General features: G+C 61.1%; 53 protein-coding genes and 1 pseudogene. 22 read left to right on the forward strand and 32 right to left on the reverse strand.

Annotated elements, in window-relative coordinates; all coding sequences use genetic code 11:
• Window positions 1-336 precede the first annotated feature (336 nt).
• The 8 genes from C934_RS0125820 to C934_RS0125855 all read right to left on the reverse strand — a co-directional run bounded on the left by C934_RS0125820 (window position 337) and on the right by C934_RS0125855 (window position 7111).
• Window positions 337-768 carry a MucR family transcriptional regulator gene (locus C934_RS0125820; RefSeq protein ID WP_018859452.1) on the reverse strand — a complete coding sequence of 144 codons (432 nt, stop codon included), beginning with the start codon at window positions 766-768 and terminating at the stop codon, window positions 337-339.
• 441 nt (window positions 769-1209) lie between these two features.
• Window positions 1210-1542, reverse strand: a complete 333-nt coding sequence (gene mnhG / locus C934_RS0125825; RefSeq protein WP_018859453.1) for a monovalent cation/H(+) antiporter subunit G — start codon at window positions 1540-1542, stop codon at window positions 1210-1212.
• On the reverse strand, window positions 1539-1916 hold the full coding sequence (locus tag C934_RS0125830) for a cation:proton antiporter (RefSeq protein ID WP_018859454.1): 378 nt from the start codon (window positions 1914-1916) through the stop codon (window positions 1539-1541). Before C934_RS0125830 ends, mnhG begins: the two co-directional genes overlap by 4 nt.
• Window positions 1913-2386 (reverse strand): Na+/H+ antiporter subunit E, encoded by a 474-nt coding sequence (locus tag C934_RS0125835; RefSeq protein WP_018859455.1) that lies wholly within the window; start codon window positions 2384-2386, stop codon window positions 1913-1915. The genes C934_RS0125830 and C934_RS0125835 overlap by 4 nt, the downstream gene beginning before the upstream one ends.
• On the reverse strand, window positions 2383-3939 hold the full coding sequence (locus C934_RS0125840; RefSeq protein ID WP_018859456.1) for a Na+/H+ antiporter subunit D: 1557 nt from the start codon (window positions 3937-3939) through the stop codon (window positions 2383-2385). Before C934_RS0125840 ends, C934_RS0125835 begins: the two co-directional genes overlap by 4 nt.
• Entirely contained in the window at window positions 3940-4317 is a 378-nt protein-coding gene (locus tag C934_RS0125845; protein WP_018859457.1) for a Na+/H+ antiporter subunit C, read from the reverse strand.
• Window positions 4317-4736, reverse strand: coding sequence for a Na(+)/H(+) antiporter subunit B (locus C934_RS0125850; RefSeq protein ID WP_018859458.1), 420 nt, complete (start codon window positions 4734-4736; stop codon window positions 4317-4319). Before C934_RS0125850 ends, C934_RS0125845 begins: the two co-directional genes overlap by 1 nt.
• Window positions 4733-7111, reverse strand: coding sequence for a putative monovalent cation/H+ antiporter subunit A (locus C934_RS0125855; protein WP_018859459.1), 2379 nt, complete (start codon window positions 7109-7111; stop codon window positions 4733-4735). The genes C934_RS0125850 and C934_RS0125855 overlap by 4 nt, the downstream gene beginning before the upstream one ends.
• Window positions 7112-7497: 386 nt before the next feature.
• On the opposite strand from C934_RS0125855, the gene msrB reads away from it, so the two are divergent.
• On the forward strand, window positions 7498-7908 hold the full coding sequence (msrB, locus tag C934_RS0125860; protein ID WP_018116550.1) for a peptide-methionine (R)-S-oxide reductase MsrB: 411 nt from the start codon (window positions 7498-7500) through the stop codon (window positions 7906-7908).
• Between the two features lie 19 nt (window positions 7909-7927).
• On the opposite strand, the gene C934_RS0125865 is transcribed toward msrB, so the two are convergent.
• The 5 genes from C934_RS0125865 to C934_RS0125885 form a co-directional block, all read right to left on the reverse strand.
• Window positions 7928-8428: an AAA family ATPase gene (locus tag C934_RS0125865; RefSeq protein WP_018859460.1), complete on the reverse strand. Its 501-nt coding sequence runs from the start codon at window positions 8426-8428 to the stop codon at window positions 7928-7930.
• Window positions 8425-8931: a GNAT family N-acetyltransferase gene (locus C934_RS0125870; protein ID WP_018116552.1), complete on the reverse strand. Its 507-nt coding sequence runs from the start codon at window positions 8929-8931 to the stop codon at window positions 8425-8427. The genes C934_RS0125865 and C934_RS0125870 overlap by 4 nt, the downstream gene beginning before the upstream one ends.
• Before the next feature lie 138 nt (window positions 8932-9069).
• Window positions 9070-9738, reverse strand: a complete 669-nt coding sequence (gene trhA, locus C934_RS0125875; RefSeq protein WP_018859461.1) for a PAQR family membrane homeostasis protein TrhA — start codon at window positions 9736-9738, stop codon at window positions 9070-9072.
• A 200-nt stretch (window positions 9739-9938) separates the two neighbouring features.
• Window positions 9939-10256, reverse strand: a complete 318-nt coding sequence (locus tag C934_RS0125880; RefSeq protein WP_018116554.1) for a TraR/DksA family transcriptional regulator — start codon at window positions 10254-10256, stop codon at window positions 9939-9941.
• Between the two features lie 38 nt (window positions 10257-10294).
• On the reverse strand, window positions 10295-10711 hold the full coding sequence (locus C934_RS0125885; protein WP_018116555.1) for a universal stress protein: 417 nt from the start codon (window positions 10709-10711) through the stop codon (window positions 10295-10297).
• Between the two features lie 292 nt (window positions 10712-11003).
• Here C934_RS0125885 and C934_RS0125890 point away from each other — a divergent pair, with 292 nt between their 5' ends.
• The 3 genes from C934_RS0125890 (at window position 11004) to C934_RS0125900 (ending at window position 14413) form a co-directional block, all read left to right on the forward strand.
• The gene (locus C934_RS0125890) at window positions 11004-11864 is read left to right on the forward strand and encodes a VOC family protein (RefSeq protein ID WP_018859462.1); all 861 of its coding nucleotides are present in this window, start codon (window positions 11004-11006) and stop codon (window positions 11862-11864) included.
• A gap of 70 nt (window positions 11865-11934) precedes the next feature.
• On the forward strand, window positions 11935-13101 hold the full coding sequence (locus tag C934_RS0125895) for an AI-2E family transporter (protein ID WP_018859463.1): 1167 nt from the start codon (window positions 11935-11937) through the stop codon (window positions 13099-13101).
• Between the two features lie 19 nt (window positions 13102-13120).
• Window positions 13121-14413 carry an NAD(P)/FAD-dependent oxidoreductase gene (locus C934_RS0125900; RefSeq protein WP_018859464.1) on the forward strand — a complete coding sequence of 431 codons (1293 nt, stop codon included), beginning with the start codon at window positions 13121-13123 and terminating at the stop codon, window positions 14411-14413.
• A 1-nt stretch (window position 14414) separates the two neighbouring features.
• Here C934_RS0125900 and C934_RS0125905 read toward each other — a convergent pair whose 3' ends face one another.
• Complete coding sequence (locus tag C934_RS0125905; protein WP_026372088.1) at window positions 14415-15227, reverse strand: polysaccharide deacetylase family protein; 813 nt, start codon at window positions 15225-15227, stop codon at window positions 14415-14417.
• Window positions 15228-15399: 172 nt separating this feature from the next.
• The gene (locus C934_RS0125910; RefSeq protein ID WP_018116560.1) at window positions 15400-15789 is read right to left on the reverse strand and encodes a DUF930 domain-containing protein; all 390 of its coding nucleotides are present in this window, start codon (window positions 15787-15789) and stop codon (window positions 15400-15402) included.
• Window positions 15790-16024: 235 nt separating this feature from the next.
• Between C934_RS0125910 and C934_RS0125915 the strand changes: the two genes are divergently transcribed.
• Both C934_RS0125915 and C934_RS0125920 read left to right on the forward strand, forming a co-directional pair.
• Complete coding sequence (locus tag C934_RS0125915) at window positions 16025-18133, forward strand: S9 family peptidase (RefSeq protein WP_018859466.1); 2109 nt, start codon at window positions 16025-16027, stop codon at window positions 18131-18133.
• 16 nt (window positions 18134-18149) lie between these two features.
• Entirely contained in the window at window positions 18150-18674 is a 525-nt protein-coding gene (locus tag C934_RS0125920; protein ID WP_018859467.1) for a DUF1697 domain-containing protein, read from the forward strand.
• A gap of 6 nt (window positions 18675-18680) precedes the next feature.
• Here the strand turns inward: C934_RS0125920 and C934_RS0125925 are convergent, their stop codons facing one another.
• Window positions 18681-19304, reverse strand: coding sequence for a TetR/AcrR family transcriptional regulator (locus C934_RS0125925; RefSeq protein WP_026372089.1), 624 nt, complete (start codon window positions 19302-19304; stop codon window positions 18681-18683).
• 200 nt (window positions 19305-19504) lie between these two features.
• Here C934_RS0125925 and C934_RS0125930 point away from each other — a divergent pair, with 200 nt between their 5' ends.
• Window positions 19505-20461 (forward strand): homocysteine S-methyltransferase family protein, encoded by a 957-nt coding sequence (locus C934_RS0125930; RefSeq protein WP_018859469.1) that lies wholly within the window; start codon window positions 19505-19507, stop codon window positions 20459-20461.
• A 25-nt stretch (window positions 20462-20486) separates the two neighbouring features.
• Here the strand turns inward: C934_RS0125930 and C934_RS0125935 are convergent, their stop codons facing one another.
• Entirely contained in the window at window positions 20487-21938 is a 1452-nt protein-coding gene (locus tag C934_RS0125935; protein ID WP_018859470.1) for a DHA2 family efflux MFS transporter permease subunit, read from the reverse strand.
• Window positions 21939-22185: 247 nt separating this feature from the next.
• Here C934_RS0125935 and C934_RS0125940 point away from each other — a divergent pair, with 247 nt between their 5' ends.
• From C934_RS0125940 to C934_RS35865, 3 genes are all read left to right on the forward strand, one after another.
• Window positions 22186-23688, forward strand: a complete 1503-nt coding sequence (locus C934_RS0125940; RefSeq protein WP_018859471.1) for a protein adenylyltransferase SelO — start codon at window positions 22186-22188, stop codon at window positions 23686-23688.
• Between the two features lie 128 nt (window positions 23689-23816).
• Complete coding sequence (locus C934_RS0125945) at window positions 23817-26156, forward strand: glucose/quinate/shikimate family membrane-bound PQQ-dependent dehydrogenase (RefSeq protein ID WP_018859472.1); 2340 nt, start codon at window positions 23817-23819, stop codon at window positions 26154-26156.
• A 29-nt stretch (window positions 26157-26185) separates the two neighbouring features.
• Window positions 26186-26509, forward strand: coding sequence for a hypothetical protein (locus C934_RS35865; protein WP_245268011.1), 324 nt, complete (start codon window positions 26186-26188; stop codon window positions 26507-26509).
• A gap of 198 nt (window positions 26510-26707) precedes the next feature.
• Here the strand turns inward: C934_RS35865 and bla are convergent, their stop codons facing one another.
• The 3 genes from bla to dmeR form a co-directional block, all read right to left on the reverse strand.
• Window positions 26708-27598 carry a class A beta-lactamase gene (bla, locus tag C934_RS0125955; RefSeq protein ID WP_018859474.1) on the reverse strand — a complete coding sequence of 297 codons (891 nt, stop codon included), beginning with the start codon at window positions 27596-27598 and terminating at the stop codon, window positions 26708-26710.
• Window positions 27599-27665: 67 nt separating this feature from the next.
• A complete protein-coding gene (dmeF, locus tag C934_RS0125960; RefSeq protein WP_018859475.1) occupies window positions 27666-28643 on the reverse strand; it encodes a CDF family Co(II)/Ni(II) efflux transporter DmeF in 978 nt (325 codons plus the stop codon).
• A gap of 24 nt (window positions 28644-28667) precedes the next feature.
• Window positions 28668-28940, reverse strand: a complete 273-nt coding sequence (dmeR, locus tag C934_RS0125965; RefSeq protein WP_018116571.1) for a Ni(II)/Co(II)-sensing transcriptional repressor DmeR — start codon at window positions 28938-28940, stop codon at window positions 28668-28670.
• Window positions 28941-29349: 409 nt separating this feature from the next.
• Here dmeR and C934_RS0125975 point away from each other — a divergent pair, with 409 nt between their 5' ends.
• On the forward strand, window positions 29350-29844 hold the full coding sequence (locus C934_RS0125975; RefSeq protein WP_018116573.1) for a GNAT family N-acetyltransferase: 495 nt from the start codon (window positions 29350-29352) through the stop codon (window positions 29842-29844).
• A gap of 40 nt (window positions 29845-29884) precedes the next feature.
• A complete protein-coding gene (locus C934_RS0125980; protein ID WP_018859477.1) occupies window positions 29885-30463 on the forward strand; it encodes a type 1 glutamine amidotransferase family protein in 579 nt (192 codons plus the stop codon).
• Between the two features lie 18 nt (window positions 30464-30481).
• Here C934_RS0125980 and C934_RS0125985 read toward each other — a convergent pair whose 3' ends face one another.
• From C934_RS0125985 to C934_RS0126000, 4 genes are all read right to left on the reverse strand, one after another.
• On the reverse strand, window positions 30482-31447 hold the full coding sequence (locus tag C934_RS0125985; protein ID WP_018859478.1) for a hypothetical protein: 966 nt from the start codon (window positions 31445-31447) through the stop codon (window positions 30482-30484).
• A gap of 128 nt (window positions 31448-31575) precedes the next feature.
• Window positions 31576-32493, reverse strand: a complete 918-nt coding sequence (locus tag C934_RS0125990; RefSeq protein ID WP_018859479.1) for a c-type cytochrome — start codon at window positions 32491-32493, stop codon at window positions 31576-31578.
• Between the two features lie 97 nt (window positions 32494-32590).
• The gene (locus C934_RS0125995; protein WP_018116350.1) at window positions 32591-33040 is read right to left on the reverse strand and encodes a c-type cytochrome; all 450 of its coding nucleotides are present in this window, start codon (window positions 33038-33040) and stop codon (window positions 32591-32593) included.
• Window positions 33041-33184: 144 nt separating this feature from the next.
• Complete coding sequence (locus tag C934_RS0126000) at window positions 33185-33823, reverse strand: LysE family translocator (protein WP_018859480.1); 639 nt, start codon at window positions 33821-33823, stop codon at window positions 33185-33187.
• Window positions 33824-33952: 129 nt separating this feature from the next.
• Between C934_RS0126000 and C934_RS0126005 the strand changes: the two genes are divergently transcribed.
• Entirely contained in the window at window positions 33953-34654 is a 702-nt protein-coding gene (locus C934_RS0126005; RefSeq protein WP_018859481.1) for a helix-turn-helix transcriptional regulator, read from the forward strand.
• 70 nt (window positions 34655-34724) lie between these two features.
• Here C934_RS0126005 and C934_RS0126010 read toward each other — a convergent pair whose 3' ends face one another.
• Together C934_RS0126010 and xth are read right to left on the reverse strand one after the other, a co-directional pair.
• Window positions 34725-34994, reverse strand: a complete 270-nt coding sequence (locus C934_RS0126010) for a hypothetical protein (protein WP_018859482.1) — start codon at window positions 34992-34994, stop codon at window positions 34725-34727.
• Between the two features lie 31 nt (window positions 34995-35025).
• Window positions 35026-35820: an exodeoxyribonuclease III gene (gene xth, locus C934_RS0126015; protein ID WP_018859483.1), complete on the reverse strand. Its 795-nt coding sequence runs from the start codon at window positions 35818-35820 to the stop codon at window positions 35026-35028.
• Window positions 35821-36013: 193 nt separating this feature from the next.
• On the opposite strand from xth, the gene C934_RS0126020 reads away from it, so the two are divergent.
• Window positions 36014-36568 (forward strand): hypothetical protein, encoded by a 555-nt coding sequence (locus C934_RS0126020; RefSeq protein WP_018859484.1) that lies wholly within the window; start codon window positions 36014-36016, stop codon window positions 36566-36568.
• 145 nt (window positions 36569-36713) lie between these two features.
• Window positions 36714-36950: a hypothetical protein gene (locus tag C934_RS0126025; RefSeq protein ID WP_018859485.1), complete on the forward strand. Its 237-nt coding sequence runs from the start codon at window positions 36714-36716 to the stop codon at window positions 36948-36950.
• A 47-nt stretch (window positions 36951-36997) separates the two neighbouring features.
• Here C934_RS0126025 and C934_RS0126030 read toward each other — a convergent pair whose 3' ends face one another.
• Complete coding sequence (locus tag C934_RS0126030) at window positions 36998-37849, reverse strand: metallophosphoesterase (protein ID WP_018859486.1); 852 nt, start codon at window positions 37847-37849, stop codon at window positions 36998-37000.
• 108 nt (window positions 37850-37957) lie between these two features.
• Window positions 37958-38560, reverse strand: coding sequence for a superoxide dismutase (locus C934_RS0126035; RefSeq protein ID WP_018116360.1), 603 nt, complete (start codon window positions 38558-38560; stop codon window positions 37958-37960).
• Window positions 38561-38760: 200 nt separating this feature from the next.
• On the opposite strand from C934_RS0126035, the gene C934_RS0126040 reads away from it, so the two are divergent.
• From C934_RS0126040 to C934_RS32560, 4 genes are all read left to right on the forward strand, one after another.
• Window positions 38761-39090: a hypothetical protein gene (locus C934_RS0126040; RefSeq protein ID WP_025661062.1), complete on the forward strand. Its 330-nt coding sequence runs from the start codon at window positions 38761-38763 to the stop codon at window positions 39088-39090.
• Between the two features lie 211 nt (window positions 39091-39301).
• Window positions 39302-40792 (forward strand): hypothetical protein, encoded by a 1491-nt coding sequence (locus tag C934_RS0126045; RefSeq protein WP_018859487.1) that lies wholly within the window; start codon window positions 39302-39304, stop codon window positions 40790-40792.
• A 193-nt stretch (window positions 40793-40985) separates the two neighbouring features.
• A complete protein-coding gene (locus C934_RS0126050) occupies window positions 40986-42287 on the forward strand; it encodes a hypothetical protein (protein WP_018116222.1) in 1302 nt (433 codons plus the stop codon).
• Window positions 42284-43087, forward strand: a complete 804-nt coding sequence (locus C934_RS32560; RefSeq protein WP_018859488.1) for a hypothetical protein — start codon at window positions 42284-42286, stop codon at window positions 43085-43087. Before C934_RS0126050 ends, C934_RS32560 begins: the two co-directional genes overlap by 4 nt.
• Before the next feature lie 183 nt (window positions 43088-43270).
• Here C934_RS32560 and C934_RS0126060 read toward each other — a convergent pair whose 3' ends face one another.
• Window positions 43271-44098 (reverse strand): oxidoreductase, encoded by an 828-nt coding sequence (locus C934_RS0126060; RefSeq protein WP_018859489.1) that lies wholly within the window; start codon window positions 44096-44098, stop codon window positions 43271-43273.
• A 78-nt stretch (window positions 44099-44176) separates the two neighbouring features.
• Between C934_RS0126060 and C934_RS0126065 the strand changes: the two genes are divergently transcribed.
• Complete coding sequence (locus C934_RS0126065) at window positions 44177-45121, forward strand: AraC family transcriptional regulator (RefSeq protein ID WP_018859490.1); 945 nt, start codon at window positions 44177-44179, stop codon at window positions 45119-45121.
• Window positions 45122-45477: 356 nt separating this feature from the next.
• On the opposite strand, the gene C934_RS0126070 is transcribed toward C934_RS0126065, so the two are convergent.
• Entirely contained in the window at window positions 45478-46158 is a 681-nt protein-coding gene (locus tag C934_RS0126070) for a peroxiredoxin-like family protein (RefSeq protein WP_018859491.1), read from the reverse strand.
• A 273-nt stretch (window positions 46159-46431) separates the two neighbouring features.
• Here C934_RS0126070 and C934_RS0126075 point away from each other — a divergent pair, with 273 nt between their 5' ends.
• Window positions 46432-46869: a hypothetical protein gene (locus C934_RS0126075; RefSeq protein ID WP_156828798.1), complete on the forward strand. Its 438-nt coding sequence runs from the start codon at window positions 46432-46434 to the stop codon at window positions 46867-46869.
• 120 nt (window positions 46870-46989) lie between these two features.
• Here the strand turns inward: C934_RS0126075 and C934_RS32565 are convergent.
• Window positions 46990-48426: pseudogene (locus C934_RS32565) on the reverse strand (amidohydrolase family protein).
• 168 nt (window positions 48427-48594) lie between these two features.
• Here C934_RS32565 and eco point away from each other — a divergent pair.
• Window positions 48595-49098, forward strand: coding sequence for a serine protease inhibitor ecotin (gene eco / locus C934_RS0126085; RefSeq protein WP_018859493.1), 504 nt, complete (start codon window positions 48595-48597; stop codon window positions 49096-49098).
• Between the two features lie 130 nt (window positions 49099-49228).
• On the opposite strand, the gene C934_RS35290 is transcribed toward eco, so the two are convergent.
• Window positions 49229-49603 (reverse strand): hypothetical protein (locus C934_RS35290; RefSeq protein WP_018859494.1); only part of this gene is annotated, 375 nt, incomplete at its 5' end.

The following is a 49603-nucleotide window of genomic DNA, read 5'->3' on the forward strand; positions in this document are numbered from 1 at the left end:
CAGGCGCAAGACGAGATCTCCCCAGGTAAGAACGCACTCCTTCACTGCACGACCGCCGGATTTACGCCACCGCCCCTTGGTCACAAGAGCTTCGCGGTCGTTTGCCCGCTCGCCCTGGTTGGCACCGCCTCATATCCGGTTCTTGTTCATCGGCCCGCAGTTTCGATCCACGCTTCCTCCCCACGGTCGGTCGCCCTTCCGCAGTTGCGCTTCTCTTCGTTCGCCGTGACCAGCTCACGGTGGGGTTTCCACCCACAAGAATGCGCCCATGCTGGGCGCACAAACACAAAAGCCGGGCTTCCGCCCGGCTCTACAGGATCAAATCCTTGGCAACGATCAGCCGCGTCCGCGCTTGCGACGCTGGCCGAGCCCCATTTCCTTTGCGAGGCGCGAGCGCGCTTCGGCATAGGCCGGCGCTACCATCGGGTAGTCGACGGGGAGCTCCCATTTCTCGCGGTATTCTTCCGGCGAGAGATTGTGGTGGGTCATCAGGTGACGCTTGAGCGACTTGAAGTTGCCGCCGCACTCCAGGCATGTGATCTGTTCATCCTGAACGGATTTACGCACCGATACAGCCGGCTTCTGCTTCTCGACAACCGCCGTTGCAGCTTGCGGCGTCGACGTATTGCTAAGTGCCGAATGCACGTCAGAAATCAGGTTAGCGAGATCGCCAACCGGGACCACGTGGTTGCTGACATAGGCGGCAACAATATCTGCGGTGAGCTCGACCAGCAACTCCGGCCCGCTACCGGCTGCAGTATCCGTCATAATACGTTTCTCCTGTTTCAATGCTCCAAAGGTCTAAGCCTCGTCAGCCAAGACCGTCATCGTAGAGCCAACAGCAAAAAACCCAGGCTACGGCAACCTGTTTCGAAAAACTGAAATCCACCCCTAGATTCCTGAGGCCGAAACCCGTTCTTATACTGCCCGATTTCGAATTAGTACGCTACCACGCAGCTTACTTCCTCAATTAAACACTGAAATCCAAAGCCAACGAGGAAATAAGCAACGTGATTCTAATTCAATATCAGAACTCTACTTGATCACCAATTATCACCGTTTTACGAAAACGCCAATTATTATTTCATATATATCTACCGAAAAATGTCTATTTCGCAAGAATTGCCTGCCATAAACCCAAACATTAACCATTAAGAAATCTGCAAAAGGGTGCAAAAATCAACTTAAAATACTGAATCGGAAGCGCTCTCATCTTTTGGCGAGGTCATCGCGCACCGATTGGGGGCCGAGGCGATATCCAGACTGGTGCGCGGCCTTGGCAAGGAGGTGCGCCGCGACCGGCGCCGTCAGCAGGAAGAAGACGAAACCGGCGAGCGCCCGCGCAAAGACCGAAACCTCGCCCGCGGCGACACCGGCGGCAAAAAGCAGCATGCCGGAACCGACCGTTCCAGCCTTGGAAGCGGCGTGCATGCGCGTGTAGAGATCCGGCAACCGCACGACGCCGAGTGCGGCAACGAGCGCAAACAACGAACCGGCCAGCAAAAGGAAAGCGACGACGAGCGCTATCACATAGTCTATCATTTCTTGCCCTTCCTGCCATTCTTGTCGCTGCGTTTGGCCGCGACTTTGGGCTTTTTCGGGGCACGCGCCTTTTTTTCGCTGTGCCGTTCCGCGACAGGAGCGCGCGACATCACGAAACGCGCGAAGGCGACCGTTGCCAGAAAGGCGACGAGTCCCAGCGAAATGGCGATGTCGATATAGAGGCTGAAGCCCGTCTTGACCGCCAATACGGCGATGAAGCCGATTGCCGTGCCTGACAGTATATCGAGCGCCAGGATCCTGTCGGGCAGCGTCGGCCCGACGAGGACCCGCCATCCCGCCAGGAGAAAGGCAATCCCAAGGATGACCAGGGCAACCGCGGCGGCCGTGGACATGATGGCAAGCGGGGAGATCATCGAAATGCCTCCATGATCCGGCGCTCGAAACCGTTGGCGATATCGCGCTTGGTCGCCTCGGGATCGGCGCAATCCAGCGCATGCACGTAAAGCGTCTTGCGATCGTCGGAGACATCGACCGACAGTGTGCCCGGCGTCAGGGTGATCATGTTGGCTAGAAGCGTGATCTCGAAATCGCGGTCGACGGTCAGCGGAAAGGCGAAGATGCCGGGTTGCAGCCGCATGTTGGGCGTCAGCACCGTGACGGCGACCTTCCAGGCCGAGATCGCCAACTCCTTGAGAAACAGAAGGGCAAGCCGCACGATCGCGAAGGACCGGCGAAGATATCCCCGGCTGCCATAGGGTTCGCGGATGATGGAAAAGCACAGGGCGCCGATCGCAAAGCCGAAGAGGAGGTTGTGCGGCGACGCGCTGCCGGTAACGGTCGCCCAGGCAATGGCGAGCAGCACGTTCAGCAGCAGGGCGATCATGGCATCCCTCCATCCGGGAAGACCGACTGCAGATAAGCTGTCGGATCGATGAGGCCGGTCGCCGCAGCCTGCGCCATGTCCAGCAGCTGTTCGGGCAGGATGCCGAAAGCAACGACAAGAGCTGTCAGGATGAAAAGCGGCAGCCCCGCCTGCCAGCTGATTGACACTGCCGCCTGCGGTGACGTTGCCGGTCGCCAGTAGGCGAGCAGGAAGACGCGTCCGAATACGACGGTCAGCAGGAAGCCGCCGATCAGGATCGCGGCGGCCAGCCACCAGGCGCCGACGTCGATCGATGCTCTGACCAAAATCACCTTCGGCCAGAAGCCGGAAAAGGGCGGCAACCCACACGCGGCGACGAAGAGGATGAAAGAGAACGCGGCAAAACCGCCGCTCTTGCGATAGAGGCCGCCGAGCGCGGTCAGCGAGAAACCGCCGGCAAGGGCGGCAGCCTGCCCGGCGAGAAGATAGAGCGCCGTCATCAGCACCATCGAATGCAGCGCGTAGAAGATCGCGCCGGACAGGCCGCCGGGCGTGCCTAGCGCTATGCCGACCAGCATGTTGCCGATGCCCGAGATCACGACATAGCCGAGGAGCTTGCGGATATCGTCCTGCGCCAGCGCCCCAAGCGCGCCGACGACGATGGTCGCTGCCCCCACCGCCGCAATCAGAAGGCTCAATTGTTCGCGCTCGATCGGCAGCAGCATGACCATGACGCGAATGAGGGCGTAGACGCCGACCTTGGTCAGCAGACCGGCAAACAGTGCCGACACGACGATGCGCGGCGTATGATAGGAGGCCGGCAGCCAGAAATTGACAGGAAAGGCAGCGGCCTTCATGGCAAAGGCCAGCAGCAAGAGGGCGGAAAGGGTCATCAGCGGCGCGGTGTCGCGCACACTCTCCACCTTGCCAGCGATATCGGCCATGTTGAGCGTGCCGAAGACAGCGTAGACGATGCCGACCGAGATCAGGAACAGCGTCGTGCCGATCAGGTTCAGCACCGCATATTTCATGGCCCCGTCGATCTGCCCGCGCTCGGAGCCGAGGATCAACATCCCGAAGGACGAAATGAGAAGCACCTCGAACCAGACATAGAGGTTGAAGACGTCGCCTGTCAGGAACGCGCCGGAAACGCCTGCCATCAGAAGCAAAAGGAAGGGAAAGAAACCGTATCGGCGGCCGCTTTCGGTGACGTCCTTCAACGCATAAAGGCCGCCGGCGAGCGCTGCGATGGCAGCGGTCAGGGCCATCAGCGCGCCGAAGAGATCGACGGTGAAGGCGATGCCGAACGGCGGAAGCCAGCGCCCCATGACCATGGTCAGCGGGCCATGCGCCACCACCTTCGCCAACAGCGCGGCATCCAGCAGGACCAGACCGGCAAGGCCCGGAATGGCGACCTGCGCCTGCAGTCGCAGCGAGCCGCGCATCATCAAGAGCACGGCGCCGAGCGTGATGCAGAGCGCCACGGGTGCGATGACGAGCCAGTTGGCGAGCGGCACAGGCGCCGTGACCATCGCAGCCGAGAGATCGGTGATCGTGCTTACCGGAGCCGCCATCTAGTACCCCATCGGCGGCAGCGGTGGATCGACGGGCTCGGCGACACGCATTTCGTCGGTGTTGTCGGTGCCGATGTCCTGATAGGCGCGATAGGTCAGCACCAGCAGGAAGGCGAGGAAGGAAAAGGAGATGACGATCGCCGTCAGGATCAGCGCCTGCGGCAGCGGATTGGCGGCGCCGTTAGGGAGCGTATCGAGGTTTGCCGCGATGATCGGCGGCACCTCGCGCGTCAAACGTCCTGCGGTAAACAGCAACAGGTTCACCGCGTTGCCGAGGACGGCGATCCCGAGCATGATCCGGATCGAGAATTTCGACAGCATCAGATAGATCGCGGCGGCGAAGAACAGGCCGACGAGGATCGCAAACAGCGGCTCCATCACTCGATCTCCCTTTCCTCAAGCGCCAGCGCGATCGAGGTGATGGCACCGACGACCACCAGGTAGACCCCGATATCGAAGAGCATGACGGTCGAGAGCGGCACCTCGACACTGGCTATCTCAGGATAGATCCACAGCCCGGTCATGAACGGCACGGCAAAGACGACCGACAGCAGACCGGCGGAGCAGGACATCAACAGTCCGGCCCCTGATATCGCCAGGGGATGGAAGACGATGGCGCGGCGCACGGCGCCGACGCCGCGGGCAATGCCGAAGATCGCCAGCGCCGAGGCGGCAATCAACCCGCCGATGAAGCCGCCGCCCGGCTCGTTGTGGCCGCGCAGGAGCACAAAGACGGAAAAGAGCAGCATCAGAGCCGTCAACACCGGCGTGATCGTGCGGAAGATCAGTGTGTTCATGGGCGCTCGATCCCCAGATCCTCAGGCGCGTCAGGATCGTTTTCGGCAAGCTTGCGCTCGGTCTGCGCGCGGATTCGAATGAGGGCGAGGATCGCAAGGCCGGTGATGGCGACGACCGCGATCTCACCCAGCGTGTCGGTGCCGCGGAAATCGACGATGATGACGTTCACGACGTTGGCGCCGTGCGCGATGGTCTTTGAGTAAGTGTTGAAGAACTCCGTCAGCGCATTGTTGAACGGCCCCTGCGTGGCCTTCATCAGAAGCAGCGCGAAGCCAGAGCCGCAGGCGATCGCGATGCAGCCGTCGAATATCTTCTGGCTGAGCGGCCGCCGATCGGTCGGCGACAATTGAAGGCGGGTCATGACAAGCGCCAGGATGACGACCGACAGGGTCTCCACCATGAACTGCGTGAAGGACAGGTCGGGCGCGCCGAACAGCAGGAATATGATGGCGACGGAGAAGCCCTGGATGCCGAGCGTGACGATCGCCGTCAGCCGGTCGCGCGCGATGACAACGCTCAACAGACCAAGAACGGCGAGCAGGAAGATCGCCCATTCGTGGACCTGGACCTGCCGTGGCCAGACAGGCAGCATCGGCATTTCGCCATAGAGCCAGAGGGGGACGAGCAGGATTGCGGCAAGGCAGAGGAAGGTGCAGGTGATGTAGAGTTCAAGTCGCCCCGGCTGGACGAACCGCGTTACGCGCATCGATAATCTAATCAGACCTACGATGAAGTAATCGAAGCCACGATCCGGTCCGGGTCCTAGCTTGCACAGTACCGTCGCCATGGCCAGACGCGCCTGGTCTATCCGCCAATAAACGAGCGTGCCGAGCGCGATCGTAAGACCAGACAGAAGCAGCGGCACGCCGACATGCGGGATAAGGGAAATCTCGATCACGCTCGCCGATCCACGGATGGCGGATGCCGTTGGAGACGAGATGTAATGGTGCGCCGTTGCGGAGAAAACCGCAGTCATCAGGCCCAATAGCGCCAGCAAGACAGGACCGACCCAAAGCAATGGCGGTGCCTCGTGTGGGTGCTTGGGCGTTGCACGGACCGGCCCGAGAAACGGCTTCAGCGCCACGGCGAAGCCAATCGCGAACATCAACGCGTTGCCCGCGACCGCAACCATTGTGAAGACGATCGATCGTGGGTCCGCATGTGCCAGCGCGGCGTAAATCTCTTCCTTTGCGAGGAATCCGAAGAACGGCGGCAGACCGCCCATGGAAATAGCCGCGGCGAGTGCTGCCGCAAAGGTCAGCGGCATCGCCGCTTTCAAGCCGCGCAGACTGGTGATGTCGCGCGTGCCGGTCTCATGGTCGATGATGCCCGCAACCATGAACAGCGCACCCTTGAAGAGCGAATGCGCCATGAGGTAGAGCGCCGCGGCCTCGGTGGCATAGGGCGCGCCGAAGCCGGTCAACAGCACGAGAAGGCCAAGCGAGGAAACGGTCGTATAGGCGAGTTGCAGCTTGAGATCGGTCTGGCGGATCGCAAGCAGCGTGCCGACGATCAGCGTCACGCCACCGAAGAGCGGCAGCAAGGTCTCCCAGGCCGGTGTCCCGCCCATGACGGGATTGAGGCGCATCAGGAGATAGACGCCCGCCTTCACCATCGTTGCCGAATGCAGGTAGGCCGAGACCGGCGTCGGCGCCTCCATCGCGTTCGGCAGCCAGAAGTGAAACGGAAACTGCGCCGATTTGGTAAAGGCGCCACAGAGGATGAGGATCAGGATCGCCAGATAATATGGATTGCCACGCAGCAGATCGCCGGATTGCAGCAGCGTCGACAAATCAGTCGCGTTTGTCGTGCTCCAGATCAGGAGCAGGCCCGCCAGCAGCAGCAGGCCGCCACCGCCGGTAACGACGAGCGCCTGCAGGGCGGCGCGACGCGCTGCCTCGCGCTCGTGGTCGAACCCGATCAAGAGGAAGGAGGTAATCGACGTCAGTTCCCAGAAGATGAAGAGCATCAGCAGGCTGTCCGAGACGACGAGGCCGAGCATGGCGCCCATGAACAGGAAAATAAAGGAGAAGAAGCGCCCCTGATCCAGATGCCCCTTCAGGTATCCGCCCGAATAGAGGACGATCAGCGTGCCGATCCCGGTAATCAGCAGCGCGAAGGTCAGCGAAAGACCGTCGAGCAGCCAGGAAAAGCGGAGGTCGAAGCTCGGCACCCAGGCATAGCCGCCTGTTATCACCTCGCCGCCCGCTATGACCGGCAGCAGGCTGGCGAAGTGCGCAAAGGCCAAAAGCGGCGCAAGCGCCAAGAGCCAAGCGGCGTTCGCCCCAAGGACGCGAACGAGAAAGGGAGCGAGAACTGCGCCGAGAAGTGGCAGACACAAGGCCGCAAATGTCAAAGCCGTGACACCGGCCATGTGCCCTCCTCTGCTGGCAGTGCTTCGTGGAGCCGGCGAAAGCCGGAAGTCCGTCAGGTTTACGAGAACAGGAGCGCGGTCACAAGTCTTGTTCGACCGGGAGCAACCGGCAGCGGCAGGATACTCACAGGGAACGGATCATCTCGGGTCGGTCAGCCCCTTGCAGTATCTTCGAAGCGTCTATTGAAGCGATAGTTACAGACTCTGTCCAGGGCGCCTCAAACCTCCGGGGCGATCGGTTTATCGACGAAATATCAACGGCATCGCCGTTTTCGCCGGAACGGGATGACGCTTTGACGAGCTCGGCATCCCTTGATCCATGCGACCTTTCGCACCACATTGCTGTCGAAAATCAAAGCCGCCCCCCGGCGCGAAAGGAACAAGCCATGGCCGATACGACAATCGCCAAAGTTCACAAGACCGACGCGGAGTGGAAGGAACAGCTGACTCCCGAGCAATACCGGATCACCCGCCAGCATGGCACCGAGCGTGCCTTTACCGGCCCCTATTGGGATTCGTTCGAAACCGGGCTCTATCGTTGCGTCGGCTGCAATGCACCGCTGTTCCGCTCAGACACGAAGTTTGATGCCGGTTGCGGATGGCCGAGCTATTTCGAAGCTGTCTCACCCGACGCGGTGACCGAACTCCGCGATACGACGTACGGCATGGTCCGCACGGAGATCCGCTGCGGCACTTGCGATGCCCATCTGGGGCATGTCTTCCCCGATGGTCCGCCGCCGACCGGCCTGCGCTACTGCATCAACGGCCACGCGATGGTGTTCGAGCCGGAGAAATAAAAGCTCGCGTCCGAGCTGCTTAGAAGCGTTCGACGACCGCCTGGACGCTTTCATCCAGCGACAAGCGGGACGTATCCAATATCGCGCATTTCTTTGCCACGGCCTCGCGGCGGAGGAAGGATGCCCAGATCATCATTTCGGTGTTGGCAAGCTCTGGCTGCCGGCGTTCGACCGCCAGGCGATGCGTTCGTGTTTCGTCATCGCAGTCGGCCAGCAGCGGCAAATAGGCAATGCCTGTTGCTGTTGCCGCTTCTTCTAGAAATGCAAGGCGCATCTGGCCTTCGAGCAACTGATTTCGGCCGGAGTGCTGTGCCTCCGCGAGGCTCTCAAACCACTTGAAGGTCATGGCCCGCTGCCATCCGGCTGGCGAGCCGTAGTCCGCCGCCATCCGCGAGAGCGGGGGAACGCCGATGTCATCGAAATGGTGGACGTCGATTTCACCAGCGAACCGAGCGGCGATCGCCTTGGAAATCGCCGTCTTGCCCGATCCGGAAGCGCCAGTGAGAACGATGAGGCTCACTTCGTGACCCTAAGCTCCATGCAAGTCAGATCGAGCCAGCGGCCGAACTTCGTGCCGACCTCCGAGAAGGTGCCGGCAACGCGGAAACCAAGCTTTTCGTGCAGTTTGATGGACGCAGCGTTTGCCGCCTCGATGCCGGCGATCATCACGTGGATGTTGGCCTCGGCCGCACGCTCGATCAGCGCCCGCATCAGCAATTCGCCGATCCCCGCGCCGCGGCAATCCTTGTCGACATAGACTGAGTGTTCGACCGTGTGGCGGTAGCCGTCGAAGGCTCGCCAGTCACCATAGGAGGCATAGCCTGTGACCTTGCCATCCTTCTCCGCAACGATGACCGGGAAGCCCTTTGCCTTGCGGGCCTTGAACCACTCGATGCGGTTGTCGAGATCAACCAGCGTTTCGTTCCAGATGGCGGTCGTATGCTCGACAGCGTGATTATAAATATCGCGGATTGCCGGGAGGTCGGCTTCGGTGGCATCGCGCACGAGAACGGCGTGGTTCATATCAAGTCCAATTTCAGTTCGGTTCCGGCAAGCGGCATACGCCCGGCATTCAGCGTTGTAAACCAACGAAATGACGGGACGAAAGCGATCATTCGCGATAGCAGAGAATTGATCGAAATGGACACGCAGGCCGGCTGATCAGACCCCGGAGCCTGCCATGCTGAAGCAGGTGAGCACCGCCGAGTAGTGCACGGCCGCCGCGGCGACCACGAAGCCGTGCCAGATGGCGTTCTGGAAGCGCAGCTTCTCCCAGACGTGGAAGATGACACCGAGGGAATAGATGATCCCGCCGATTAGGATCAGGAGCATCGATACAAAGGGGATGCGCTCCGCCACCGGCCCGGCCACGAAGATGCCGCTCCACCCCATGCCGAGGTAGAGAAGGATGGCAACCTTGTCGAAGCGGCCTGGAAGGGCGCACTTCAGGAAGATGCCGAGCCCCGCGATCGCCCAGATGCCGATGAGCATCCCGAACAGCAGCGGACTGTCGGCGCCACGCTCCAGGAAGGGTGTGTAGGTGGCGGCGATCAGGATGAAAATCGAGGAATGATCGAGCCGGCGAAGGAACCACTTCGTCCGCGAAACCGGCCAGGCGTTATAGGAGAAGGAGATGCCGATCGTCAGCACGAGGCCTACGCTGTAGATCCATGCCGCCGCGAGTTCGCCATTGGAACTCCAGAGAGTGGCGTAAAAGATCAGAACGGTCGCGCCGATGAGCGCGAAAGCAAGCCCAATGCCATGGACGACCCCATCGGCGATCAGCTCATATTTGTCGTAAGCCCAGCGGATGCCGTTGAACTCTGTCATGCCGGGAAACCCCTCACCTTTCCAACCGATCGTCGCACCGAAACGGTGTGCAGGCAACACAACAGCGATGGCACGCCGTTAAATCTTCGTGAGCCTTGGACGCTCTGGCTTCGGCGTGGAGATACACAGGTGGAAGGCAGAAGGGTAGCCTGAAAATGGGCCACCCTTGATGACATGCCACCTTAATGACTTAGAGCCTTTCAGCTCATGCAGTCTTCGCAGAGCGGGGCATAGGGTACGGCGCCGAGACGCTTCTTCGAAATCGGCTCGCCGCAGCGGACGCAGGTGCCATACGTGCCTTTCGTGATCCGATCGAGGGCTGCGTCGATGGCGCGCAGCTCTTCCTGGCCGGCCTGGCCAAGCCCCTCCAGCACTTCGTCGTTCTCGCTCTCGATCGCGCGGTCGTCGCTGTCCTGCTCCTTGGTGCGCCCGAGATCAACGTCGATGCGACTCAGCCGCGATAGAAGCTCGCGCTGGCGGTTGCGTAGGATCTGCTCGTAGGTCTGCGTGTCGGTCATGGATATTCCTCCATCGGTCTTTTGCCGTTGTTTTCTTCTCAGCGCTGCCTATCGACCAGCACCGAGCATTTGGCATGCCTGACGACGCGGTCGGCGGTGGCACCGATGAAGTAGTTGCTGAAGTCGGGAATGTGCGAGGCGACGATGATCAGATCCGCATCATGCGCTTCGGCGGCAGCGAGGATACTGTGGGCGGGGCGGCCGTGACCGATCTCGATCATTGCCGGTATGCCGCTCGTGCGGATCAGCATGCCGAGTTTCTGTTCGGCATCGTCGATCGCGTTTTGCCGCAGCTCGGGCGGCAGATCGATCGCGACATAGGTGGGAACGTCCTCGACAACGTTGAGCAAAATGATCTCGCCACCTTTTTCAAGGAGCGTGGATGCCTTGCGGAGTGCCTTTTCGCCCCTGTCCAACCCGCCTATTTCTATCGGAACGATGATTCTCTTGTACATTCAGGCCCTCCAGCGCTGCCGTTTCTTACGGCCACATCCTCTCAAGAGATAAATAAGGCGCTTTGATCAAGATCAAGATCAGGATGGATTCTTGTCAACAAGCATCGAACGCTGAATCGTCAAAATCGGATCTTCTGTGAACAATCAGAATGCGCCATATAGTGATCAAGTACAGCGACCAAGGGAACCTCTGAGGCACATGAACCGGCGCAAATTCCTTGGTATTGCTACGGGCGGCGCTTTCGCCGCTACCGCCGGTATGCCTCCCCCATCCAAGGCAGGAGATACACCCATGACCACTGAAACGTCCTACGCCCTGACGCGTCCTGCCTATGTCGATCAGTCGCATCTCGTCGTCACCGACCTGCCGCTGGTTTCCAATTTCTATCAATCGATGCTTGGCCTTAATGTCATCGAGAAAAGCGCGAGCGGCGAAATCCTCGGTGTCGACGGCACGCCACTTCTGACGCTGACGACAGGCAAGGATGTGCGTGTCGCACCGCGCAACGCAGCCGGCCTTTTCCATACGGCCTTCCTGATGCCCAGCCGCACCGAGCTCGCCCGCTGGCTGCGCCACGCGGCGCACAACAATGTCGTCCTGGACGGCGCATCCGATCACCTCGTCAGCGAGGCCATCTATCTCTCCGATCCGGAAGGCAACGGCATCGAGATCTATGCCGACCGTTCCCACGACCAATGGAAATTCCAGCCGGACGGTCAGGTGGAAATGGCGACGCTTCGCCTCGATCTGCAACCACTCTACAACAGCGCACCCAACGATGCCTGGAACGGAATGGCCGACGGAACGGCAATCGGCCACATCCACCTGCAGGTCGGCAACATTCCGGAAGCAGACACCTTCTACCGCGATATTCTTGGCCTGAAGCTGATGGCGCGCTATCCCGGCGCCAGCTTCTTTGCGACCGGCGACTACCATCACCATGTCGCCGCCAACATCTGGAACAGCCGCGGCGCCGGCACCCGCGCCGAGGGCATGACGGGCCTTTCCGACTACACGCTACGCTTCAACGACAAGGAAGCGCTCAAAAAAGCTGTCACCAAGCTCGACGAACTGGAGATCAAGAGTGAAACGCGCAATGGCGGTGTCTTCCTGCATGATCCCTGGGGCATCGGCCTGACCCTGTCTGCCTGACCTTAGGAACCTGAAGGGGTTCCGCGCGTTTCCGTCGCGAAGCAACTGGGCTTCCGGGGATCGTCTATCGATGGGAATTGCCAACGGCATCCGCAAACAGGCCAGCAAAATGACAGTGGGCACGACTCCCGTCAGCGCCTGGGCAGAAAAACTGACCCAGGACACGGAGGAGATGCCACAAGCGCCGATGCGTCGCCTGGAGAAGGACGGGCTTGATGTCAGCATGGCCTGGGCCATCATCGGTATCTTTGGAGTGCTTGCACTATCGGCCATCTACATGATGTCGTTGATCCTCATTCCGGTGACGCTCGCCGTCGTCGTCGGCATGATCCTTGGGCTGCTGGCGGAAAAGCTCAGCAAGCTCGGCGTGCCGCGCATCACCAATGCGGTCATCCTGTCTACTGCGGTTGCGCTTGTGATCGCGCTTCTCGCCAATTCGCTTGCCGGACCGGTGACAAGGCTCGTCAACGAGGGCCCGGCCTTCGTCGAGAAGACCTTCAACCGCCTCATGCCCTATCTCGAGCGCATCAAGTGGCTGCACATTACGCCGGAGACTTTCCAGACCGGGCCAATGTCGAGTGAGAAGCTTCTGGAGAACACTGGCAACGTCGTGCATCTCGTCAGCACCAACCTCACCCCTGCCCTCGTGCAGGCGTTGATCTTCTTCGCCGCGTTGCTGCTTTTCCTTGCCGGACGGGTGACGTTGCGCAAATCCATCATTATGGTGTTCCGGTCGCGCTCGCAGCGGCTTGCCGCCATCCGCGTGATCAACGGCGTGGAACAGGTTCTCGGATTTTATTTTGCGACGGCGTCGCTGATCTACGTCTGCCTTGGCCTCGTGATGATGGTGATCGCCTATGTAGGGGGCCTGTCGGCGCCGGTGCTCTGGGGCTTCTTCGCGTTCCTGTCGAGCTTCATCCCATATCTCGGCATTACGATGATGACGCTGGCGGTCGCCATCGCGGGGATCATCACGCATGACGGCATCGTGGTGGGCCTTATGCCAGCGGCGGCATTCTTCATCGTCCACCTCGTCATGGAAAACCTGATCTTCCCGGCGGTCATGGGAAAGCGCCTGGAAATCAATCCCTTCGTGGTGTTTCTGGCGATCTTGTTCTGGACTTGGATGTGGGGCGCAGTTGGTGCTATGCTGGCACTACCACTATCGCTGATTGTCATGACCATCGTCGATGAACTTTTCATCGAAGAGAGACTGCAACCGCAATTGCCGAAATAATTGAGGTAAGAAGCGTCAGATGGCAGAAATCGATCTTGCAGATTCCAGCCAGAACCGGCTGAAGAGCGGCACCTCCCCTTGGAGCCACGCAGGAACAAAGCCCAATTACCAGCCACTTCAGGACAATCTCAAAGTCGACGCCATGGTGATCGGCGGCGGGATTACCGGCGCGCTGATGGGCCAGCACCTCGCGGAACGAGGTCTTTCCGTGGTCATCGTCGACCGCGAGACGCCGGGTCTCGGCAGCACGGCAGTGAGCACCGCCATGCTGCAGTGGGAGATAGACCGAACGCTGAGCGAACTCGAGCGTTTCCATGGCTTCGAACGCGCCGCCGGCATCTACAGGCGGAGCGCGGCCTCGGTCGCCGGTCTCTCCAAGCTGATCGTCGCCCACCGGATCGCCTGCAACCTGCTTCCCCGGCAATCGCTGTTCCTCGCCAATAACCAGGAGGGCGCGGGCGATCTTCGCAGGGAGGTCGAGCTGCGTCGTCGTGCCGGACTGCCAAGCCGGTATCTGGAACATTGCGATCTCTTTACCGAGTTCGAAATCGACCGCGATGGGGGCATCCTGTCGCGCGGCTCGGCGGAGGCCGATCCGCTGCTCCTGACCAGGGGCCTGCTGGACATTGCCGTGAAGCAAGGCGCGCGCCTGATCAGCGCCTCGGTCACCAAGCTACATAGCGAAGGCGGGCGGGTCAGCGCCGAAACAGACGGTGCGTTCGTCATCGAGGCGAAAACGGCGGTGCTCGCCACCGGCTACGCCATGCCGGGCATCGATATGCCGAAACAGCACCGGATGACATCGAGCTGGGCGCTGGCGACGATACCGCAGGATCCGGCAGCGCTCTGGCGCGATCAGGTGCTGATCTGGGAAGACAGCCACCCCTATCTCTACATGCGCACGACGCCTGATGGGCGGATCATCGCTGGCGGCGAGGATGACGACACCGTCGATCCCGCGGCCCGCGACGCCAAGCTGGCCGAAAAGATCATGACGATCCGGGAGAAGATGAAGCGGCTCTGGTCCAGCGCCGACACCCGCGTCGCGACGGCATGGTGCGGCACGTTCGGGGCGACGTCGGACGGGCTACCGCTGATCGGTCCGGTTCCCTCGATGCCACAAGTCTATGCCGCCTATGGCTATGGCGGCAACGGCATCACCTTCTCCTATCTTGCGACACAGGTTATCGGCGCACTGATCGGCGGAGGGTACCGCGACTGGTTTGATGATTTCGCGCTGGATCGCGACGCGCCCGACGTGCCCCGACCCTCGAACGTGAGTGAGGAAACGCTACAGAGCGCCCTTGGCTAGCTCACTGCGTCGTCCGGTCGTCGCCGGTGTCCTCGACATCCTGCAGCCGGACGAATTCGACACCCTTGGCCATGAGATCGACGATCGCCTTGGCGACGCCCTCGCCGGCGGCGTGGGTCGGCTGGTTGATGTGGGAGATCACGACGTCGCCGTCTTTGGCCGATGCAATGCGCTTTTCCGTGACAACGGCGCCGAGCAGCGAGCCGCCGTCTCCATTCACCGAGTAACCGGCGATGCGGTACCCCATGTCGCGAATCTGGGCGATGGCGGAGAGGTCGTATTTGGCGGTCGAGCCGCGGAACCAGTGCGGCGGGGCAATACCGGCTGCGAGCATCGCATCGGCACCGCCCTGCACTTCCTGCCGCACGGCCTCGGGCGAGCCCGCGGACGCGATGCCATAGATCGAGACCGGCTTGTCGACGGCTGGAACGTGATTCTGACCGTGGTTCTCGAGTTCGAACAGATCGGGATTCTCAAGGAAGACCTGCAGCGCCTGCGGATTGTGCTTCAGCCAGCGCGCAGTGACGAAAATGGTCGCGGGAATGCGCTCCTGGACCAGCACCGAGAGGATGCGGTCGTCGGCCTGACCCATGCAAGCGTCAAAGGTCAGCGCCACCCGCGCGTGACCCTTGATGCCCGACCGGGCAATGCGCAGATGCGGCTCAACCAGCTTCGGCCCTGCTGCCATCTTGGGGGCCTGCACGACCTTCGAGGGCGCGGTGACGACCGGCGCTTCCTCCGGCGGAGGAGCGGCAGCGGACACAATCGAGGCGGATGCGATCAGCAACGCCGAAACGAGAAGAATACGATTCATGCCAAAGAGAAGCCGTTCGTGGTTCAAGCGCTGCATAATGCACATCGCGGTCAGGCGCCATGTGGTTTGATGCCGCCTGCGGTCGCTGCTGCGATTCGCCGCCGGCTTCAGCGGCAATTCTGATGCCTGAGGACTAAGGCTTCAGAAAGGCAACTCACGGCGCGCGCCGCGATCAATCATAGAGGTAATATTTTTCCCACTTCTCGCGCGGGACCTTTTCGCCAATCTTGTATTGCAGATCGCGGACATTGATGTGCTGCGGGCCGGTGATGCAGGTGTAGGAGAGATGATACCAGTCGCCCTTGCTGCGGAAGACCGCGCCTGGCGCCTCCAGCCTGTCGTCGCTCGGAACGGGATCCTTGAACGTGTAGGCGATGACCTTGTCGGGCTTGTAGCCGGTCTCGTCCTTGTTGATTCGGCTCATCGCCTCCGTGTCACAGCTCTGTTCGAGGCGGGTCGCGGGATCGAGCTTTTCGAGTTGCTTCTTGATGGCGGGATCGACTGCGAAGGCTGGAAAAGCAAGGCTAAATGCGGACAGAAGCAACACGAGACGTTTTGGCATTACGGTGGGATTCCTTTGCATTCTCATTCCGGAATCGCCTGTGGAGAACCGTGGTTTGACGGTCGTACGAGGGGCGAATTCCGGGTGGCATAGCGGACTTTCTTAAACAATGTGGTGACATCAAGGCAACGTGAGCATTCCTTCGGTTTTGCCACAGGTCCGTCTTGGGCGCTTGATCCCAGGCATCCGCCTCTCTATCTCTTGCCCACCTGACATCACGTTTCCGGAGCTTTCCTTGACCGTCTTCAAGAACTTGCCGAACCCACCCGTCGCCGCCAAGAAGCCGATCTCCGATACGCGCCACGGCATCACCCGCACCGACGACTATGCCTGGCTGCGCGCCGACAACTGGCAGGCGATGTTCAAGGATCCCGCGATCCTCGATCCCGCGATCCGCCAACATCTGGAAGCCGAAAACGTCTACATGAACGCGGCCATGGAAGACACAAAGGTGCTGCAGAAGACGCTGTTTTCGGAGATGCGCGGCCGCATCAAGGAAGACGACAGCTCCGTGCCGATGAAGGACGGCGACTACGCCTACGGTACCTTCTTCGTGACCGGCGGCGAACAGCCTCGCTATTTCCGGATTCCGCGTAACGGCGCCGTCAAGGACGAGGCTATCCGCACCGTTCTGCTCGACGGCGACAAGGAGGCCGCGGGCAAGGCCTATTTCAGGCTCGCCGGCCTCGATCACTCGACCGACCACAGCCGCGGCATCTGGGGTTACGACGACAAGGGTTCTGAGTTCTATACGCTGCGCGTGCGTGACCTTGCGACTGGCGAGGACCTGGCCGACGTGATCGGGAACACCGGCGGCGGCGGCGTCTGGGTGCCCGATGGCAAGAGCTTCTTCTATTCTGCGCTCGATGAGAACCACCGCCCGTCGAAGGTGTTTCACCACATTCTTGGCACGCCTCAATCTGAAGACCGGCTGGTTTATGAGGAAAAGGATGCGGGTTTTTTCATGGGCGTCGGCGGTTCGCTGCTCGACGACTTCATCTACATCGACATCCACGATCACGAGACCTCGGAATACCGCCTGCTGTCCACCAAGGACCTGACGGCCGAGCCGAAGCTGGTCGCCGAGCGCGAGGAAGGCATCGAATATTCGATGACGGAAGGCGGCGACGTCTTCTACATCCTGACCAATGACGGCGACGCCAAGGATTTCAAGATCATGGAAGCGCCGGTTGAAAACCCGGGCAAGGCGAACTGGCGCGAGGTCGTGCCGCACAAGCCCGGAACCTTGATCATCAGCCACATGGCCTATGCCCGCCACCTGCTCTGGTTGGAGCGCAAGGATGGCCTGCCGCAGATAATCATCCGTGACCGTCGCACCGGCGAGGAACACGCGATCGCCTTTGCCGAAGAGGCCTATTCGCTCGGGCTGCAGGGGGCCGCGGAATACGACACCGACGTCATCCGCTTCTCCTATTCCTCGATGACGACGCCGTCGCAGCTATACGACTACAACATGGTGACGCGCGAGCGCACGCTGTTGAAGACCCAGGAGGTGCCCTCGGGCCACAATCCGGACGATTACGTCACCCGCCGCGTGTTCGCGCCCGCCTGGGATGGCGAACAGGTGCCCGTCACCCTGCTCTATCGCAAGGACACGCCGCTCGACGGTTCGGCACCCTGCCTGCTCTACGGCTACGGCGCCTACGGCATCACCATTCCGGCCGGCTTCAACACCAACTGCCTGTCGCTCGCCGATCGCGGCTTCGTCTATGCCATCGCCCATATCCGCGGCGGCAAGGACAAGGGCTTTGCCTGGTACGAAGACGGCAAGATGGAAAAGAAGACCAACACCTTCAAGGACTTCATTGCCGCCGCTGACTATCTGAATCAGGAGAAGTTCACCTCCTATGCCAACATCATCGCCGAGGGCGGCTCGGCCGGTGGCATGCTGATGGGCGCCGTTGCCAACATGGCGCCGGAAAAGTTCGCCGGCCTGATCGCCGCCGTTCCCTTCGTCGACGTGCTGAACACCATGCTCGACGACACGCTACCGCTGACCCCGCCGGAATGGCCGGAATGGGGCAACCCGATCGAGAGCAAGGAAGACTACGAGCAGATCGCCGCCTATTCGCCCTACGACAATGTCGGCGCCAAGGCCTATCCGCCGATCCTGGCGCTCGGCGGCCTCACCGACCCGCGCGTCACCTATTGGGAGCCGGCAAAGTGGGCGGCGCGGCTGCGCGAAAAGACCACCGGCTCGGCACCGATCCTGTTGAAGACCAACATGGATGCCGGCCATGGCGGCGCTTCGGGACGCTTCCAGCGCCTCGAGGAGATCGCCTTCGAATATGCTTTCGCGATCAAGGTCGCGGGCAAGATATAATCGGCTGGAGGAGCCCGTGACGGTCTATGTGGCGCTCCTGAGGGCGATCAATGTCGGCGGCACGGGCAAGCTGCCCATGGCGGAGCTGAAGGCGGTCTGCGAAGAGCTCGGCTTCAGCGACGTGAAGACCTACATCCAGAGCGGCAACGTGCTGTTTCGCGCCGATGCAGCAGAGGTCGAGGTCGAGCAGAAGCTGGACGACGCGCTGGGAAAGCTGCTCGGCAGGAAGCCCGGCGTGATGCTGCGCAGCCGCAAGGAGTTGGAAGCGATTGCCGCCAACGCGCCCTTCCCCGATGCCAAGCCCAACTATCTCCTGGTAAGCTTCCTACCGGAAGCGGCGCCTGATGATGCGCTGGACAAGATGGTGGCCCCCGATGGCGAAGAGGCCGTTCTCGCCGGGCGCGAAATCTATGTCCACTTCCCTGTTGGCTCCGGCAAATCGAAGCTCAAGCTGCCGGCCTTGAAACCAGGAACGGCGCGCAATCTCAATACCGTGCGCAAGCTCGCCGAGATGGCGGCTGCCATGGAAGACGACCGCTAGGCCGGATCACTGGCGAACGATCTGCGGCTGAAACAGCAGCTTCACGAAGCTGCGCAGCACGAGAACCTGGTCGGCGAGCCCCTGCGGTTCCTTCAAGGCCTTCGACAGGACGATGCCGCCCTCGAGCACCGTCGAAACCATGTCGGCCAGTTGGTCGATCTCGATCGGTTCGCGCGGCGTGTAGACTACCATGATCTCCTCGAACATGCCGCGGAACCGCCGTCGCCAGGCGAGCACCGCCTGTTTGTTGGTTTCCTGGATGTCGCGGTCGAACAGGCGTTCATAGTAGCAGACCGTGGCCACGAGGCAGCCCGGATGGCCGTTCGGCAGGTCGGACAGCAGTTCGGCAAGCAGCTTTAGACCGAGCATGAAGGATTGCAGCGGATCTTCGGTCAGCTCGCGGGCGCGGGTGAATATCTCGTCGTAGATTCGTTCGTCGTTTTCGATGTACCGCTCGAGCAGCGCCTTGGCGAGCGCGTTCTTGTCCCGGAAGTGGTAGAAGAAGCCGCTCTTGGTGATGCCGGTCTCGGCGATCAGCTCTTCGATCGAGGTGCCGCCGAAGCCCTTCTGCAGGACGGCAGTTTCGGCCACATCCAGGATGCGGGTTCTGGTCTCCTCGCCCTTGCGCATCAAATTCCCTGTACCGCCGGTACGGTTTTTGCCCGCCAGCTCTGGTCTATATGGAGGCCTTTTGTCATCCGCCCCGCGGAAGCGGCTGAAATCAAAGGCAAACATCATGCGATGCCCAACTATACCGCAAGTCGTCTAGTTTCGCAGCCCGGAAGCGGAGAACTTGTTCGTGAGAATTGCTTGCACATAGAGGGATTGTCATGGCCAAGTACAGACACAGCCTGCCGCAACTCAAGGGCGGCGCATTCGTCACCGACGGCGGCATGGAAACGACCTTCATCTTTCATGACGGGCTGCAGCTGCCGCACTTCGCATCCTTCGTGATGATGGCTTCAGAAGAAGGCCGCGACCGGTTGCGCGCCTACTATCGCCGTTACCTCGACATCGCCCGCAAGCATGGCGCCGGCTTCATTCTCGACAGCCCGACATGGAGGGCGAGCCCCGATTGGGCGGAAAAGCTGGGTTACACGTCGGAGGCGCTGCATGACGCAAACGTTCAAAGCATTGCCCTGCTTGCGGGATTGCGCGAGCGGCACGAGGAGCCGGGGCGGCCGATCGTGCTCAGCGGCGCGATGGGGCCACGCGGCGATGGGTACAAGGCCGGCCGGATGAACGCGGCCGAAGCCGAGGATTATCACAGCGTCCAGATCGGCAGCTTTGCCGAGAGCGATGCGGACATGATCTCCGCCGTCACGCTGAACAACATCGACGAGGCAATCGGTATCGCCCGGGCGGCCTCGGCCCGGGATATGCCCTGCGTTATCTCCTTCACGGTCGAGACCGACGGCAAGCTGGTGACCGGGCGCAGCATGCAGGAGGTAATCGAGACGACGGATGCGGCGACGGGCGGTTCGGTGGCCTATTACATGATCAATTGCGCGCATCCGACGCATTTTGCCGAGGCGCTGGATCATCGCGCGGGATGGACAAAACGCATTCATGGGCTGCGGGCGAATGCCTCGCGCATGAGCCATGCCGAACTGGACGACAGCGAAACGCTGGATGCCGGCGATCCGGTCGATCTCGGGCAGCGGTACAGGGATCTGATGCAGAGAATGCCGCAAATCAGGATCGTCGGCGGCTGCTGCGGCACCGATCACCGGCATGTTGCCGCGATCTGCGAGGCTTGCCTGCCGGCGCTTCCGAGTGCCGCGTGACGGTCAGTTCTCTGCCGCGTCGCGGTCAGTGTTCTGCGGTGTGCGCAGCCTTGCCGGCGTTATGACCGCTGATGTCGGCGCCGGCGCTGCGCGAAAAGCGCAGGTTCCAGAAGGTCGCCGTGATCGAGATCGCGGTGACGAAAAGGAAGGCGGCGGAGAAATCGTGGAGCTCCGGCGTCTCGCTGCCGTTGACCGTCATCGACGTGTGGAGCGCCAGCGCGCCGACGCAGATGCCGAGCGACAGCATCAGCTGCTGGAACGTCGTGTAGAAGCTGGTGGCCGAGCTCATGCGATCGCGGTCGATCTCATCGTAGGCCACCGTGTTGTAGGCCGTGAACTGGAACGACATGAAGAAGCCGCACATGACGAGGATCGCGAAGATCAGCCCCAGCGGCCAGTCGGGCCGGAAGGCGGCGCAGAGGGCATAGCCGCAGGTGGCAATGATGCCGTTCGCGACCAGGCTGTTGCGGAAGCCGAAACGGCGCAGTACGCTGGGTGCGACGGCCTTCATCGCCATCGAGCCGAGGGCCGCTGCGGTGACGAGCTGGCCGGCCTTGGCCGCCGACAGTCCGAAACCGAGCTGGAAATAGAGCGGCAGCAGGAAGGGCTGCGCGCCCTGCGTGATACGGGTCAGCGAACCGGCAATGACCGACGTGCCGAAGCTCGACACCTTCATCAGCGAAAAATCCATGATCGGCGCCGGGTGGCGGCGGGCATGCTTGAGATAGGCTACGCCGAAGAGCAGACCGACCGCGATGAGGAACAGCGAGAACGCACCCTCGCCCGGACGGCTCGAGCTTTCAAAACCGAACAACAGCGAGCCGAGCGCAATACCGGAGAGAATGAAACCAACCGAATCGAACGGGCGCTTCGCCTCGCCCTTGAAGTCCTCGATGAAGATCGAGACCAGGGTGAAGCCGATGATGCCGATTGGCACGTTGATGTAGAAGATCCAGCGCCAGTCGAGATAGGTGACGATCAGGCCGCCAACCGGAGGGCCGAGGATCGGGCCGATCAGCGCCGGCACCAGCAGCCACGACATGGCGTTGACCATGTCCTTGCGGGAGACGCTGCGGAGCAGCACGAGGCGCCCGACCGGCAGCATCATCGCGCCGCCAAGGCCCTGCAGCAGTCGCGCCAGCACGAGACAGAGGAGATTGGGCGACAGCGCGCAGAAGATGGAGCCTGTCACGAAGACGGCGATCGCCGAGCGGAAAACGGTGCGCGAGCCGAAGCGATCGGCAATCAGGCCGCTTGCCGGAATGAAAATCGCCAGGCTGAGAAGGTAGGAAGTCAGCGCGATGCTCATCGACGGGGCGCTGACGCCGAAATCGCGTGCCATGGTCGGCAGCGCCGTCGCCAGAACGGTGGCGTCGAGCTGCTCCATAAACATGGCGCTCGCCACGATCATCGCTATCACGCGGAAATTGGGCTTGGCGCGCCCGACGGCAGCCGCCTGATAGATCTGATCCGACATCGTCAGGGATCACTCGCAATGGCGTGGCCGGCGCGGAAGCGATGGCCGCGGTATGGTATGGCGTGATGCCAAAAGGGGATTAGAGATCCTTGTATACGCCCGCAAATGTGGCGTCGTTATGCTTATATGGAAAGGCAGCCGTGCCATCCGGGAATGGCTGGCTACTGAAGCGCCGCACGACCAGCCGCAAGCTCGGAGCAAGGGCTCCCGGCTTGCGTCATGCGCGCCGGAGCCCTACCTAAAGCATATGACCCTTGCTCAGAATGCATCCCCTTCGCGGCCCTTCGCCTTCGACAACAGCTATGCGCGGTTGCCACAGCAATTCTTTACGCGCCAGGCGCCCTCGCAGGCCGCCGAGCCGTGGCTGATCAAGCTGAACGAACCGCTTGCGGAAGAACTCGGCCTCGATGTCGAGGCGCTGAAGCGCGACGGCGCGGCGATCTTTTCGGGCAACCTCGTGACTGAAGGCGCCGATCCGCTGGCGATGGCCTATGCAGGGCACCAGTTCGGCTCCTTCGTGCCATTGCTCGGCGACGGGCGGGCGATCCTGCTTGGCGAGGTGATCGACCGAAACGGCCAGCGCTGGGACATCCAGCTGAAGGGTGCGGGCCAGACCGCCTATTCCCGCCGCGGCGATGGCCGTGCCGCGCTCGGCCCGGTGCTTCGGGAATATATCGTCAGCGAAGCGATGCATGCGCTCGGCGTCCCGGCAACCCGCGCGCTGGCCGCCGTTTCGACCGGGCAGCCCGTTTATCGCGAGAACATTCTGCCAGGTGCAGTGTTTACCCGTGTTGCCGCAAGCCACATTCGCGTCGGCACGTTCCAGTTCTTCACCGCGCGGGGCGATACCGACGGCGTTCGGGCGCTGGCCGATTATGTGATCGACCGGCACTATCCGGAACTCAAGGACAGGGACAATCCCTACCTCGCGCTCTACGAGACCGTCTGCGAGCGGCAGGCGGCCTTGATCGCCAGGTGGCTGCATATCGGCTTCATCCACGGCGTCATGAATACCGACAACATGACCATTTCGGGCGAGACGATCGATTTCGGCCCCTGCGCCTTCATGGACGAATACCATCCCGGCACGGTCTTTTCCTCGATCGACCAGGGCGGCCGCTATGCCTATGCCAATCAACCCGGCATCGGCCAATGGAACCTGGCACGGCTTGGCGAAACCCTGTTGCCGCTCTTTGATGCGGATGCGGAAAAGGCCGTCGAGCTAGCCAACAGCGTGATCCAGCAATATGGCGAGCGCTTCCAGATCCACTGGCTGCGCGGCATGCGCGAGAAGATCGGCCTATCGACCGTCGAAGACGGCGATCTGGACCTTATTCAATCGCTGCTTGCCGCGATGCAGGCAAGCCAGGCCGACCTTACCCTCGCCTTCCGCCGCCTTTCCGACGCCGTCGGTCCAGGAGATGGCGAGGCACTGTTCCTCTCGGCTTTCCGGGAACCGGATGGGGCGCGCGAATGGCTTGCCCGCTGGCGCGACCGCCTGACCCGTGACGAGGGCCGGACCGAGGCCGAGCGCAGGGCGGCCATGCGCTCTGTCAATCCCGCCTTCATTCCGCGCAACCACCGCATCGAGCAGGCGATCAACGCCGCCGTCGAGGATGCCGACTTTTCGCTGTTCGAGGCGTTGCTTGCCGTTCTCGCCAAGCCGTATGACGACCAACCGGACTTTGCGGCCTACATGGAGCCGCCGAAGCCGGAAGAACGTGTGCTGCAGACCTTCTGCGGCACGTGATCGGATGCAAACCTATCCCCTCTGACACCTATGGTCGCAGTTGACGCCCATTGCGACCGCTCTATCTCGCTGATTAGAAGGCATTTTTCGCGCCTGACCGCACCCGGCCTCAGCGGGAGTTCCCCATAATGGTAGTAATCGTCATTACCTCCGTTCTTTTTATGCTCCTCGGCCTTGCCCTGGTCGGCGGCGGGCTTTGGCTCATCATCCTTGGCGGCAGCTTCTTTTACCTCTTCGCCGGTGCGATGTTTCTCATCACCGCCGTCCTGCTTCTGCTGCGTCGTGCAGCCGCCCTGTGGGTCCACGCGGCTCTGATCATCGTTGCGCTTGTCTGGGCGATCTGGGAGGTCGGTTTCGATTGGTGGCAACTCGGTCCGCGCGGCGGTCTGATCATCCTGCTCGGACTGTGGCTGCTGACGCCCTGGATCCGTCGGCCCCTCGGCTTCCAGAGTCCGACCGGGACGTCCTACGGGGCCAGCCACTGGCCGCTTACCATTCCGGTGCTGATCGCCATCGCCGTTGCGAGCTTCTCGATGACGACGGACCGGCATGACCTGCACGGCAACCTGCCGACCGAGGCTTCCGGCACGACGACATTCGGCGGCACCGTTCAGGACGGCGAATGGCACCAGTATGGCCGCACCCCATTCGGCCAGCGCTACTCGCCGCTCGACCAGATCAATGTTAGCAACGTCAAGGATCTCAAGGAGGTCTGGCGTTATCAGACCGGTGACGTGAAGCGACCCGATGATGTCGGCGAAACGACCTACCAGGTGACACCTCTCAAAGTGGGCGACACGCTCTACCTCTGCACGCCGCATAACTGGGCGATCGCGCTCGACGCGACGACCGGCAAGGAAAAATGGAAATACGACGCCAATTCCGGCATGAACCCTGACAGGCAGCACCAGACCTGCCGCGGCGTCACCTATTACCACGATACGGCGACGGCCGCCGGCCAGCCCTGCGTCGATCGGGTCTACCTGCCGACCTCGGATGCGCGGCTGATCGCTCTCGATGCGCTCGACGGAAAGGTCTGCACGAGCTTTGCGGATCAGGGTGTGCTGCATCTTGAGCAGGGCATGAAGTACAATCCGGCCGGCTACTACTATTCGACCTCGCCGCCGGTCGCGGTCGCCGGCAAGCTAATCATCGGCGGGGCCGTCAACGACAACTATTCGACGCACGAGCAGTCCGGCGTCATCCGCGCATTCGACATCAATTCAGGTGCTCTGATCTGGAACTGGGACTCCGGCAATCCCGATGTGACAACCCCCCTGCCCCAAGGCCGGACCTATACGACCAACTCTCCGAACAGCTGGTCGGTCTTCAGCGTCGATGACGGGCTCGGCATGGTCTACATCCCGCTCGGCAACCAGGTGCCGGACCAGCTCGGTATGAACAGAAGCGAGAACGTCGAGAAATTCTCTTCCTCGATCGTCGCGCTCGACATCAACACCGGGCAGCTGAAATGGGTTCAACAGTTCGTCCATCACGATCTCTGGGACATGGACGTGCCGGCCCAGCCGGTGCTCTTCGACATGAAGAAGCCCGAGGGGACCGTCGTGCCGGCGCTGGTAGGCCCGACCAAGCAGGGCGACATCTACGTGCTTGACCGTCGTACCGGTGAGCCGATCATTCCCTTCAAGGAAATCCCCGCGCCATCAGGTGCCATCCCTGAGGATCATACGTCGCCGATGCAGCCGATCTCCGACCTCACCTTCTCGCCGCCGCCGCTGCAGGAGAACGACATGTGGGGGGTGACTCTGCTCGACCAGCTCGCCTGCCGCATCGATTTCCACCGATACAAATATGAAGGGCGATATACGCCGCCTTCGCTCGTGGGCTCGATCATCTACCCCGGCAATTTCGGCACCTTCAATTGGGGCAGCGTTGCTGTCGACCCGGAGCGGCAGATCATGTTCGGCATGCCGACCTATCTTGCCTTCACCTCGCGGCTGGTTCCCGCCTCCGACATCCCGCCGAAGGGGCAGGATGAGAAAGGGAGCGAACAGGGCCTCAACCGCAACGACGGCGCACCCTACGGGGTATTCATGGGACCGTTCCTCGGACCGCTCAAGGTCCCCTGCCAGGCGCCGCCATGGGGCTACGTCGCCGGCGTCGATCTTCTCACCGGCAAGATCGCCTACAAGCTGAAGAACGGCACCGTGCACGACATGACGCCGCTGCCGCTGCCGTTCAAGGTCGGCGTACCCGGCATCGGTGGCCCGATGCTAACCAAGGGCGGGGTCGCCTTCCTCGGGGCTGCCGTCGACAACTACCTGCGAGCCTACGATGTCACCAACGGCCAACAACTATGGCAGGCCCGTCTGCCGGCCGGCGGCCAGGCGACGCCGATGACCTATACGACCAGCGACAACAACCAGTTCGTCGTCATCGTCGCCGGCGGACATGGCTCGGTCGGCACCAAGGCCGGTGACTATGTGATCGGCTACGCCCTGCCCTGACGCCTCGAGACCCATTGGATGGCCGCCACTTGTCCCGGCCATCCAAGCCCGCCGACACAAGCTCCGGGCAGGACTGCCGCGCCATTCTCCGCGCATTGCTGAGGGAAGCTGACGATCAGCTGGACTATCTTCGCGGTCTGAGAATTCGACTGCTCGGCGACCGCGTGTTGCAGCGGTACGCGTGGAACATCGCCAGCAAACTCGAATGGACGAATACCTATTGTGCCGAATACATCGCCGTCGCGCAGCTCCAGGCGGACGCATTGGTTACTCTGGACCCTGATCTTGCCCCGGCGGCGCAGTCCTTCGTCCGCGTTGCCTCGGTGGAGGATCTGCTCGCAACGATCGCGTGAGTATGGCGATAGGCGACAACAGGGCGGCTGCTTTCGGCGCAAAGCGGTCATGTTGAGTTGCCAAAGGACCAGTGGCGCCACATTTCACGAAACCTGCCTGGCACAACGCTTCAGTTCGGCGATGAAGCCTTCACAAACTGACTCAGATCGATGCGACGGAGATTCACGTTTCCGTAGCATCTCTTTGAGAGGAAAGCGCTATCCGACCATATCGGCCACGATCTTTCCGACCTCGGCGAAGACAGGGTTGATCTCGGAGACCGGCGCCTTGGCCTGCGTCAGGTAAGCCGCGACCAGGATCGCACCGTGACCGGGCGGCCAGACGACGGCGATATCGGCAGCGCTGCCGTTGTTTCCGGTGCCCGTCTTGTCGCCGATCTTCCACGTGTCCGGCAGGCCGGCGCGCAGCCGCGCGCCGCCTGTCGTGTTCGCCACCATCCACGCCACCAGCTTGTCACGCGACGGTTCCGACAGGGCCGAGCCCAGCGTCAGGTTACCGAGTGTGTCGACCATCGCGTCCGGAGTGGTCGTATCCTGCGGGTCGCCGTCCTTGGCTTCGTTGAGCGCCGTTTCCCAGCGGTCGAGCCGCGTCGATCGATCGCCGAGCGTGCGCAGCCATTTGGTCAACTCGGCCGGTCCGCCGAAGCTCTCCAGTAGCAGGTTGCCTGCCGTGTTATCGCTCAGTGTGATCGCCGCCTCGCAGAGTTCGCCGATGCTCATGCCCTCGCCGCCGACGTGCTTTTCCGTTTCCGGCGAATAGGTGACGAGCTTGTCCTGCTCGTAGACGACGCGCCGCTCGAGATTTTCCTGTCCCTTGTCGACACGCGCCAGCACCAACCCCGCAGCCAGGACCTTGAAGGTGCTGCAGAGGGGGAAGCGCTCGGTCTCGCGGTAACCGAAGGAGATGTTGGTCTCCGTGTCGATCGCCGACACGCCGATGCGACCGCCGATCGCCTTTTCGAGCGCGTCCATCCGCCGGTTGATTTCATCGTCGCTGTTTTCCGACCACGCAACGCGCGGCAGGAGCAAGGCAGGTGAAAGCAATGCCGAACCGAGAAGGGTCCGGCGACGGATCGAAAAGCCACGCATGAAAATTCCTCTGCCTCAAATCAACGAACACTTGGCTAGAGACTGATTGTGGCCCCGATGAGTCGCGTCAAGCGGCTGCGGACTGCGTGACCTCGACGGTGACATGCGAGAGGCCGGCAACGGGTCCGAGCTTTGCCTTGTAGAAGGCAGGACTTTCCGCCTGTGGGGTCACCAGAGCGACGATCGCGGCGTGGTGGCCGGGACCGACCTGCCAGACATGGAGATCGGTGATCCGCTCGCCGCCCGTTTCCAGCGCCGAACGGATCTCGTCCTGTAGATCTGCCTCCTGCGGCACGACATCGAGCAGCACGCGGCCGGACGACCGCATCAGGCCCCACGACCACTGGGCGATGATAAGGCCCCCGACGATGCCCATCAGCGGATCAAGCCAGAGCCAACCGTAGAGGCTGCCGAACAGCAGTGCGGCGATGGCAAGTACCGAGGTCAGCGCATCCGCGATGACATGGACGTAGGCGGCGCGCATGTTGTTGTCCGAGGCATGTGCGGAATGTGCATGGTCGCCATGGTGGGCATGATCGCCGTGATGGTGATGCTCGTGATGGTGGGAATGGCCATGGCTGTGGCCATGATGGTCGTCCTTCAGGAGCCAGGCGCTCGCCAGATTGACCAGCAGACCGACGACAGCGACGCCGATCGCCTGGGCGAAACTGATCTGCACGGGATGGGTGATGCGCAGGAAGCTCTCCCAGGCCATCAGGAGCGCAATCAGCATCAAAATGATGGCGCTGGCAAAGCCCGCGAGATCGCCGAGCTTGCCGGTGCCGAAGGTGAAGCGCGGATTGTGCGCCTGACGGCGGGCATAGAGATAGGCAACCGCCGAGATCAGCAGCGCACTCGCGTGGGTCGACATGTGCCAGCCATCGGCGACCAGCGCCATGGAGCCGTAGTAGGTTCCGGCGCCGATCTCGACCACCATCATGACGGCGGTGAGCGCAATGACGAACCAAACGCGCCGGGCGTTGCGGTCGTGGTCGGCACCCAGGAAAACGTGGTCGTGCTCAAGTGTTTGGGTCTGTGCGGCCATCGCACGCTCCTCATGTCGGTTGTCTCAGCGAATGTAGGTTCGCAGAACTTCGGATATTTCCTCGACGGCCTCCATCCGGGCCTTCTCATCGGCGGCATGCAGGACATGCTCGTGAAGGTGGTCGTCCAGCACTTCACCGGTCAGGCCGTTCAGGGCGCCGCGGATCGAGGCAAGCAGCTGCAAGATCTCCCCGCAGGGTCGCTCCGCCTCCAGCGCGCGCTCGACGGCTTCCAGTTGGCCTTTCAGACGGCTGACGCGAGCCAGCAGCTTCTTCTTCTGGTGCGTGGTGTGGGACATAAGCTTATCCATTTAGCATAGGGGGGTACCCTATATACAAATATCCCTGAGATGAAAAGCGACATCAACGGCCTCGCGATTTCGGCGCCAAGAGCGATCAGCGGCGGCGTACAGATCGGCATGACACTTGCCGATCTGGCTCTCGATGTCGGTGACTGAGCGATCGGACGGCTGCGTCAGGCGACGCTGTTCGCTTCCAAGCGCGAGCTCACAAAACCCATTGACAAACACCGCGTTCTGGATGATCTATCAACACATGATCAAGAACGCGCACATCACCAGCTCGTATTTTTGGCTGTACCTGTAAGGGGCGGCCGGACAGATCATATTGTCAACAAGCCGCCGTCAGGCGGCTTTGTTGTATCGGCAGCGTCCTGACGGCAGAACACCACACAAGGACGCGAAGACCATGCTTGAAATCGAAGACACCGAAATCTCATTGATCCGCCCGCCGGTGATCAATATCCGCGCCGCCAAGCCGCGTGACCTGCCCGAACTCAACGAAATGATCGGCCTGCTCGCCAAGCACCACGGCGATCCGGCCGCCTCGAGCCCGGAGCAGCTCGAGCGTGACCTGTTCGGTCCGGTGCCATGGATCAGCGCCCTGGTTGCCGAAAGCGATGAAGGCCTGATCGGCTACGCCATTCTTGTGCCGCTCTACAGGGCGCAGGACGGTGCTCGCGGCATGGATCTGCATCATCTCTTCGTGCGGGACGGCCATCGCGGCCATGGCGTCGGTCAGCATCTCGTCAACCGCGCCCGCGACACGGCCCGCAGTGCAGGCTGCGGCTACCTCTCAGTCAGCGCCGCCACCGGCAATGTACAGGCCCATCGCTTCTACGAGAATATGGACTTCGTGCCTCGCCCGGTCACCGGCATGCGCTATATGCAAGCTTTGGCATGAGCGGCATTGACCGCCCCGGACAGCCTGCAAGGAGAAACGGATGACCCGACTTGCAATCGTCCTCACCGATGGATTCGCCGACTGGGAGGTCGCCCAACTGACGGCCTCCGCGCGCTCCTATTTCGGCTTCGACGTGGTGATCGCAACGCCCGACGGCGCTGAGGTGCGCTCGATGGGCGGCATGCGCGTTGCGTCCGACACCGTCGCGGAAAACCTGCATGCCAATGCCTTCGACGGGCTGGTGCTGTGTGGGGGCACGATCTGGGAAACGGAAAAGGCACCCGATCTGAAGCCTGTGATCGACGACTTCACTACGCATGGCAAGCTCGTGGCGGGAATCTGCGGCGCGACTCTGGCGCTTGCGCGCGCCGGAGCATTGAATGCGACCGACCATACCAGCAACGCCGCCGACTTCATCGCCAGCGCGCCGGGCTATGCCGGCCAGGCGCACTACAAGGACAGCCCGCAGGCAGTGCGCGCCGGAAAGCTGGTGACGGCGCCGGGATCGGCACCGATGACCTTTGCTGCTGAAATCTACCGCGCCCTCGGCCACGCAGGCGACGACCTCGACCAATATGTCCTGATGTTCGGCGCCGAGCACCAGCCGAAGGCGGCCTAGGCCGACGCGCCGCTTGTCTTATCGAAGGACCGGCTCACCGTGGAAGCGGCGGCGTGAGGGCTTGGAAACACCGAAGCCCACCTCCATCATCAGACGCGGCTTCGTCTTGGCAACCGTGCCCATATGAAAACCGAAGGGATCCTCGGCGAAGCCGAAGCCGGCCGCGCCGGTCAGCGTCATCACGCTCTCCTTGCCGTAGAATTCGAGGATCTCGTGCGCGGGGTGGCCGACCAGAAGGGTCAACTGGTGCTTGAGGCGCCGCTTGTTGTGGCTGCCCCTGACATAGACATGCGGACCGGTGCCCTCGTCGACATCGACGAGATAGAAAAAGAACTTCAGCATCCGCCAGTCATCGAGATCGAAGTGATACTTGTCGAGCGATGCCAGGCTGCGGTCGGCTTCGCTTGCTCTCGTCGGAAAACTCCACCAGGTGCGGGTGGTGATCAGCCGGGCCTGCGCACCGAGATAGCAGCGCGCAATCTCCGACAGAACCGGATCGCGCTGGACAGCACGAACGGCTGGGCAATCAAGCGCTCGCTCGAAATGGTGGCCGCTCAGGATCGGCCGCCCCCATTGCTGCTCCACGGCTCGGCGATCGGACGCCAGGAACTCGATCTTGCGATCGAAATTTCCAAAGCATGGGGTCGCGCCTGCAAAGCTGGCGATTTCACGGGTGATCGCCTCGGGTAGGCTCAGGTTCGGAAATATCCCGTCGCGCCGCAGCGCCGCGACGGCATCTGCATGATTCACGCCCTTGAAGAGCGTCGGCAGATTCTCGATCGCACCATTGCTGCGCCGCGCGGTCAGCCAATGCACCTTGCGCGCCGGGACGGTGCGCGCCAGCAGGAACATCGGCAGCCAGGCAGGATTTTCGCGGATGTCGGCCATGTAGGTCGGCAACCGGGCGACCATGCGCCGCAATTTGCCGCCCTTGCGGGCAACAGTTTCGAGATCATCCGCAGAGTTGACCGACGTAACATGCATGCGGCTGTCCTTTCGGAAGACGTTCTTGGGCGTCGTTCGGAAAGCGAACCGGGGTTCGCCACAGGGCATTCCAGTGCGTGGAGCCGAGTGGAGTGCTGCAATGCGGCATTTTTGAGATATCGCTAATATTAATGGCTCGGAACCGCCTTCAGGTAAGCTGCGATCGCCTCGAGCTCCGGCTTCGGCAGACGAGCGAGGTTGCGCTGCACCTCCGCCATCGAGCCGCCTGCCGTATCGAAGTCGGGCGTGAAGCCGGTTTCCAGATAGTTGGCGATATCGTCCTGGCTCCATGCGCCGACGGTCTTCGAGCCTGGCGTAATGTTAGGGATGCGGCCCCGGCCTTCCGGATTCGGTGCTCCCGACAGCCAGGTGTTTGCCACGAAGCCGCCAAGCCGATCGCGCGGCGTGTGGCATTCGCCGCAGTGGCCGGCGCCTTCGACCAGATACTGGCCGCGCTTGACCTTGTCGTCGACATTGGCCGCGAGCACGACGCGCGGCTCGTCGTTGAAATAGAGGAACTTCCAGCCGCCCAATGCCAGCCGGATGTTATAAGGGAAAGGCAAGTCGTGCGGCGGGGCGACGTTCCCGCTATTCGGCAGCGTCTTCAGATAGCCGAAGAGATCGTTGATGTCCTTGTCGCTGATCCGGGCATAGGAATTGTAGGGAAAGGCCGGATAGAGATGCTGTCCGTTCGGCGAGACGCCACGCTTCATCGCATTGCCGAACTGCGCCAGCGTCCATGTCCCGATACCCGCCTTCTCATCGGGCGAGATGTTGGGCACGTGGAATGTGCCAAAGGGGCTCTTCAACGCCAGGCCGCCCGACAAGGTGAGCTTGGCATCGCCCTCTGATCCCGGCGCGGCGTGGCAACTGACGCAGCCACCCGTCCAGAAGACCATCTCGCCGTTCTTCAGGTCGGGATCGCCGAGGTTGGCCCAGTGGCTTTCGGGGAGCGCGTTGGGCGCGGTGATGAAATAGAAGACCGCCCCGCCAATGACGAATACACCGACGAGACAGAGCAAATACCGGACGAACCTGCGGATCATTCACCGCTCCTGTTGCCAACCGCTTTGCGGAAAACATAAAACGATCCGCACCGGCGGCAAGGCTGGCACGGATCGTTCGAGCAAAATGCCTGGATCGCTATTCGGTCTTTATGCGGAATTTCTCATGACAGCCGCCGCAGTTGCCGCCAAGCGTCTTCAGAGCGCCGCCGACTCCGGCTGCGTCGGTCGGAAGCTGGGCGAGAACCTTGTCTGCATCCGCTGAAAGCTTCGCCGCACGAGCCTTGAAATCCTCGTGATCTTCCCAGATCTTCGGACTTGCTGCCTTATCCCCGGTTTCGGTGCCTGGCTTGAATTGATCCGGGAAAACCTTTGCCGTTTCCGAGATCGTCATCAGGGCAGCCTTCACCGCTTCCGCATCATAAGGCTTCTCGCCCTTGGCGATCGCTGTCATTGCCCCTGCCGCGCCCCCGACCTTCTTCATCAGCGCAGAACGTGCTTCGTGCGTGCCGTCCTCCGCTGCAATCGCAACGCCTATCACCCCCAGACCGGCGATGAGCACTGCCGCGGTTATAGCTTTCAGTCTCATGTCTGCACTCCTGTTTGATTACCAAAGGTCCTCAAAGCCCCGGCTTCGCTGGACGGGCGGCATCATTGCAAATTTTTCAGACCAAAAAAGTAACAAGTGGGTGAGACATCAGGAAAGATGGACCGTCAGGTGGCGGCGCCCTCCTCATACGGACACGCGCCAGCCATGCCATGCCGTCAGTATTGAGACGGCGATCAGAAGGGCGCCTGCGACCCGTCCGACGAGGATCGTCGCCTTGGGATTGGACACCAGCAAAGTGCGGCTTCGCGCCGCTGTCAGCGCTAGAGTGCCATAGACAGCCGCTTGGGTCGCCATCGTCATAAAGCCCATGACCAGGCCCTGCGCCCAGATCGGTCCATAGATCGGCTTCAGGAATTGCGGGTAGACGGCGATCATGAAGAGATAGGCCTTGGGATTCATCAGGCAGGTCGCCGCGCCCTGGCGGAATGCCCGCCAGCCCGAGCCCAGACCGCCCGCCCCGACGGTCTCCACGGTGATCGAACTGCGAATCAGCGTGAAGCCGATCCAGGCCATGTAAGCGGCGCCGGCAAAGAGCAGCGGGTTGAACAGGGTCGGCAGGAGGACGGCGAGCACACCGACACCGATAGCGCCATAGAGCGAATGCACCGCCCCGCCCGCCACGATGCCGGCGGTCGCAGCAATGCCCGTGCGCCTGCCGCCGCTCAGGGAGTTGGCCAGCACGAACAGCATGTCCATCCCCGGGACAATGATGATGCCGAAGAGAAGGGTGAAGTAGAGCCAGAGATTTTCGCTGTAAGTCATGTCAGTTACCCGCTATCCAATTCAAGGTCGATTTCCAAGACCGTGTTGATTTTCAATTCGATAGGGAAAGCTATACGACTGCCCAACTGACAGTGTATTGTCAGGAGCCTGGACCAACGGAGGCGAAAAATGCGCAAGGCCTCACGGCTTTTCGAGATCATCCAGATCCTGCGATTGGCGACCAGACCGATGACGGCCGCGGCCATGGCGGAGACGCTTGAGGTGACCGTGCGCTCGATCTATCGCGACATCGCCGCCTTGCAGGCGATGCGGGTTCCGATCGAGGGCGGCCGGGGCATCGGCTACATCATGCGGCCGGGCTTCGACCTGCCGCCGCTGATGTTCTCGGTCGAGGAAATGGAGGCCATCGTCTTGTCGCTGGCTTTGCTCGATCGAACCGGCGACGAGGAACTCAAGCAGGCGGCCAAGGGCGTCAACCAGAAGATAACAGGCGCCGTACCTGCGCCGCTGCGCCAGGCGATGGAACGAAAAGCGCTCTACGCCTGGGGATCGGTTGCCCAATCTCCTGTCGGGCTCGATCTTGGTCTGGTTCGTCGCGCCATCCGCGACGAACAGAAACTGCAACTTTACTACCGCGACGAACTCGGCCGCACGACGGAGCGCAGGATCCAGCCGATCGCCCTCATCTATTACTCGCAGACCGCCAACATTGTCGCCTGGTGTGAGCTGCGTCAGGCAATCCGCAATTTTCGCAGCGATCGTGTGGAGCATTGCGAAGCGGCAGACGCCTATTTCCGAGGCGAAGGCGACCGGTTGCGGCAGCTCTGGACGAGCGAGTGGATGAACACGCCAGCCACTGCAACCACCTGAGTGGATGAAAGGTGCACGCCAGTGCTCTCCGCTTCCGCCCGAGTTTCACCGTCGGTGAAGTTGGCGCGAATCAGGTTTTGAACTCTTCGTCCAGGACCGGTGCGTCGGGCTTCTGCCGATCCAAACTCTCACGATAGCGGACGCAACCTCGGAGGAACTTCGGCCAGGGAGGCACCGCGATGTCGGAATTGAGCTTTTCCGGCAGCATTTCCCAGAGCTGAGGATGATGCCAACAGAGGTCGTGACCTGTGGCGTCGCGGTGTTTTCTGATCGCGTCGCGGAGGCGCTTCGCCTCCGTGATCAATTCGTTCCGCGACATCGTATCGAGGTCGGCATCCATCTTGCGTTCCTTCCAGTTTCATCGCTCGTGTTCACGCGTCGTCTTCGCGCTTGGGAACCTCAAGCTCGATCATCACTGGCGCATGGTCGCTCGTATGTTCCCAGCTCCTGGGCTTCCTGCGCACGCTCGCAGACTTGAGCCATGGGGCGATCATCGGGCTGAGCAGGAAATGGTCGATCCGGAGACCAGCGTCGCGTTCGAAGGAGTTTCGCCAGTACTTCCAGAAGGTATAGATGCGCTCGTTCGGATGCAGGTGCCTTACGGCGTCGGTCCAGCCTTGTGCGACCAGATCGGCATAGGCCTTGCGAACCTCCGGCCGGAACAAGGCGTCATCCAGCCAGCGCTCCGGCTTGTAGACGTCGATTTCCGTCGGCATGACGTTGAAGTCACCAGCCAAAACGGCCGGAATTTCGAGGTCGCGCAATTCGGCTGCATATTCGTGCAGCCGTCGGAACCAACGGAGCTTGTAATCGAACTTCGGGCCAGGGGCCGGATTTCCATTCGGAAGATAGAGGCACCCGACAAGGATGCCGTCGATGGCTGCCTCAATGTAGCGGCTGTGCGTGTCATCAGGATCGCTCCGAAGACCGCGCCGCGTCAGTATCGGCGTCGAGCCCCTGGATAGGACCGCGACGCCGTTCCAGCTCTTTTGTCCGTGCCAGATTGCGCCGTAGCCGGCCCGCTCGAGCGCACCGCGTGGAAACCGGGCGTCTTCCGTCTTCAGTTCCTGCAGGCATACGACGTCGGGCTTGTCCTCCTTCAGCCAGCGAAGAAGGATCTCGAGGCGTCCGTTCACGCCGTTGACGTTGTAGGTCGCAATCTTCAATGGCCGAGGCACGTTTCGATGGGTTTCGATCGAAGGGAAATGGAAAGCCAGACGCTAAAGTCCAGCCTCCAAAAAGTCCGCTTCGGATTGAATGGGCGACGGGATTGTTATCACGACCACGACCGCGCCTCCGTCGCCCACCGTAACAGCAAAATAGGATAGGGTGATGCGGGTCTATTGCGGAGGTTACGCCATGCCAAGTCCGTTCGAAGCCGTCAGTGCGTACTTCCATGCGAAAGACGGGAACCGGCCGTTCCTGATGCGCCACGCCTTCGCCGAGGATATTGCGCTGGAGATGGTGGTCAAGACCGACGCCATCTCCTTTCCAAGTTCAGCCAAGGGCCTGCCTGAGATCGAACAGATTCTCTGCCGGCGTTTCGCGAACGACTTCGAAAATGTCTATACTTTCTGCCTGGCTCGCCCCACAGACGCCAATCGACGCCATTTTCCATGCCATTGGCTCGTCGGCATGTCGGCGAAGAATAACGGAGACATCCGAATTGGCTGCGGCCGCTACGATTGGTACTTTTCCGACATCCAAGGTCTTGTCCAAAGGCTAGTCATTAGCATCGATCGGATGGAGATCATTTCGGCGGATCATTTGGGAGCGGTCATGGATTGGATCACATCGCTCCCCTATCCGTGGTGCCAACCGGAGGACATCGTCCAAAGCATGCCTAGCGTCGTCGAACTGGCGCCAATCGCACATTATCTGCGAGAGATCAGATCAATTCCCCCGGACTTCTGAGGCCAGCGCGTTTGGTGGAGGCCCGCTATGTCTTAATTAATAGCCATGCTGCGTCGCAGGCAGTATTATCCATGATCGGTCGGCATCTGTTGGCAACGGCCGCTTGGGAGTTTCGTGCTTCTGCCTGAGCGGAGCATCGAATGAAATGACAGACCTATCAAACGTGATCTCCTTTACAGATGACATCAATGTCGTGTTCGAGGCTCTTTCGGAGTGGTGCTACCTGCACAAGAAAGACCCGAATAGCCTCGAAGGCTGCCGAGCAGCCTCAACGCTCTTCGATCTTTTCCAAGATGGCTGCGACACAAAGGACGGCCTTTTGGGCGCGATGGATCGAAGCGAGATAGCACAGCAGGTGCAGCAAGCCCTACCGATGGGTTGAAGGCGGCACCCTTTGCCGGCCCTATCCAGGCAACGATTGGCGGCAGCCTAGCGGAGCTTCAGCGTCCGGCTGTCCTCACGGCCGAAACCGTGAACTTCGATGCGATCGGCCCAGATTTCCACGATAGCCAAGGTATTCTCGGTCTCGGTATCGACCATTCCCTTGAAATTGAGGAAATGGCATCCCTCGAGCGTGCCGAAATTGCCGGCGTGGTTGTGGCCGCTGAAATAGGCCGCGACATGTTCGTGCGCCGTCAGAAGAGTGATGATGCGCTCGCGGTCCCAGCTGTCGTGCGCGTTCGGCGGATAGACGGGGTAATGGTTCATGACGATAACCCGCTCGCCTGCAGCACGGGCTTTGTTAATCTGGTCGGAAAGCCAGGCGACCTGCTCGTCGCTCGGCATGGCGTTCCACTCCTGCGCGTTGATGGCGCCGGCTGCCCTAAGCTCGGCGAGCCGACGGGCGGCTATGTCCCGATAGGGATGCCCTTCCGGCGGCGCAAAGGTGCTGACCTCGTTGCCATCGAGAACGATGAACCGCCACCCCTGCCTGGCGAAGCTGTAGTAAGTCGATGCCAGACCGACGCGGGCGGCGACATCGGCCAACCGATCGGCTGCGACGGAAAAATCATGATTGCCGAGCAGGAAGAAATTTTCGTGTCTCAGGCGGTCGTAGACGGGGAGGATGTCGTCGAAGCTCTCGAAGTCCCGATCGATGATGTCGCCGAGCGTGATGACGAAGCTCAGTTCCTCGCCATTGAAAACCTCGACCACCGCGGAGAGCTTGGCAAGGCTTCTGGCATAGTGGCGGTTCATTCCGACATGCGGCTCCCTCGCCGCATATTGCGGATCTGCGACGACGCCGAAACGGAGAATGGGAAGATCGGAAAAGGATGTCATGTCAGCGCTTTAGGCGCGCGGCATGACAAGCTTGTGACAGTCATCGAAAACAAAAACACCCGGCGTTTCGAGGCGCCGGGTGCTGACATCTTTTTTTGTGCGAGCCGATTACTTCGCTGCGGCTTCGTAGCGCTCCAGGACGTAGTCCCAGTTGATCAGGCTATCGACGAAAGCTTCCAGGTACTTCGGACGCGCGTTGCGGTAGTCGATGTAATAGGAGTGTTCCCATACGTCGACGCCGAGGATCGGGGTCGCGCCGTGAACGAGCGGGTTTTCGCCGTTCGGGGTCTTGGAGATTTCGAGCTTGCCATTCTTGACGGAAACCCATGCCCAGCCCGAGCCGAACTGGGTCGTGCCGGCAGCGATGAAATCAGCCTTGAACTTGTCGTAGCCGCCGAGGTCGGAATTGATGGCAGCTTCGAGCTTGCTCGGCAGCTTGTTGCCGCCGCCGCCCTTCTTCATCCACTTCCAGAAGTGGACGTGGTTATAGTGCTGGGCAGCATTGTTGAAGAGGCCGGCATTGGTACCGAACGACTTCTTCACGACGTCTTCGAGGGAGAGATCGGAAAGGCCTGCCTCTGCCGCGAGCTTGTTGCCGTTGTCGACGTAAGCCTTGTGGTGCTTGTCGTGATGGAATTCCAGGGTCTCCTTCGACATGAAGGGCTGAAGCGCTTCGTAGTCATAGGGAAGTTCGGGCAATTCGAAAGCCATTGTGGGTCTCCTCTTGGCAATAGTTTGCGTAATCGGCAGGTGAGGCGGAACATAGGAGCGCAAGCATGGAGAGGCAACCTGCGAAATATCAAAAAAGATGGGCAGAGAGGAAAAATTGCCTTCGCCAAGCACTTGGCTTTGCAGCCCTAAATCGCTGATCATGGGCGAGTTTTACAACAACTGGAAGACGGGCTTTTCAGATGCAGAGGAATAAAATCCGCTTTTGCATACTTGCCATGGCAATCGCTGCGGCGGGAACCGCCCGCGCCTCCTCAGGCGACGCCTGGCAGGAGTTCGCGTCCGAGGTTGAAGCCAAGTGCAAACAGGCGGCGCGCGCCTCGATCGAGTTTCCACATGCAGTCGTCGATCCGTTCGGCAGCGAGCACTACGGCATCGCCCTTGTAACCGGCAAACCGAAGGGCGCGAACGGCTTCGTTAGCTACTTTTGCGTCTACGACAAGCAGACGAAAAGTGTCGAACTCGGTAGCGAGCTTGAGACGGACGGCATGCGGATTCTCCCTGAGGAATAAGGTCGCCAGGCGGCTGTTGCGCGAATGTCACAGGTCAGCCCCTCAAACCTGTTGATTGTCATCTTGCGTATTTTGACAGCGACCGCGCCGCCGTTTCTAGATGCACGCACAGCATGCGTGTACGGAATCAAGGCAATTTTCGATCGGTCGCTTAATTAGCTGAAATCCATATTTCGCCGGCGTTTTGACAGGTACTTTTGGGGCATAAGTCATGGTCATGAGTTTTTTTCGTCGCGCAGAAGACGGCGGCAAGTCGCTGTCGACAACAGGATACCGACCCGCTTCGATAACGGATCAACGCCCGGCCGCCGAAGAGCCGCTGCGCTATGCTATCCCTGACGTCAACGATTTCGCTGCTTTCGGTTCGGCACTGGAGGAAAACCAGCGGACGTCGGAAGACCTGCTGTCGAGCCTCACATCGCTACAGGAGCGCGTTTCCTCGCTGCTCGGCACTCACAGCCAGTCGCTGAACGAGACCGGTGCGCTCCGCGCCGAATGCGCGCGCATCAGCTCGCTTCTCGACTACGAAAGCCATGCGCGTCAAAAGGCGGACCAGGACAATCTTCGCCTGACTGCCGAGAACAAGGCTTTTTACGCCGACAACGCGCAGCTTCGCTCCGGGATCGACGCCTTCCGCGACGAGCTGACAAAGCTTCAGAGCGTGCATCAGGTCACGCGCGAAGAATTCACGATCATCGAAAACCGGCTGCTCGATGCCGAACGTGAACTGACGGATCGCGCCATCCAGTTCGATGAAGCCTCGACACTCCTAAAGCGCGCCCAGACGGAGCTCGACCAGCGCAGCCGCGAACTCTCGGCCACCCGCGAAAAGCTCGACAACGAGACGATGGCGCACCAGCTGCTCATCGAAACCTCGCGCCGCGAAAACGGCACCCAGGCGCGCGAAATGGCCCGTCTCAACGAGGAACGCAGCCATCTGAAATCCCGCCTCATCGAACAGGAAGCCCAGGTGCGCAACCTGCAGATGGCCGTTGCGAGCCTGAAGCAGGACCTCGCCCTCTTCGAGGAGCGCCACAAGCGGCTCGAAGTCGAGCACGAGACTCTGCAGGCCTCCTCGGCGCTCGAGATCGCCCACCTGACGACGAAGCACGAGGCGATCGGCTCCAAGGCCGAACTCGTGGAGAAGCTGCTCGTCACGGCAAACGGCCGCAACAAGATGACGGATGAGGAACTGCAGGCAGCCCGCGCCGATCTCAAGCGCGTCAAATCGGAACTCGTCACCGCCCTCTCCCGCTCGGAGCGCCTTGCCGAGGAACTGCAGCGCGCACGCACGACCGGCGCCGAGAGCGAGTCCGCCCGCCGCGAACTCGCCACGCAGACCAACGAGCTGACGCTGAAGCTGCGTGAGGCGGAGAGCCTGCGCGTGCGCCGCGACCGGGATGCCGATGCGCTGCGCCGCGACATCGATACGCGCATGGATTCCGATCGCTACGAAATCGGCCAGCTGCGCACCAGCCTGGAGATTGCCAAGTCGGAGATCCGGCAGTTGCGCGCCGAGCGCGCCATCCTGACTGGCCAGCTCGAAGTCGCACGCAGCGAACGGCCGGGCGTCGTGGTCCCCACCGCCGCCCTCGAGGAACGCGACGAAGTCCGCATGCCGGCGGCAGGCTTCACACCGATGATCGACATCTCCGAAAAGTCGTTGCGTGCGCCGTCGGCCGACAGCACGCCCGCCGAATAAGGCTTGACGGCGTCAGGCTTCGGCCTGATGCCAAGCCTTGCTTTTGCCGGTATTATATTGGTTTCTTAAGGAGCTAAGGCCGATCGCGTGAACAAAGACTTACGCGACCTGCCTTAGGTCTTTGTTCATGTGCATGTCCTTGCCTCGAACGGATATGCGCTTTCGGAAGGCATGCATTGGCCCGGAGGAGACCATGGCGCTCGGCACGTCGCATCGCTTGCAGGAAGGCATCGAATCCGTCGAGACCATGACCCGGTTCGCGTTCGCGATCCTGGCGCTCGCCTCCGGCGTCTACACCTATCTCGGCGTGCGGAGCATCCTCGACGGATCGGCAACCGCCGTGTTCTTCGCGGCGCTCATCTATTCCAGCGCCGTCTCGGTGGCGATCTACGCCTTCTGGACCTACATGGCCCGTTTTTATCCGCACGTGACCAGTACAGGCGGGCGGACGGCCATGCTTGGTGTCATGGCGCTCGGCTGCGCGATGATCATCGCCATGTCGAGCTGGCTCAACGCGGCCGCGCTGGCGGGTTCCGCGGCGCTCGAACAGCATCTGGCCGAAACGCTGGAAGACTACACGGCCGATCTCGACCAGGCGCATCAGAACGCCCTCGCTGCCCAGAGCCTGCTGCCCGACATCCAGCGCACGCAGGAACGGTTCCAGCGCCTCGCCGACCAGGAACGCGAGACCGGCGCGCTGACCGGTACGACCGGGGCCGGCAGCGTCGTGCAGCTCCTGTCGCAGATGGCCTCGCAGCTGACCGAGCTCGAAAACGGCATCAACGCCTCGCGCGAACGGGTGACGACGCTCTTCGACGCGGGCCGCAAGCATCTCGAGACGATGCGGACGCTGGTGTCGGCGCCGGGCGCGATCAATCCGCGCGCCGATCAGTTCGCTGCCGAAGTCGTCGGGCTTTCCGGCGTCATCACCTCGCTGGAGCAGACCTCGATCGCGCCGTCGGTCAAGCGCGCGGCGGAAGACCTGTCGCTCGGCTTCATCGCTCCGGTGGCGGATGGACGCGAGGCGGATCTTGTCACCCGGCAAGACCAGGTGATGGAAACGATCCGATCCTCCGTCGCGGCGCAATCGAAGGTGCTCTCACAGGCAGCCGACCAGATCCTCGAGCGCAAGCCGGTGTCCGAACGGCGGTTCGTTCCACTCTCCTCGGCCGAAGCGGTGCTGCGCTACGCCGGCGACTTCATCCCCAGCTGGGCCGGCGCCATCTCGATCGATATCTTGCCGGCGGTGCTGATCTTCATGCTGTCGATCGTCCACTCGACGCTGCGCCAGCAGGAGCAGCGCCTGCCCTTCGCCGAACGGATTACCGCAGCCGAACTGTTGCAGGCGCTGGAAGTGAGGCGTGAGATCCAGCAGCAGGGTGCCGACGTCGAGGCCGCCATGGATGCTGCAGAGCGCAGTGAAGCGGCGGACCAGTCGAATGTCGCAAGCTTCGACCTGTCAGGCAAAGGACCACGCAAAGGACCGCCGGCATGAGACTGGAAACGGCGGGGCAAAGGTTGAAGGACTACGTGCTCTCCGCCGATGACGGCACGCTGATGCGGCATGCCTTCCACGCTCTCCTCGCCGCAGCCGCCGTCTTCGTGGTGATAGACTGGCATGAGATCAGCTCCGCCAGTCCCAACAGTCCGGCCTCCGATCCACTTACGCCGGGTGCCCTGCCCATGCTTCCGCCGGCTCTCACGCAGGGCAAACCCCAAAACGCACCTGTCGAGATCACCGCGGACCCCGAGGTCCTGATGAGGCCGATCCGCTTCGAACTGCGGGCGGACGGCGTGCTCCTTGCGCAGGGCACGATCGAACCCGGCGCGGCCGCACGCTTTGACGCCGAAATCCGGGCCCGTGGCGAGTACGTCAAAACAGTCGCGCTCGATTCGCCAGGCGGATCGATTGGCGACGCGATCGCCATCTCCACGGTTATCCGCGAACGCAAGATCGCGACCAGCGTCGCCAGCGGCGCGCTTTGTGTTTCCTCCTGCCCGATCGTCATGGCCGGCGGCGTCGTCCGTACGGCCGACAAGGATGCTGTCATCGGCGTACATCAGGTCTTCAACGCCACCAGGGAGAAGCTGTCGCCTGATCTCGCCATGTCCGAAGCCCAACGCACCACCGCCGATATCACCCGACATCTCGACGACATGGGAATCAAGCCGGACCTCTGGATCCACGCCATGGAAACGCCCCCCGACAGGCTCTACTACCTGTCTCCCGACGAGATGAAGGAATTCGCGCTGGTAGCGCCGGCTGTGGGGGTGGTGTCCAGGAAGACGAAATAGGCAGCCTGCCAATGCCCTAAAGCACGTGGCGATCTTCCGATTCTCTTGCCGCGCCTTGTTCTCGGCAACACGCAACGAGTGCCAACAACGACTGCTTACGGCTCGAAACGCTCCTCAGTATGAGGAGAGCGGCAGACCGCGTGATCGGAAATCCGAACCGCGGCCACCTTTGTCATTGCGCTATTACCCGTCGGTCGAGACCGTGACGGATTTCCAAGCCTCAATCTCCTGCTGCAGGCGCTCGATCCTGTCAGACACGAGTTTGAGCGCATCGCTTCCAAGCAGGAGTTGCGGTGGAGGATTGGCAGACCCGATGAGGCTAAGCACGGCTGCCGCGAGTTTGTTGGGATCGCCAAGCTGCTTGCCGCTTTTTGCTTGCCGCGCTTCTCGGATCGGATCGAACAGCGCGTCGTAGTTGTCGATGGACCGCTCAGTCCTTACCATCGAGCGGCCGGCCCAGTCGGTCCGGCACGAGCCGGGGCAGAGTGCGGTGATGTGGACACCGAACGGCGCCATTTCCGCACGCATCACCTCCGATATTCCCTGAAGCGCGAACTTGCTGCCGCAGTAATAGGCGATGCCGGGCATGGTGATCATGCCGCCCATCGACGTGACATTGACGATGAACCCGCGGCGCCTCTCGCGAAACCGCGGCAGGAAAGCCTTGGCAACAGCAACAGCGCCGAAGACGTTCACGTCGAACTGACGACGCATTTCGTCGAGCGGCGACTCCTCGAGGAGCCCTTCGTGACCGTAACCGGCATTGTTGATCAGGACGTCGACCGGGCCGTGGTCTTTCTCAGCCTGCTCGACGACGTCCGGTATCCTGTCGAATTCGGTCACGTCGCAAAGGACGGAACGGACCGCCGGCAGGCGTTCCGCAAGCCTTGCTTGCGAGGCTTCGGAGCGTACGGTGCCAATGACGGTATGTCCCTGTTCGCTGGCTGCCGTCGCGACTGCCAGGCCGAACCCGGAATTCGCGCCTGTGATGAAGAAAGTCTTCTGTGACATGGTGGACAATCTCTTCTTGATTGGTGATATTCATTTGACTGATAATCTTTCCCTACAGGTTCATCGATTGCGGAAACTATGAATGTCTTGCCAAATCCTATAAATGCGAAGGGTGCGCCATCAAGGCGCCGGGAGCTTGTGGAACTGGCCGGACGCCTCGCCCCGCGTCACGGCTACAATCCGACGGGGCTTCACGGCATCCGCATCCTCAGGACCGAAGAGGTCCTCCACGACATACCCGTCCTCTACAAGCCTGGTGCGGTTTTCGTGCTGCAGGGTCGCAAGCAGGGAATGCTTGAAGGCGAGGTCTATCTCTACGACGAGGAGCATTATCTGGCGGTCTCGGTCCCGGTTCCGTTCCGGATGGAATCCGTCGCCAGCGCAGAATGCCCCCTGCTTGCGGTCTATCTCGAATTCGACACGCAGCTCGCGGCCGAGATCGCCTCGGACGTCGAGGCACGGCGTTCCGGACCGACAGGCACCGCGGCGAGAAGTCTTATGTCCAGCAGAATGGAGCCCGACATCGAGGATGTCGTGCTACGCCTGTTGCGAGTGCTCAACGATCCCATGGAGATTGTGGTTCTGGGCGCAGGCATCCTGCGCGAGTTGCACTATCGCATCCTCGTCGGCCCGCAGGGCGCACAGATGATTGCGGCGCTACAGCAGAAAGGCACCTCCGGCAAAATCGTGCAAAGCCTCGCCCGATTGCGCGAAACCTACGGCGCGCAGATTTCAGTGACTGCGCTCGCACAGGAAGCGGGCATGAGCGTTCCCTCCTATCACGCACATTTCAAGGCGCTGACAGGCAGCAGCCCGATGCAATTCGTCAAAGCGATGCGGCTTCACGAAGCAAGGCTGATCATGGCGCGCCAGGAAAAAACGATCGCAGAGGCCGCGCTGTCGGTTGGTTACCTCAGCCCAGCCCAATTCAGCCGCGACTTCAAAAGGCACTTCCGCCGCACCGCCTCAGAGGAGGTGAAATGGGTCCGCAGTCACCTCTGCGAGCTTGCCTTGCGACCATGAGGAGTCCGCTAGCGGCGCGAAGCGGTCGCCTGCCGATGACCGCCGTCGGCCCTGTGAGAACACCCTTGCTCAGTGCTAGCCGTTCCGAAAGGAAATGACGCTTTCTTAGACGCCGGACGAGGAAGTGGCATGGAGACAAATGGGCCAGCAAGTCGAATGGGGACCATGTTTCCTTTGTCGCTCATTGAGGCGATGTCTCCAGACCCACTTCATGTCACCGCTGAGACCTCAGAAGGCAAATGGCAAGTTTGATCCGATTGACCTCTAACTGACAGCCCGTTGCGGTTGTTTGCGCTTTAATCCTGGCCATAAGCGGAGGTGGTACACGCTTGACGAATATCGGAGATGCAACGTCTTCAGCGTCGGAGGCTGCTGGCAGCGGCAAGCATTTCCGCAGCGTTTGGAAAGATGCAGAGGCCGTCAGGCCCGTCGCGCGCTTCAATTTGCACCCAGCGAACGATGCCATCGCCGTCGATGAGGAAGTGCCCGACAAGCTGTGTGGGGTGGCTTGAGAAGATGGCATGATCGACGTCAGTAAGCTCGAAGTCGTCTTGGGCGTTGAGTAAGGCGTTGGCCGCCATCGGGTGTAACGCTTCCGGCAATTCACCCGTCGGGTTAATGCGAGCGGCCTCGAATTGCTCCATGCTCGCCCGATAGGGCCATACTGGTTTCTCGCCGCTGCCCTCGGGCAGGAACTCACCGTGCGGCACGCCGAAGGCCCGGTGCGTGGAGCAATCCTCGTCACATAGGAGTACGGCCGGCGTCGGCCGGTGCTCGAAATATATGCGGGCGCGCTCTACCGGCGTGTTGATCACGGCAACTGTTTCCACCCCCGCGGCGCGCAGGGCAGGCTGTAGACTACCGAGTTGCCCCACCTGACGCCGGCAGAACGGGCAGTGCAACCCGCGGAAGAAGGCGATCAGAAAAGGTTGACCGTGGAGGCTCGAGAGTGAGACCGTTCCTTTTTGATTTGCCGACGGAAGTGCGAAGGCAGGAGCGTATTCCCCTGGTTGGAGCGGGCGCCTCTGGTCTCCCATGGCATTTGTCCTTTGCTAGGAGTTCAGGTGAATGCTGGGCTTGATCCAAGTCCAACACCTATCACGCCGCGGCACCACTCGCTATGTTCACGATGCAATCGGGTGGAGTGCGAGGTTTCAACCACGTCCCCTTTTAGCACGAGGGGGATGTCCGTATCGGCATCGCCTTTCGGCCCTTTGCGGCCATCAAACGCGCCACTTGCATCAGACAAAAGCCACGCCTCAATCGCAACCGAAAGTTAAGGTTCAAGCGACAAATTCGCGCAGTGGGCGTTGACATCTGGTCTCGGCCGCGTCGGGCCGTTCCACTTTTGCGCGTCGAGAGGCGATGCGAAATTTCGGTTGCTTGCAGTATTTCTAATTATCTTGCCAGCCGTCTCGGCCGCGCAAGAACACAAGCGTCGTTTTGCCAAATATCAATTCTTCTATTGCGCGGGCGTCCATGTGAAGCTGGCCGAAGCCTACAGGAAAACAGGTTTTTCGGACGCCGAAGCCTTTCATCCCTCAGAGGCGAACTGCCTGTACGAAAAAGGAAAGAATGACCTCATTGAGATTGGAAAGTCTCCGGAGGACGCCGCTAAGCGAGTGCAAAAGCATAGGGATGGCCTTGATAGCGAATTGCAGAGTACACCAAGCAAGATCCAAATTATGCTGCACCTCTGTAACTCATTTTTTCCAGAGCGAGCGAGCCGGCCCCGAAATCGGGCGTAGCAATAGCTACGCGAGTGACCTGCATACATAAATGGTACGATGTCTGCTTGTGGCGGCGCAAAGCGGCCTAGAACGGAGGCGAGTGATACCCGCAAACTCTCCGCCGCCGATGTGGCGTGATTACAGTAGGTTCTTGTGGACGCGGCCATCCTTGACGATGACGGACAAATTCTTTTCCGGCGCTTCGATCAATCGAAGATCGTCAAGCGGATTTCCGTTCCATACCAGCACATCTGCGAGTGCCCCTTCTTCGATAACCCCGAGTTTCCGCATAGGGTGTTCGCAAATTTGAAAGAGCGAGCAGCTCGGCATTAACCGAGGTTGCCATCTTCAGCGCGTCGGCATTGCTGAACCAGTTGGACACATGGGTCAGCATGATGCTTTGGCGTGGAGTCAGCTGCGGAGAGAAGAGGATGTCCGATCCCCAGGCAAGCTTGATGCCGTACTTCTTGGCGTAGTCGTACACCTTCGGCGTGCCGGCAAACAGCTGCTTGACGCGCTCGACACCCGGACCCGTTTGCGACGCGGCGTCTTCCATGCTCAGAAACGGCTGGGTGCTCAGCCAGACGTTCTTGTCCGCGAACATTCTTGCCGTGTCCTCATCCATCAAATGGGCGTGCTCGACGCAGGCGACGCCCCCCGCGATAGCGCGCTGCACGGTATGGGGAGCGTAACCGTGGATCGTGACATAGGTGTTCCAATCCCTGGCCACCTCGACGGCGGCCCGGATCTCATCTTCACTGAACGTCGTCATGTCGAGAGGGCTGCGAGGCGAGGAGACACCGCCGCCGCCCACCAGTTTGATATGGGACGCGCCCTGCAGGAGTTGCTCACGGACGCGCCGCTTCAGGGAGCCGATGTCATCGACGATCGCCGAGGCGCCGAGCAATTCGCCGACACTGAGTTGGCCATCTCTCGCAGGTATTTCCGACGGCATCTTGAGGTCGCCGTGCCCCCCGGACGTGGTGATCATTGCCCCCGCAGGAAAGATGCGGGGACCCGGAATGATGCCGGTGTCGATTGCCTGTTTGAAGGTGAAGACGGGCCCGCCCAGGTCTCTCACGGTGGTGAACCCGCGCATGAGGGTCCGCTCTGCTTCGGCAGTCGACGCGGCGTAAATTATGCCGGGATCACCTGCAAGAAGAACGTTCAATGGCACCGCGGCAAAGATCGAAGCCAATGGGCATCGATCAGGCCCGGCATCACGACGCTGCCAGCGCAGTCGATGACGGTCGCGCCAGCGGGCGGAGGATTGCCGTTCGCGTCAATGGACGACACCACATTGCCTTCGATCAGTATTTGGACCGAATCTCGCAGGGTAGTTGTCTTGCCATCGAACAGACGAGCCTGTCGCAGCATCAGCTTTTGCGGGGGCGAAGACTGCGCGCTTGCCAGACCTGGTAGGCCTGCCACGATCGCGGCCGAACCGACAGTCTTCAGAAAACTTCTGCGAGAGTAATCCGCGAGGTGGTTTGAGACCCTGTGGAGCTCCGGGTTTGCACATCCGCAGCTCGACGTTGACGCTAAGCGATTATACTTCCGGCCTAAACGAAGCATTGCTTTTTCCATCTCAAGGCGCTGAAATACAACCCGACGCTAACATGGCCTTTCTGGATAATCTACGGGCACTTGGTCTGGGTATGCAAGCTGGACGGGCGTCACGTGAAAGCGATAGCTGTATCGGCAACCCAACCTCGACCACCATTGCGGGTAGAAGGGTGAAAAATGGCAACTTCATTTTGGGCGGGTAAAGCTGCGAAATACTCAATTTCAGTTCTGGTTTTTCTGTCGCTTGCGGTGAGTGGGGCTTCTGCGGCGGAGCCCCGTCAGGCGCGGGACGAGTTGAAGGCATTTCCCGAGGCGCCAGCGGGCCAGCAACGACACGTTATCTTCCTGCCGAAGCGTACCGACGAAGATGCGCGCCGGGTTGGCGTGATCGTCGGTCGAACCGAGTTGGTGGATTGCAATCGACATACCTTTGGCTCCCAGCTGGAGAAGCGCACGGTCGATGGCTGGGGATATGACTACTACGTCGTTACCGGAGTTGGCGCGGTCGCGAGTACGCGGATGGCGTGCCCGGACAATACCAAGAAGAAAACGTTCGTGCGGAGCTCGGACGAGCCGCTCTTGCGATACAACAGCAGGCTTCCCCTCGTGCTGTTTGCACCCGTCGACGTGGAAATCCGGTACCGGATTTGGAGAGCGGGCCGAGAGAGAACGACAGACTGACGAAACTCGTCGCGCATCGCTAATATCGTGTTCGGCGGCAAGTCCGGGACGCCTGGCGCGGGCCCGCTACCGAGTTCCGTTTTCCCTTTCGCCTATGTCTCGGGCCTGCTCCCGTTTCGAGGGACATGTTCTAGCAGGCTGTTGAAAAAGTCTGCGGTTTGGCCTTGAGGATGACCTCGTCGCCGTTGTGGTATGCGAACGTGATCTCGACCGAGCCGTCGTCGAGTAGTTCGGCATGACCGTCGCCCGAGACTTCGTCCATCTCGTCAAATCCATACCATGTGAAGGAAACGGATGATCCGCTATAGCCGATATCGAGGTTGGCTTGCATGGCACCGAAGGCAATTTCTCCGGAGCCATCTGGCGTGATGGTGATCACCGCCGGCTCGACCAGGTCGAGATAATCCCGATCCCAGATGTCGGCGGCTACAATCCGCCAACGACCTATCAGCCTGCAGTTTGAAGCCGCCCCACTCATGACGATACCGCCATCAGTTTCGGTAAC

It is taken from the genome of Rhizobium sp. 42MFCr.1 (assembly GCF_000377185.1).
Lineage (GTDB): Bacteria > Pseudomonadota > Alphaproteobacteria > Rhizobiales > Rhizobiaceae > Rhizobium > Rhizobium altiplani.

Excerpts from the sequence above, each read along its gene's own strand:
- C934_RS0125820 (WP_018859452.1), bottom strand. The coding sequence starts at position 768 with ATGACGGATACTGCAGCCGGTAGCGGGCCGGAGTTGCTGGTCGAGCTC.
- mnhG (WP_018859453.1), bottom strand. The coding sequence starts at position 1,542 with ATGATAGACTATGTGATAGCGCTCGTCGTCGCTTTCCTTTTGCTGGCC.
- C934_RS0125830 (WP_018859454.1), bottom strand. The coding sequence starts at position 1,916 with ATGATCTCCCCGCTTGCCATCATGTCCACGGCCGCCGCGGTTGCCCTG.
- C934_RS0125835 (WP_018859455.1), bottom strand. The coding sequence starts at position 2,386 with ATGATCGCCCTGCTGCTGAACGTGCTGCTCGCCATTGCCTGGGCGACC.
- C934_RS0125840 (WP_018859456.1), bottom strand. The coding sequence starts at position 3,939 with ATGGCGGCTCCGGTAAGCACGATCACCGATCTCTCGGCTGCGATGGTC.
- C934_RS0125845 (WP_018859457.1), bottom strand. The coding sequence starts at position 4,317 with ATGGAGCCGCTGTTTGCGATCCTCGTCGGCCTGTTCTTCGCCGCCGCG.
- C934_RS0125850 (WP_018859458.1), bottom strand. The coding sequence starts at position 4,736 with ATGAACACACTGATCTTCCGCACGATCACGCCGGTGTTGACGGCTCTG.
- C934_RS0125855 (WP_018859459.1), bottom strand. The coding sequence starts at position 7,111 with ATGGCCGGTGTCACGGCTTTGACATTTGCGGCCTTGTGTCTGCCACTT.
- msrB (WP_018116550.1), top strand. The coding sequence starts at position 7,498 with ATGGCCGATACGACAATCGCCAAAGTTCACAAGACCGACGCGGAGTGG.
- C934_RS0125870 (WP_018116552.1), bottom strand. The coding sequence starts at position 8,931 with ATGAACCACGCCGTTCTCGTGCGCGATGCCACCGAAGCCGACCTCCCG.
- trhA (WP_018859461.1), bottom strand. The coding sequence starts at position 9,738 with ATGACAGAGTTCAACGGCATCCGCTGGGCTTACGACAAATATGAGCTG.
- C934_RS0125880 (WP_018116554.1), bottom strand. The coding sequence starts at position 10,256 with ATGACCGACACGCAGACCTACGAGCAGATCCTACGCAACCGCCAGCGC.
- C934_RS0125885 (WP_018116555.1), bottom strand. The coding sequence starts at position 10,711 with ATGTACAAGAGAATCATCGTTCCGATAGAAATAGGCGGGTTGGACAGG.
- C934_RS0125890 (WP_018859462.1), top strand. The coding sequence starts at position 11,004 with ATGACCACTGAAACGTCCTACGCCCTGACGCGTCCTGCCTATGTCGAT.
- C934_RS0125895 (WP_018859463.1), top strand. The coding sequence starts at position 11,935 with ATGGGAATTGCCAACGGCATCCGCAAACAGGCCAGCAAAATGACAGTG.
- C934_RS0125900 (WP_018859464.1), top strand. The coding sequence starts at position 13,121 with ATGGCAGAAATCGATCTTGCAGATTCCAGCCAGAACCGGCTGAAGAGC.
- C934_RS0125905 (WP_026372088.1), bottom strand. The coding sequence starts at position 15,227 with ATGAATCGTATTCTTCTCGTTTCGGCGTTGCTGATCGCATCCGCCTCG.
- C934_RS0125910 (WP_018116560.1), bottom strand. The coding sequence starts at position 15,789 with ATGCCAAAACGTCTCGTGTTGCTTCTGTCCGCATTTAGCCTTGCTTTT.
- C934_RS0125925 (WP_026372089.1), bottom strand. The coding sequence starts at position 19,304 with ATGCGCAAGGGCGAGGAGACCAGAACCCGCATCCTGGATGTGGCCGAA.
- C934_RS0125930 (WP_018859469.1), top strand. The coding sequence starts at position 19,505 with ATGGCCAAGTACAGACACAGCCTGCCGCAACTCAAGGGCGGCGCATTC.
- C934_RS0125935 (WP_018859470.1), bottom strand. The coding sequence starts at position 21,938 with ATGTCGGATCAGATCTATCAGGCGGCTGCCGTCGGGCGCGCCAAGCCC.
- C934_RS0125940 (WP_018859471.1), top strand. The coding sequence starts at position 22,186 with ATGACCCTTGCTCAGAATGCATCCCCTTCGCGGCCCTTCGCCTTCGAC.
- C934_RS0125945 (WP_018859472.1), top strand. The coding sequence starts at position 23,817 with ATGGTAGTAATCGTCATTACCTCCGTTCTTTTTATGCTCCTCGGCCTT.
- bla (WP_018859474.1), bottom strand. The coding sequence starts at position 27,598 with ATGCGTGGCTTTTCGATCCGTCGCCGGACCCTTCTCGGTTCGGCATTG.
- dmeF (WP_018859475.1), bottom strand. The coding sequence starts at position 28,643 with ATGGCCGCACAGACCCAAACACTTGAGCACGACCACGTTTTCCTGGGT.
- dmeR (WP_018116571.1), bottom strand. The coding sequence starts at position 28,940 with ATGTCCCACACCACGCACCAGAAGAAGAAGCTGCTGGCTCGCGTCAGC.
- C934_RS0125975 (WP_018116573.1), top strand. The coding sequence starts at position 29,350 with ATGCTTGAAATCGAAGACACCGAAATCTCATTGATCCGCCCGCCGGTG.
- C934_RS0125980 (WP_018859477.1), top strand. The coding sequence starts at position 29,885 with ATGACCCGACTTGCAATCGTCCTCACCGATGGATTCGCCGACTGGGAG.
- C934_RS0125985 (WP_018859478.1), bottom strand. The coding sequence starts at position 31,447 with ATGCATGTTACGTCGGTCAACTCTGCGGATGATCTCGAAACTGTTGCC.
- C934_RS0125990 (WP_018859479.1), bottom strand. The coding sequence starts at position 32,493 with ATGATCCGCAGGTTCGTCCGGTATTTGCTCTGTCTCGTCGGTGTATTC.
- C934_RS0125995 (WP_018116350.1), bottom strand. The coding sequence starts at position 33,040 with ATGAGACTGAAAGCTATAACCGCGGCAGTGCTCATCGCCGGTCTGGGG.
- C934_RS0126000 (WP_018859480.1), bottom strand. The coding sequence starts at position 33,823 with ATGACTTACAGCGAAAATCTCTGGCTCTACTTCACCCTTCTCTTCGGC.
- C934_RS0126005 (WP_018859481.1), top strand. The coding sequence starts at position 33,953 with ATGCGCAAGGCCTCACGGCTTTTCGAGATCATCCAGATCCTGCGATTG.
- C934_RS0126010 (WP_018859482.1), bottom strand. The coding sequence starts at position 34,994 with ATGGATGCCGACCTCGATACGATGTCGCGGAACGAATTGATCACGGAG.
- C934_RS0126020 (WP_018859484.1), top strand. The coding sequence starts at position 36,014 with ATGCCAAGTCCGTTCGAAGCCGTCAGTGCGTACTTCCATGCGAAAGAC.
- C934_RS0126025 (WP_018859485.1), top strand. The coding sequence starts at position 36,714 with ATGACAGACCTATCAAACGTGATCTCCTTTACAGATGACATCAATGTC.
- C934_RS0126030 (WP_018859486.1), bottom strand. The coding sequence starts at position 37,849 with ATGACATCCTTTTCCGATCTTCCCATTCTCCGTTTCGGCGTCGTCGCA.
- C934_RS0126035 (WP_018116360.1), bottom strand. The coding sequence starts at position 38,560 with ATGGCTTTCGAATTGCCCGAACTTCCCTATGACTACGAAGCGCTTCAG.
- C934_RS0126040 (WP_025661062.1), top strand. The coding sequence starts at position 38,761 with ATGCAGAGGAATAAAATCCGCTTTTGCATACTTGCCATGGCAATCGCT.
- C934_RS0126045 (WP_018859487.1), top strand. The coding sequence starts at position 39,302 with ATGGTCATGAGTTTTTTTCGTCGCGCAGAAGACGGCGGCAAGTCGCTG.
- C934_RS0126050 (WP_018116222.1), top strand. The coding sequence starts at position 40,986 with ATGGCGCTCGGCACGTCGCATCGCTTGCAGGAAGGCATCGAATCCGTC.
- C934_RS32560 (WP_018859488.1), top strand. The coding sequence starts at position 42,284 with ATGAGACTGGAAACGGCGGGGCAAAGGTTGAAGGACTACGTGCTCTCC.
- C934_RS0126060 (WP_018859489.1), bottom strand. The coding sequence starts at position 44,098 with ATGTCACAGAAGACTTTCTTCATCACAGGCGCGAATTCCGGGTTCGGC.
- C934_RS0126065 (WP_018859490.1), top strand. The coding sequence starts at position 44,177 with ATGAATGTCTTGCCAAATCCTATAAATGCGAAGGGTGCGCCATCAAGG.
- C934_RS0126070 (WP_018859491.1), bottom strand. The coding sequence starts at position 46,158 with ATGGGAGACCAGAGGCGCCCGCTCCAACCAGGGGAATACGCTCCTGCC.
- eco (WP_018859493.1), top strand. The coding sequence starts at position 48,595 with ATGGCAACTTCATTTTGGGCGGGTAAAGCTGCGAAATACTCAATTTCA.